Genomic DNA, 55,844 nt, shown 5'->3' with positions numbered 1-55,844 from the left:
CCGGGCGTTCGCCACGGTGCAGCCAGGTGAGCGTGACCGCTCCGGGGCTGAGCAGCTTCTGCTCGTCCGCCGGGTCGGCGATCTCCACGAAGACGTGCGCCGGCGCGCCCACCGGCAGCCGTTCCAGCGCGGCGGCGATCGCCGGCAGGGCGCTCTCGTCACCGACCAGCAGGTGCCAGTCCGCGTCCGGGCTCGGCGCGTACGCCCCGCCGGGGCCGACGAAGTGCACCGGGTCGCCCGGGCGCAGCGCGGCGGCCCACGGGCCGGCCAGCCCCTCGTCGCCGTGGTGCACCACGTCCACGGTCAGCTCACCGGCGCGCGGATCCCACCGGCGCACGGTGTACGCCCGCAGCCGGGGCCACTGCTCGCGGGGCAGGTCCCGACGGATCGCGGCGAGGTCCAGCGGCTGCGGGTACGCGACGCCGGGCTGCGGAAACACCAGCTTGATGTAGTGGTCGGTGAACTCGCCCACGGGCAGGCCGACCAGTTCGTCCCCACCGAGGACGAGCCGGATCAGGTGCGGGGTGGGTCGTTCGGTGCGCAGCACCCGGACCGAGGTGACGTTCCTGGGGCGTTCCGTCATGTAGTTAGGCTAGCCTAAGTTGTCGAGTTGTCCACCAGGCGGGTGTGCCAGCTCACCGCTCCCGGGTCGGTGAGCGAGGCGACCTGGTCGATCACGACCCGCAGTCGGGCGGCGTCGTCCGGCGCGGCCCGCCACAGCGGCGCGAAGATCGGGTCGAGCCCGTCCGGCGCCCGCCGCACCAGCGCGGCCACCAACTCGGCCAACATCGTGCGCTGCCGCTCGTAGCGACCCCGGAAGCCGCTGCGCCGCATCACGTACCGCAGGGCGATGCCCTTGAGCAGCGCGCACTGCGCCCGCGCCAGCCTCGGCACCACCAGGTCGGCGGCGTACCGGCGGTGCGGGCCGGGGCCGTACCGCTCCTCGGTGGCCTCCACCGCCGCCGACACGAACCGGCCGGTCAGCCCACTCGTGGTCGCCTTCAGCGCGACCTGGGCGCGGTGGCTGCCGTCGTACGCGGCGAGGGGGGCGAGCAGCGGGTCGGCCAGCAACGCGACAAGCACCTCGGCCAGGTCGGCGGCCGACTCCCCCGAGTACGTGGCGGCCACGTCGGCGCAGAGCGCGGCCCGTTCGTCGGCGTCGCCGAGCAACGGGCCCAGCGTGACGTACCCGCCGTGGATGCCGTCCTCGACGTCGTGCACCGAGTACGCGACGTCGTCGGCCCAGTCCATCACCTGCGCCTCCAGGCAGCGCCGGTCTCCCGGCGCGCCGGCCCGGAGCCACTCGAAGACCATCGTGTCGTCGGCGTACACCCCGAACTTGCGCTGCCCCGGGCGGCGCGGCCAGGGGTACTTGCCGATCGCGTCGAGCGACGCCCGGGTGAGGTTCAGCCCGGCGGACGACCCGTCCGGGGCGAGCACCTTCGCCTCCAGCCGGGTCAGCACCCGCAGCGTCTGCGCGTTGCCCTCGAACCCGCCGCAGGGCGACGCGAGCAGGTCCAGTGCGGCCTCACCGTTGTGCCCGAACGGCGGATGCCCCAGGTCGTGGGCGAGCCCGGCGACGTCGACCACGTCCGGGTCGCAGCCCAGCCGGGCGCCCATCTCGCGGGCGATCTGGGCCACCTCCAGCGAGTGCGTCAGCCGGGTCCGCAGGAAGTCGTCGGTGCCGGCGGTGTGCACCTGCGTCTTGGTGGCCAACCGACGGAACGCGGCGCAGTGCAGCACCCGGGCCCGGTCCCGCTCGTACGGCGACCGGCGGTGGCCGGTGTCCTTCGGCGGCTCCGCCACCAACCGGTCGGCCGGATCGCTGCTCACCGAGCAGGGAGCACGCAGAACTCGTTGCCCTCCGGGTCGGCGAGCACCGTCCACTCCACCTCGCCCTGGCCGATGTCGACGTGCCGGGCGCCCATGTCGACGAGCCGTTCGACCTCGGCCTCCTGGTCGGCCGGGCGCAGGTCGAGGTGCAGCCGGTTCTTGCGCACCTTGCCCTCGGCCACCGGGCCGAAGAAGAGGGCGGGGGACCGATCCGCGGACTGGCGGATCTCCACGCCACCCGGCTTCTCGGAGATGATCTGATAGCCGAGCGCCTCGGCCCACCAACGGGCCAGCCGCGCCGGATCACGGGCGTCGACGGTGAGGCTCTCCCAGACGCTTGTCATTCAGTCACCCTTCCCGTTCGACGGCGTACGCAATCAGCCGTTTGCGAGCGAGCCAAGGTTACGCCCGTCACGGCTCCTTGACGTGCCCCCGACGCGGTGACGGGTGGTGAACGCGATGGCGGCCCGGTCGCCCGGGCCGCCATCGACGCCGCCGGTCAGCGGCTGTCCGAGCCGTCCGTCTGCACGGCCGCCCGGCCGGCTTCCAGGCGTGCCACCGGCACCCGGAACGGCGAGCAGGAAACGTAGTCCAGGCCGACGGAGTGGAAGAAGTGCACCGAGTCGGGGTCGCCGCCGTGCTCGCCGCAGACGCCGAGCTTCAACCCGGGGCGGGCCGCCCGGCCCTCCTCGGCGGCGATGCGTACCAGCCGTCCGACGCCGTCCCGGTCGATCGACTCGAACGGTGAGATGCCGAAGATGCCCAGCTCCAGGTACCGCCAGAAGAACGCGCCCTCGACGTCGTCGCGGGAGAAGCCCCAGCCCATCTGGGTCAGGTCGTTGGTGCCGAAGGAGAAGAACTCGGCGGCCTCGGCGATCTGGCCGGCGGTCAGCGCCGCCCGGGGTACCTCGATCATCGTGCCGATCAGCACCTCGACGCCGCTGTCCCCGACCACCTCGGCAATGATCTTCTCGGCCTCGGCGCGTACCGTCTCCAACTCCTGCACGGCGCCGACAAGCGGAACCATGATCTCCGGCTTGGGGTCGCCGCCGCATTGGGCGCACTCGACCGCGGCCTCGACGATGGCCCGGACCTGCATCGCGAACAGGCCGGGGATGACCAGGCCGAGGCGTACGCCCCGCAACCCGAGCATCGGGTTCTCCTCGTGCATCCGCCGGACGGCCGCGAGCAGCGCCTCCTCCTTGGCCACGTCCTCGCCACGTTCCTGGGCGACCGCGACGTTGACCGCGAGCTGTTCCAGCGGCGGCAGGAACTCGTGCAGCGGCGGGTCGATCAACCGGACGGTGACCGGCAGCCCGTCCATCTCCCGGAAGATCTCCACGAAGTCGTCCCTCTGCAACGGCAGCAGCGCCGCCAACGCCGTCTCCCGCTCGTCGGCGTCGCGGGCCAGGATCAGCCGCTCCACCAGCTCGCGCCGGTCGCCGAGAAACATGTGCTCGGTGCGGCACAGCCCGATGCCCTCGGCGCCGAAGCGCCGGGCCCGGGCCGCGTCCGCGCCGGTGTCGGCGTTCGTGCGGACCGCCAGCCGCCGCGTCCCGTCGGCGTGCGTCATGATCCGGTGTACGGCCCGGACGAGGGGGTTGTCGACGTGCTCGCCGTCGAGGCTGCCCTCGAAGTACTGCACGACCTCGGACGGCATGACCGGCACCTCGCCCAGGTACACCTTGCCGGTGGTGCCGTCGATGGACACGACGTCGCCCTCGTTGACGGTGTGCCCGCCCACCGTGAACCGCTTCGCCGGCACGTTGACGTCGATCTCGTCGGCGCCGGACACGCAGGTCTTGCCCATGCCCCGGGCCACCACGGCGGCGTGGCTGGTCTTGCCGCCGCGCGAGGTGAGGATGCCCTTCGCGGCGATCATGCCGTTCAGGTCGTCCGGGTTGGTCTCCCGGCGGACCAGGATCACCGACTCACCCTCGGCGGCCAGCTCGACGGCGCGGGCGGAGGTGAAGACCACCTTGCCGGAGGCCGCGCCGGGTGACGCCCCGATGCCGGTGGCGACCGCCTCGAACTCGTGGTCGAGCTGGAAGCGGGGAAACATGAGCTGGGCGAGCTGCGCGCCGTTGACCCGGTGCAACGCCTCGTCCAGATCGATCAGGCCCTCGTCGACGAGCTGCCCGGCGATGACGAACGCGGCGGCGGCCGTCCGCTTGCCGACCCGGGTCTGCAACATCCACAGCTTGCCGCTCTCGATGGTGAACTCGATGTCGCACAGGTCCCGGTAGTGCTCCTCCAGCCGGGCCATGATCGACAACAGCTCGTCGTAGGAGGACTTGTCCAGCTGCTCCAACTCCTGCAACGGCACGGTGTTGCGGATGCCGGCGACCACGTCCTCACCCTGGGCGTTGGCCAGGTAGTCACCGTAGATGCCCTGCGCGCCGCTGCCCGGGTCGCGGGTGAAGGCGACGCCGGTGCCCGAGTCGGGGCCGAGGTTGCCGAAGACCATGGTCACCACGTTGACCGCGGTGCCCAGGTCGGCCGGGATGCGCTCCTGCCGGCGGTAGAGCACCGCGCGCTCGGCGTTCCACGACTCGAAGACCGCCCGGATGGCCAGGTCGAGCTGCTCACGCGGCTGCTGCGGGAACTCCCGGCCGGTGTGCTTGGCGAAGATCTTCTTGTACGCGTCGACCAACCCGCGCAGGTCGTCCGCGTCCAGGTCCAGGTCGTTGTGCGTACCCTTGGCACTCTTGATCTCGTCGAGGGCGTGCTCGAACTCCTCGCCCGGCACCTCGCAGACGGTCTTGCCGAACATCTGGATGAGCCGGCGGTACGAGTCCCAGGCGAACCTGTCGTTCTGACCCGCCTGCGCGGCGAGTCCCACCACGCTCTGGTCGTTGAGGCCGACGTTGAGGACGGTCTCCATCATGCCGGGCATGGAGAACTTCGCCCCGGAGCGGACGGACACCAGCAGCGGGTCCTGCGGGTCGCCGAGGCGCTTGCCCATCTCGCGCTCCAGCGCCCGGAGGTGCTCCTCAATCTGACCGGCCAGGCCGTCCGGCTCCCGGCCGGTCGCGAGGTACGCCTGACACGCCTCGGTGGTGATGGTGAAGCCGGGCGGCACGGGCAGGCCGAGGTTGGTCATCTCGGCGAGGTTCGCGCCCTTGCCCCCGAGCAGGTCCTTGAGGTCCTTGTTGCCTTCGGAGAAGTCGTAGACGTACTTGTGACCGTCGGTATCTTGCGCTGCCACCAGAGCCTCCCACGCGCGCCGGATTGACACTTAACGAAGGTTCAGGGCGAAGGTTAAGCGAAGATCGGGTGGCCTGGGACCGGTCGGTGACAATTGGCACAGCCATCACGACTATCCGCGTTCGTACCGGTTTTTGGGAACGCTTCCACGAGCACGATCACGCAATTTCTCCGGTCCTCGTATTGTTGACGACACTGGTTCTGCCGAAGCTCGCTTTTGCCATATCCGACGCGAACTAACCCCTTCCGGAGCCTTCGTCGTGTCCTCCCTTCCGCTCTCCTCCCCCACCCCCGACCCCGCCGCCGAGCCGGTCGCGCTGCCCACGCAGCACCAGCCGGAGGCCGGTGACCTGGCCGCGCTCGCGGCGCGGACGGCCGGTGCCGACCTGCTCGCCCCGCCGGTACGCCTCGACGACGTGGTGCCGGCGCCGGAGCGGGCCGAAGCGGACCCGACCGCGACGTTCACGCTCGACGGGGAGACCGCCATCCGGGTCACCGCCCACCCGGGCGCCCGGGAGGTGGCCGACCACCTGGCCGAGCTGCTCCGACCGGCGACCGGGTTCCCACTGCCCGTCACCGACACCCTCACGGCCGACCCGACCGGCACCCTGGCGCTCACCCTGGCCGGCACCACCCCGCCGCTCCCCGCCGCCGACCCCGAGCCCGCCGACCTCGGGGCGGAGGGCTACCGGCTCGACGTGACCGCCACCGGGGTACGCGTCGTCGCCGAGACCGCCGCCGGCCTCTTCTACGGCGTCCAGACGCTCCGACAGCTCCTCCCGGCCGCCGTGGAGAGCCCCACACCGGTGACCGCCCGTTGGGCGCTGCCCGGTGGCACGATCGTGGACCGGCCCCGCTTCCCGTACCGGGGCGCGATGCTCGACGTGGCGCGACACTTCTTCGCCGTCGAGGACGTCCAGCGGGTGATCGACCACCTGGCCCGCTACAAGCTCAACCACCTGCACCTGCACCTCACCGACGACCAGGGCTGGCGCATCGCCGTCGACTCCTGGCCGAGGCTGGCCACCGTCGGCGGGGCGAGCGAGGTCGGCGGCGGCCCGGGCGGGCACTACACAAAGGACGACTACCGGCGGATCGTCTCGTACGCGTCCGCCCGGCACGTCACCGTCGTCCCGGAGATCGACCTGCCCGGTCACACCAACGCGGCGCTCGTCGCGTACCCGCAGCTCGCGCCGGACAAGGTCCCGCCCGCGCCGTACACCGGCACCGAGGTCGGCTTCAGCTACGTCGACCCGGCCGACGAGCAGACGTACGACTTCATCGCCGACGTGCTCGGCGAGGTGGCCGCCCTCAACCCGGGGCCGTGGCTGCACATCGGCGGCGACGAGGCGTTCAAGGTCAAGGGCGAGGTCTACACCGGTTTCGTGGAGCGGGCGCAACAGCTCGTCGCCGACACCGGCAAGACCGTGGTGGGCTGGCACCAGCTCGCCCCGGCCGCGCACCGCGACGGGCGCGTCCTGCAATGGTGGGGTACGGACGCCGACGACCCCACCACCGCCGACGCCGTACGACGGGGCGCCCGGCTGATCGTCTCCCCCGGCAACCACGCGTACCTGGACATGAAGTACGCCGAGGACACCCCGATCGGACACGACTGGGCCGGCCTCATCGACGTACGGCGCGCGTACGACTGGGATCCGGGCACCCACGTCACCGGCGTGCCCAGCACGGCCGTCCTGGGCGTCGAGGCCCCGCTCTGGACCGAATCGGTCACCTCGCTGGCTGACATCGAGTTCCTGCTGCTCCCCCGCCTGCCCGCCATCGCCGAGCTGGGCTGGTCGCCCCGGGCGACGCACGACTGGGCCGGCTTCCGGGACCGCCTGGCCGGGCACGGCCCACGCTGGTCCACCGCCGGCATCACCTTCCACCCCAGCCCCGAGATCCCCTGGCCGGCGACCCCCACCATCCCCCGCCAACACGGCGCACCCCAGGCGGACCCGACGACCCCCTGAAGGCGCGGCACCACCTGAGGTCGCCCAGCCGGGAGGCGCCCAGGGTCGCGCTGGCGGGGGCGCCTGGGCGCCTGAGGTCGCCGGCCAGGGCGTGATCGACTCGGGATCGCCGGTGTCGGGGTATCCCGCACGCCCGGATACCCCGACATCGCCGACGTCGAGTCGATCACGCCTCGACCGACGACGGATGCCCCCATCGCCGGGGTTGCGCAGATAGATCCACTCCAGGTCGGCGATCTGGGGGTGTCCCTGCTCGGGGATGCCCCCAGATCGGCGATCCGGTGACGATCACGCCGGTAAGCCCCGCGCACGGCATCACGGATGCGAGGTCTGTCCCGTTCCGGCCGCCGGTGTGCTGTGGTCGGTGACACCGTGCGGGCGGAATCGCGGGCCGGGCGGGGTCGTTATACCTGGCACGCCGCCGCGACCCCCGGGTCGACGGGTGGCCGCCGGGAACACCCGGCGGGTCGGCGTCGTTACATCGCACGCATCGCCGAGCACCACCACGCCGGCTCGCGGCAGCCGCCGCCGGGAACACCCGCCAGACGGCGTCGTTACAACCCCCGCACGGCCGAGCGCCATGCTGGCTGGCCCGGGACGGAGCGCCCCGGGAACACCCGCCAGGCCGCCGTCGTTACACCCCCGCACGGCCGAGCACCACCGGGCCGTCCCCCGGTCTCCCGGCGGGAATGACCCGTCGGCCCGGACCGTTGCACCACCCCCGCGCAGACCCCCGTTCGTCGGGTCGCCGGGCTGGATCCCCCCGAAGCTTTCACCGCCCGGCACACCCCCGTGTGCCGTGTGCGTTTTCCCCTTTGAAGCAGAGGAGCACGCCATCATGCGTACCGATCTGATTCGTAAGACCGCCCTGACCGCTGCCGGCCTCGCCTTCACCGGTGGCGCCATCGCCGGCCCCGTCACCACCGCGTTCGCCGCCGAGAGCACCGCCAAGCCGGTGTCGCAGACCCAGTCGGACCGTAAGGGTCACGGTGAGCGTCAGCTGGGCGTGCGGTACGAGGCGCAGCCGAACTTCTACTACTGCGGTCCCGCCGCGGCCCGTAACGCCCTGAGCGTGCAGGGCAAGGACATCAGCGTGGACGCCATGGCCAAGGAGATGGGCACCACCGAAGCCGGCACCAACTCGATCAACGACATCACCCCGGTGCTGAACAAGGAGACCGGCAAGGCCGACGCCTACCGGTCGGTGGAGATCAGCAGCCCCGACGCCGACGCCAAGCAGACCGACACCCTGCGCGCCGACATCGTGAAGACCGTCGACGACGGTCGGGCCGTGGTCGCCAACATCGCCGGCACCAGCACCGACACCGACGGCAACACCCACTCCTTCGAGGGCGGGCACTACATCAGCGTGACCGGCTACCGCGACAACGGCAACGTCGTCCGGATCGCCGACTCGGCCGACCCGAACACCGCCGCCTACGACATCACCGTCGAGCACCTCGCCGACTGGATCGCCACCCGCGGCTACGCCACCAGCTGACCCACGCACCAGCACCACCGACAAGGGCCGGACCCCACCACGGGGTCCGGCCCTTCAGCATGCCCAGGTCACGTCGCCCCGCGCCCCGCGCGCCCCGCGCCCCGCGCCCCGCGCCCCGCGCCCCGCGCCCCGCGCCCCGCACCCCGCACCCCGCACCCCGCACCCCGCACCCCGCACCCCGCACCCCGCACCCCGCACCCCGCACCCCGCACCCCGCACCCCGCACCCCGCACCCCGCACCCCGCACCCAAGATCCTCACAACATCACCGATGTTGCTGCCTCAGACGCGCGGGAAACAGCAACAACCCCGATGTTGCGCGGATCTTGGCGACGAGCGGTCGGGCGAGGGTCCGTTGGGGGTGTCACAGGTCCTTTGGAGCTGATGTCGTGGACGAATCAGCGTGCGCCCGGCTGGAACCAGGCGGGACCAGGCGCGACCGAGGCGGGACCGAGGCGGGACCAGGCGCGACCGGGGAGGCGACCTGGGAGAAACGGGCCCGAGGCCGATGCTCCCCCCGGCATCACCGAAGCCGGCGCGAGCGGCATCGGCCAGGCAACGGTCGGCTACCAGGTGCCGTCTCCGGCCGAGTGGTGTCAGCCGCCGGAGTCGTCCATCTCGGCGCCCTCGGGGACGGTGTCGTCGTCCCGGCTGGCCAGCCAGCCGTCCGGCAGGGCGACCTTGCCCGGCGAGTTGGTACGGCCGCGCGGCTGGCCCAGTGCGGTGACCGGGAACGGCTCGGTCGGGTCGAGCTTGCCCAGCAGATCGTCGAGCTGGGCCAGGCTCTCGATCATCGCCAGCGAGCGGCGCAGTTCGCCGCCCACCGGGAAGCCCTTCAGGTACCAGGCGACGTGCTTGCGGAAGTCGGTGCAGCCGTCCCGCTCACCCCGGGCCGGGTTACGCGCGCCCGCCACGAACTGGTCGACCAGCAGCTCGGCGTGCCGGCGCATGGTCACCGCCACCTCGCCGAGGGTGGGCAGCCGCCGCTCCGGCCGACCGGTGAAGGCGGCCTCCAGGTCGGCGAAGAGCCACGGCCGGCCGAGGCAGCCGCGACCCACCACCACGCCGTCGACGCCGGTGTGCGCGACCATCCGCAGCGCGTCGTCGGCCTCCCAGATGTCGCCGTTGCCGAGCACCGGCACGTCGAGGGCCTGCTTCAGGGTGGCGATGGCGTCCCAGTCGGCGGTGCCCGAGTAGCGCTGCGAAGCCGTACGCCCGTGCAGGGCCACCGCGGCGACGCCGGCCTCCTGGGCGGCGAGCCCGGCCTCGACGTACGTCAGATGGTTGTCGTCGATGCCCTTGCGCATCTTGACCGTGACCGGCACTCCGGCGGGTGCGGCGGCATCCACCGCGGCCTTCACCAGGCGGGCGAAGAGCCGGCGCCGCCACGGCAGCGCCGCGCCGCCACCGCGCCGGGTGACCTTGGGGACCGGGCAGCCGAAGTTGAGGTCGATGTGGTCGGCCAGGTTGCGCTCGACGACGATCCGCACGGCGGCGGCGGTGATCTCCGGGTCGGTGCCGTAGAGCTGGAGGCTGCGGGGCTGCTCGTCGTCGCCGAAAGCGATCATGCGCAACGTCTTCGGGTTCCGCTCGACAAGCGCCCGGGTCGTGATCATCTCGCAGACGTAGATGCCGCCGCCCTGCTCCCGGCAGAGCCGACGAAAGCCGACGTTCGTGATACCGGCCATCGGCGCGAGCACCACCGGCGGTGACACCTGGTACGGCCCAAGGGTCAACGGGCGCAGCGCGGGCACGGTCGAGGCGGTCACCGCACAAGTGTACGGGGCCCCGACCGGCGCTTTCCGCGTCGGCCGGGGCCCCGTGCCCGGTGTCTCAGCAGCCGGGGAGGCGCTCGATCAGGTACCGCTCGACCTGGTCCAGGGAGACCCGCTCCTGACCCATGGTGTCCCGGTTCCGGACGGTCACAGCGTCGTCGTCCAGGGTGTCGAAGTCTACCGTCACGCAGAACGGGGTGCCGATCTCGTCCTGCCGGCGGTAGCGACGGCCGATCGCCTGCGAGTCGTCGAACTCCACCACCCAGCGCTTGCGCAGCAGCGCGGCGAGGTCCTTCGCCTTGGGCGACAGCGCCTCGTTGCGCGACAGCGGCAGCACCGCCACCTTGACCGGGGCCAGTCGCGGGTCGAACCGCATCACCGTGCGCTTGTCCACGCCGCCCTTGGTGTTCGGGGCCTCGTCCTCGTCGTACGCCTCGAGCAGGAAGGCGAGCACCGCGCGGGTCAGACCGGCGGCCGGCTCGATGACGTACGGCATCCAGCGCTCACCCTTGGTCTGGTCGAAGTACGACAGGTCGACGCCGGAGTGCTTGCTGTGCGTGGAGAGGTCGAAGTCGGTGCGGTTGGCCACACCCTCCAGCTCGGCGAACTCGGTCCCGCCGAACTGGAACCGGTACTCGATGTCGACCGTGCGCTTCGAGTAGTGCGAGAGCTTCTCCTTGGGGTGCTCGTACAGGCGCAGGTTGTCCGCCGAGAGACCGAGGTCGAGGTACCAGTTCCAGCGCTCCTGGAGCCAGTACTCGTGCCACTGCTCGTCGGTGCCCGGCTCGACGAAGAACTCCATCTCCATCTGCTCGAACTCGCGGGTCCGGAAGATGAAGTTGCCCGGGGTGATCTCGTTGCGGAACGACTTGCCGGTCTGCGCGATGCCGAACGGGGGCTTCTTGCGGGCGACCGTCTCGACGTTCTTGTAGTTGACGAAGATGCCCTGCGCGGTCTCCGGGCGCAGGTAGTGCAGACCCTCGTCGCTCTCCACCGGGCCCAGGTACGTCTTCATCAGGCCGTTGAACATCTTCGGCTCGGTGAAGGTGCCCTTGTTGCCGCAGTTGGGGCAGTTGACCTCGGCGAGCGAGGTGGGCGCGTGGCCGTGCTTGGCCTCGTACGCCTCCTCGATGTGGTCCGCCCGGAACCGCTTGTGGCAGAACTGGCACTCGGTGAGCGGGTCGACGAACTCGGCGATGTGGCCGGACGCCTCCCACACCTTGCGGGCCAGGATCACCGCGGAGTCGAGACCGACGACGTCGTCGCGCTGCTGGACCATGGTCTTCCACCACTGCCGGCGGACGTTCTCCTTCAGCTCCACGCCGAGCGGACCGTAGTCCCACGCCGACCGGGTGCCTCCGTAGATCTCGCTGGAGGGGAAGACGAAGCCTCGGCGCTTGGCGAGGCTGACGACGGCGTCGATACGGTCGGCTGGCATGTTTCCTCCTACGCCGGCTGGCGGTCGGCGGGGGCGAGATGTGGATGGAACGGTCGGTTCGGGACAACGGTACGACCACCGCCGCCCCGAGCCCAGCAGAATACCGGGGGCGGGTCAGCTCACCCCGCAGACCTCCATGCCGCCGGTCTGACCGTCCTGACCCAGGCTGACCTGCTGGCGCTCCCGGTCGCCGCCGGCCAGGGTCACGTCCACCGGAACGGTCAGGTTGGTGGTGTCCACCTCACCCACCCGGAAGGCGGTGACCTGCGGCTCGGCGGCCGCCCGCCGCTCGAACTCGGGACGCGACTCACGCCGCTGCGCATCGTCGCAGAGCTGCTCGTACGCCCGGCCGTAGTTGCGTTCGACGAGCGCCTGGTAGTAGTCGCCGGTCACCGTACGGCCCTGCTCGCGTACCGCCTGCACGCCGCTCACGGCCAGGCCCACCACGGCCGTGCCTCCTCCACCGCAGCAGAGCAGCACGGCGAGGGCGCCGACGCCGAGGCCGATCCAGAGCCGGGTCCGGCGCCCTTCGGTGGGGGGCGCGGCGAACGGCGGAGCCACACCGGGACCGGGCGGCGGGGCGGGTGCGGTCATAGGAGCAGGGTAGTGCCCGACGGCTCAGCGGTAAGGACCTGCGGCCCGATCACTCTCGGCGACCACCACGGCTCCGCCCGGCGCGGCACTGGCCAGCGCCTCGTACGCGGACGGCTCGTCCACCGACTCGGCGAGCAGCGGCACCGCGCTCACCTTGACCTCGAACGCGCCCAGCGCCCGCCGGTAGGTGCCGACCGACTCCCACTCGGTGACCAGCGACCAGTACCGGGGGTCGTCCAGGGCCCGGACCAGTTGGCCGCGCAGGTAGCCGGGGCAGGCGGCCAGCGCGGTGAGGGCGGCGTGCGCCCGTTCGGTGAAGCCGTCGGCGACATCGACGTCGACCACGAACCGGTTGGTCACCAGCACCGGGGGTTCCTCCTCGTAGAGTCTGTGGGATGCAGCGTACGCAGCGCCCCCTGCTGGCCCGGTTGGCCGGGGCGAACCCGACGTCGGTGTTCCTGCTCACCCTGGTGGTGGTGCTGGTGGCGTTCTTCACGCCGGGGGTGGTCGGCGGGCTGCTGACGCTGGCGCTCGCCGCCGCCCTGATCGCCCTGTTGGCGACCACCTGGCCGGTTCAGGCGCCGCAGACGAGGGTGGTCCGGCTGCTGATGCTGACCCTGCTGGTGACGGTGGGTCTGGCGAAGCTGCTCTGACATGCAAGCATGCGTTTTTGACAATCATTCTCATTACCACGGACAGTGGGGAACATGAGCAACCGCACCACGCCCCGCGTCCTGGCCGCCGCCGCTACCGCCCTGCTCGCCCTGGGCGCCGCCGCCGGCTGCTCCACCGGCGGCCCGGCCGGCGCCGATCCCCAACGGGTCGACGTGGTGGCCGCGTTCTACCCACTCCAGTTCGTCGCCGAGCGCGTCGGCGGCGACGCCGTCCGGGTGACCAACCTGGCCAAGCCCGGCGCCGAGCCGCACGACCTGGAGCTGAGCCCAAGCCAGGTCGGTGAGATCACCGAGGCCGAGCTGATCGTCTACCTCAAGGGCTTCCAGCCCGCGGTCGACGAGGCGATCGCGCAGGACGACGACGCCCCGGTGTTCGACGTGGCCGGCGTGCAGCCGCTGCTGGACGCCAGCGCCGGCGGCCACAACCACGAGGGCGAGGAGGAGGGCGAACAGGGGCACGGGCACGCGAAGGACCCGCACGTCTGGCTCGACCCGATCCGGCTCGCCGGCATCGGCGACCAGCTCGCCCAGCGGCTCGGCACGGTCGACAAGGCCCACGCCGCCGACTACACGGCCCGCGCCGCCGCCCTGCGCGCCGACCTGACCGCCCTCGACGGCGAGTTCACCAAGGGCCTGGCGACCTGCCAGCGGCGCGAGATCGTGACCAGCCACACCGCGTTCGGCTACCTGGCCGACCGCTACCGCCTCGAACAGGTCGGCATCACCGGGCTGAGCCCCGACGTCGAGCCCTCGCCGCAACGGCTCGCCCAGGTGGTCGAGGAGGCGAAGGAGCACCAGGCCACCACGATCTTCTTCGAGGCGCTGGTCAGCCCGAAGGTCGCCGAGACCATCGCCGGTCAGGTCGGCGCGAAGACCGCGGTGCTCGATCCGATCGAAGGACTCGCTCCGGGCAGCGACGCCGACTATTTTTCGGTGATGCGTAGCAACCTGCAGACCCTGCGGACGGCGTTGAGCTGCTCGTGAGCACCAACGTCATCACCGTCGAGCACGGCGCGGTCGGCTACGACGGCCGCCCCGTGCTCAGGGACGTCTCGCTCACCGTGACCGCCGGAGAGGTGGTCGCGGTGCTGGGCGCCAACGGCTCCGGCAAGTCCACGCTGATCCGTACGATCCTCGGCCTGGTCCCGCTCAGCGGCGGCTCGATCACCCTCTTCGACCGGCCGTTGCGCCAGTTCCGCCAGTGGCAGCGCATCGGGTACGTCCCGCAGCGGCTCGGCGCCGGCGGCGGCGTACCCGCCACCGTGCGCGAGGTGGTGGCCTCCGGCCGGCTGGCCCGCCGGGGCATCCTGCGCCCGCCCGGCGCGGCCGACCGGGCCGCCGTCGACGCGGCGCTGCGGGCGGTCGGGCTCGCCGACCGGGCCACCGACCCCGTCTCCACCCTCTCCGGCGGTCAGCAGCAGCGCACCCTGATCGCCCGCGCGCTGGCCGGCCGGCCGGAGCTGCTGATCCTCGACGAGCCCACCGCCGGGGTGGACGCGGCCAGCCAGGAGGCGTTCGCGGGCGCGTTGCGCGACTTCGTCGCCGACGGCGGAACGGTGCTGCTGGTGGCCCACGAGCTGGGCCCACTGCGACCGGTGATCAGCCGGGCGGTCGTCGTCCACCAGGGCGGCATCTGTCACGACGGCACGGTCCCGGACCCGGCCGGCCACCACGCGGAGCCCGACCACGACCACGTGCACCCGCACGGTCCCGACGAGCCCGCCGGGCTGTGGAGCAACTGACCATGGAACTCTTCCAGTACCCCTACATGCAGCGTGCCCTGATCGGCGCGCTGGTGATCGGCCTGGCCGCCCCGGCGCTCGGCATCTACCTGGTGCAGCGCCGGCTGACGCTGATCGGCGACGGCATCGGGCACGTGGCGTTGACGGGTGTCGGCGCCGGCCTGCTGCTGAACCGCTCCCCGGTGCTGGTGGCCGTGATCGTCGCCACTGCCGGCGCGATCGCCATCGAGCTGGTGCGCGCCCGCGGGCGTACCTCCGGCGATCTGGCCCTGGCCCTGCTCTTCTACGGCGGCATCGCCGGTGGCGTGCTGCTGGTCGGCCTCTCGGACGCGACAAGCGCCAACCTCAACGCCTACCTGTTCGGCTCGCTGCTCTCCACCTCGACCGACGACCTGATCACCGTCGGCGTGCTCGGCGCGGCGATCCTGATCACCATGATCGCCCTGCGGCCGGCGCTCTTCGCGATCAGCCACGACGAGGAGTACGCCCGGGTCTCCGGCCTGCCGGTGCGCACGCTCAACCTACTGATCGCGGTCACCACCGCGGTCACGGTGACCATCGCGATGCGGGCCGTCGGGGTGTTGCTGATCAGCGCGCTGATGGTGGTCCCGGTAGCCGCCGCCCAGCAGGTCACCCGGGGTTTCCGCAGCACGATGACCGCCGCCATGGCGCTCGGGTTCTTCGCCGCCGGCGCCGGCGTCTGGGTGGCCGCCACCGCCGACACCCCACCGGGAGCTTCGGTGGTGCTGCTGGCGATCGCCTCCTTCCTGGTGGTGGCCGTGGCCGGGGCGATCTGGCGGGCGATGCGTCGCCACACCGCGCCGGCGCCCGTACCGGCGGCGGAGCCGCACGAGGTCGTCCTGGACTGAACCCGATCGGCGGATGTCGGTGGTATTGGTTACCGTTGCAAGATGACCAGCGCAACGGGCTACGAGGGTTTCGACGGAGCCAGCGAACTGCTCCGAGCCTTGTCCGCGCCGATCCGTCTGGCCATCGTCAGCGAGCTGGCGGACGGCGAGCGGTGCGTACACGAGCTGGTGGAGAAGCTGGGCGCCGCGCAACCGCTGGTCTCCCAGCACCTGCGGGTGCTGCGCGGCGCGGGCGTGGTGCGCGGCTCGCGACGGGGCCGGGAGATCGCCTACAGCCTGGTCGACGAGCACGTCGCGCACATCGTGGCGGACGCGGTCAGTCACGCCGGGGAGGGATCATGAGCGAGAGCGGCGCCGCGGTACGCAACACCCGTCAACGCTCGGCGGTGAGCGCGCTGCTGGGCGAGATGGACGGCTTCCACAGCGCCCAGGATCTGCACGCGATGCTCCGGCAGCGCGGCGAACGGGTCGGCCTGACCACCGTCTACCGCACCCTCCAAGGCCTGGCCGACGCGGGCGAGATCGACGTGATGCGCCCGCCCGGTGGCGAGCACCTCTACCGCCGGTGCAGCGAGGGGCACCACCACCACCTGGTCTGCCGGGCCTGCGGCCGGACGGTCGAGGTGGCCGGGCCGGCGGTGGAGAGCTGGGCCGACCGGGTCGCCGCCGAGCACGGGTACGCCGACGTCAGCCACACCCTGGAAATCTTCGGCACCTGCCCGACGTGCGTCCGCTGATGGGCCTCCGGTTCACGCCGGTCCATCCGATAGGCAGCGACACGACGCTGCGCGACTGGCAGCACATCCACAACTCGATCATCCCGACGGCACCCCTGTCGGCCGACGAGATCGCCGCTCGCGCCCAACGCCACCTCCTCGAGGTCGCGTACGCCGACGGGGTGGCGGTGGGCTGCTCGACCGTACGTCCCCCGGCACCCGACACCGCGACCGTGATCGCCCGGGTCCGGCCCGAGAGCCGCCGGCACGGCTACGGGGAGCAGATCTACCAGCGCGGACTGGGCCGGGCCCGCGAGCTGGGCGCGCAGACCATCGAGACGGTCGTCCTGGCGTCCAACGACGACGGGCTGCGGTTCGCCCGTCAGCACGGCTTCGTCGAGATCGACCGGTACGTCCTGCCGGGTGACACCATCGCCTTCGTGGACCTGCGGCTCGCCTGATCGCTGGCTGGCCGCGGCGTTGCCGGCCCGAGCACCGGTATCGACGGGTGCCGGGCCGTCATCGTTCGTGGCACGCTGTCCGGCGTGAAGATCTACGCCGATCGGTTTCCGACCGCCGTCCGTCAGTTGCTCACCGACCTGCTCGTCGTCGTCTGGGTGTACGCCGCGATCCGCGCCGCCCTCTGGCTGCACGACCTGGTGCAGAAGCTCGCCGTACCCGGACAGAAGCTGGAGGGCGCGGGCGGTGGCCTCGCCGACAACCTCGCCGATGCCGGCGGCAAGGTACGCCGGGTGCCGCTGGTCGGTGACGAGCTGACCGCGCCCTTCCAGCGTGCCGCCGACGCCGCCCGAGGGCTCGCCGACGCCGGCCGCGAGCAGCAGCACCTCGTCGACCAGCTCGCCCTCGCACTCGCCATCGGGGTGCTGATCTTCCCGCTCGGGCTGGTGCTCGTCGGCTGGCTGCCGTTGCGGCTGCGCTGGATGCGCCGCGCCGGCTCGGCCGCGAAGCTCGCCGCCGTACCGGCCGGACGGGACCTGCTGGCACTGCGCGCGCTGGCCACCCAGCCGCTGGGCCGCCTCACCCGGATCGCGCCCGACGTCGCCGAAGCCTGGCGCCGCGGTGACGACGACACCGTCAACGCCCTGGCCGCCCTGGAACTACGCCACCTGGGCCTCCGCAACAAAACCCCCTAACCCCTCACCCCCGTCCCGCCTTGCCTCGCCTTGCCCCGCCGCCCCGCCCCGCCTCGCACCGCACTGCTCCGCCCCGCCGATCATGGACTTGTGGTGGGCGACAAAGTACCCGTAAAACCCCACAACAGGCACCACAACTCCATGATCGACATGACTGGGCGGCGACCACCCCGCGATCTTGCATTTTCTGTGGCGACGTAAGGGGCGAACCGTCCTGAATCGACGACCGAAAGTGCAAGATCGACGAGGGCGAGGGCGTGGACGGCGACGTGGGCAAGATTGACGAGGACAGAGGCGTGAACGAGGGCCCTGGGCAAGATCGACGAGGGCGAAGGGCTTGGGGTGTGTGGTGGCGGCTCGGGGGTGCGGGTGCAGGCCGTTAAGGTCGTCGGGTGTTCTACTTCCTGGTTGTCATCGCCGTCCTGCTGCTCGGGTACGCCGCCGTGCTGGTCTCCTTCGTGCGGCGGGGCAAGAAGATTCCGCCCGCCGCGTACCTCGCGCTGGCCGTGCTCAACGGTCTGATCCTGGCGGGAGTGCTGGCCTGGGCGGTCGCCCGCTGACCTGCGGCAACGCCACGTCTTGCCCCGCGACGCCACACCCCGCCACGCGACACCCCGCCACCCGACACCCCGCCCCGCCACGCGACAACCCGCCACGCGACACCCCGCCACGGCCCGGCCGCCCAGGCCGCCCAGGCCGCCCCAAGATCGTGCCTGAACCAGGAAGTAGTGGCATCGTGGTCGGAGGGATGCCACCGAATCCAGGATCGAGCGTGATCTTGCATCGCCCTCGGGCGTGATCCTGCATCGCCCTCGGGCGTGATCTTGCATCGCCCTCGGGCGTGATCTTGCATCACCCTCGGGCATGATCTTGCACCGCTCTCGGGCATGGGCTTGCGACAGGGTCGGGCGCGATCTCGCGCAGCGACCGGTTACGGCTTCGGGGGGATGCGGCGGCGGACGTCCTCGGCGGTGGACGGGCCGGGCTGCCAGCGGGCCACCCAGGGCAGCTCGGCGGACGGGGTGACGACGCCCTCCTCCAGGCTCGCGTAGCGGCCGGCGAGGATCCGTTTGGCGGCGGCGGTGTCGACCGAGTCGGTGTTGTCCCAGAGGGCGGCGAACAGGGCGTCCACCCGGACCCGGGCCTGCCGGCAGAAGAGGTCGGCCAGCTCGACGTTCTCGGGCCGGGCGTCGCGCTCGGCGGTGGCCCGGACGCAGACGGCGGACATCGCGAACAGCTCCGCGCCGATGTCCACGATGCGCCCGAGGAACGCCTGCTTGCGCTCCATCTTGCCCTGCCAGCGGGACATCGCGTAGAACGTCGAACGGGCCAGCTTGCGCGACGCGCGTTCCACCTGGCGCAGGTGGCCGGCGAGGGGGCCGAACTCGGCGTACCCGGATGGGCTCTGGCCCTTGCCGACCGTGAGGGTCGGCAACCACCGGGCGTAGAACGCTCCCGCCCGTGCCCCGGCGCGGGCCTTGCGGCCGAGCCCCGCCTCCGGGTCGATGATGTCGCCGGCCACCGACAGGTGGGCGTCGACGGCCTCCCGGGCGATCAGCAGGTGCATGATCTCGGTGGAACCCTCGAAGATCCGGTTGATGCGCAGGTCGCGGAGCACCTGTTCGACGTTGGCCGGGCGTTCACCCCGGGCGGCGAGTGAGTCGGCGGTCTCGTAGCCGCGTCCGCCGCGGATCTGGACCAACTCGTCGGCGATCTTCCAGGCCATCTCGCTGGCGTAGAGCTTGACCAGCGCCGCCTCGATCCGGATGTCGTTGCGGTCGTCGTCGGCGAGCAGGCAGCACAGGTCGAGCATGGTCTCCATGCCGTACGTGGTGGCGGCGATGAAGGAGAGCTTCTGGGCGACGGCCTCGTGCTCGCCCACCGGCCGGCCCCACTGGACGCGGTCGGCGGCCCATCCCCGGGCCACGTTCAACGCCCACTTGCCGGCGCCCACGCACATGGCCGGAAGGGAGAGCCGGCCGGTGTTGAGCGTGGTCAGGGCGATCTTGAGCCCCTTGCCCTCGCCGCCGATGACGTTCTCGGCGGGCACGAACACGTCGTGGAACCGGGTCAGACTGTTCTCCAAGCCGCGCAGGCCGACGAACTCGTTGCGCCGCTCCACGGTGATGCCGGCGCTGTCGCCCTCCACCACGAACGCGGTGATGCCGCCGCGTCGTCCCTCGGCGGCGGGTACCCGGGCCATCACCACCAGTAGGGTGGCCACGGTGCCGTTGGTGGCCCAGAGCTTCACCCCGTTGAGCCGGTAGCCGGTGCCGTCCTCGGTCGGCTCGGCGGTGGTGGCGAGTCGGGCCGGGTCCGAGCCGACGTCGGGCTCGGTGAGCAGGAACGCGGAGACCTCGCCGGCGGCGAGCCGGGGCAGGAAGCGTTGCTTCTGCTCGGCGGTGCCGAACATCTTCAGCGGTTGCGGCACGCCGATCGACTGGTGGGCCGAGAGCAGCGCCCCGATCGCCGGGCTGACCGAACCGGCCAGCATCAGCGCCCGGCAGTAGTGCAGGTTGCTCAGCCCCAGGCCGCCGTACTTCCGGTCGATCTTCATGCCGAACGCGCCGAGGTCGGCGAGGCCGTGGAAGACGGAGTCCGGGATGGCGGCGTCCCGCTCGATGGCCGCGCCGTCCACCTCGGCGGTGACGAAATCGCGGAGCCGGCCGAGGAAGTCCTCGGCGCGAGCCGCGTCGGCCGGGTCGGCGCGCGGCCACGGGTCGATGAGGTCGAGGCGGAACCGGCCGAGGAACAACTCCTTGCCGAAGCTGGGACGGTCCCAGGTGGACTCGCGCGCGGCCTCGGCGACCCGGCGAGCCTCCTTCTCGGAGACCTGCCCGGCCTCGGCCGGCAACGGCGCGGCGGACCCGGCAGTCCCGCCAGCGGCAGAAGCGGCAGCGCCGCCAGCAGCCGGCACGGCAGGCCCGGCGGCGGCAGAACCGGCAGCGGCAGACCCGGCGGCGGTCTCGGAATCGGGGCCGTCCGGTGCCGGTCGGCCGTCCTGTGTCGTGGTCACGGCTGCCCCCTCGAAACTCGGTGCGGCTGCTCGACGTGCGCGACTAACGCCACGCTACCCCCGCTTGTTACCCAGGGGTAGCGTCGCGTGAACATCGAGAGCGGTCAGCCGACGCTGAGAGTGTCCGGGTCGTCGTCCTCGTCGTCGATGTCGTCCTCACCCCAGTTGCGGCGGGCGAACGGCAGGATCACCCAGAAGACGAGGAACCAGAACCCGGCGAGCGCGCTCAGCACGAAGGCGATCGGCCGGTCCAGCACGAAGTCGGTGATCAGCAGCACCGCACTGACCATCGCGATCAGCATGAAGGCGAGGCCACCGGTCGCCATCCGGTGCGCGAACCGCACCAGTTCCGGCTTGCGCCCCTGGCGGAACAGCGCCCGGTGGAACGCCACCGGCGAAATGATCATCGCGGTAGCGGCGGCCGCGGCCAGCAGGGCGACGATGTAGACGTCGCGCTGGAACTCGCTGGTCCGGGTGAACCCGTTGCTGAACGGCAGGGTGAGCAGGAAGGCGAAGAGGATCTGCACGCCGGTCTGGGCGACCCGCAACTCCTGGAGCAGGTCAGCGAAGTTGCGCTGCCACCGTTGCTTCTCGGTCTCCTTGGACACCCGCTACCTCCGGTGAGACGGTACTGCCGGCGGTCCCGGCCGCCGGCAGCAACGCCAATGCCCCACCCGGCCGAGCCCGAAACTGGCTCACGACACCAGCCGTTCACCGGGCGGCAACGTCAGGACCCGCGACGGATCCGGCCCGCGTACCGGGCCTCCAGCGCGTTGTTGTGCGCGTCGCCGTCCGGGATGTTCGCCGACAGGTACACCGGGGGCCGCTCCCCCGCCGCGAGCAGCCGGGCCACCACCTCCACGGTGATCTGCTGGGCCAGCAGCGCGGCCGTGATCGAGGAGACCGCGCCGACCGCGCCCCCGCCCGGCAGCGGCAGCGTCGCGTCACCGTACGGGGCGCCGTTGTCGAGCACCACGTCGGCAATATCGGCCAGTTTGCGTCCGGACGGGTGGCGGGAGGTCATCCGGCCGGAGTGCTGCGCGGAGGTGATCGCCACCAGCGCGTGGCCCCGCTGCTTGACCAGCGTGGCGAACTCGACCATCGCGCCGTTGACCCCGGAGTTCGAGGCGAGCACGAAGACGTCGGCGGGTCGCACCGGGGCCAGCTCGTAGAGCCGGTGCGCCACCGCCGGGTCCCGTTCCAGCAGCGGTCCGAGCAGGTCGGTCGGCTCACCGCCGAGGAGCACCAGGTCCCGCAGGGCGATCCGGTTGGTGGGCACCAGCCCGCCCGCCCGGCCGGCGATCTCCATGGCGAGGGCCTCCGAGTGCCCGGTGCCGAAGGCGTGCACCACCCCGTCGGCGCGTACCGCCTCGGCGATCAGGTCGGCGGCCCGACCCACGGCCTCGGCCTGGCTGGCGGCCACCCGGGCCATCGTCTCGGTCACCACGGCCAGGTAGTCCTCGGCGCTCACCGTCATACGTCCTCCGTCCGTCTGTTGCGGGCGAACCACCGCACCGCGAAGTCGACCGCCGCCCGCTGGCGTACCAGCCTCGCCGTTCCGGTGCCCACCGGGCCGAGGCGGACCACCGTCGTGTCGTCGAGGTCGCGGCCCAGTGCGCCGAAGTCGCTCGAATCGAGCCGGGCGTCCTGCCACCACACCCACTCGCGGCCCCCGTCGGCGGTCCGCACCGCCGCGCCCAGCCGCTCCCGGACGACTGTGGGACGGCGGTACTCGGCCAGGTGCAGCGAGGTGTTGACGCCGTGGTCGACGCCGAGCAGCAGCACGTCGGCGTCCAGGTCGTAGAGCCGGGCCAGCGGTGAGACCTCGCCGAGCATGTCGGCCAGGGCGTGCCCGGCGACCACCCGCTCGGCCGCCGGGCCGAGCGCCGCGAACGACACCTGGGGGTGCGTGCTGCGCCGCGCCCCGGGCCAGCAGCGGACCGTCTCGGCGAGGACGCCCATGTACCGGCTCGGCGTGACCACCGGGTCGAAGCCGGGCATCTCGGCGCGGATCAGCGGCCACCAGTCCACCGGCACCGGCGGGTTCCGCCACTGCGCGGGGTCGCTGTTGTCAGGGGTGTGGGTGGGCACCACGATCGTGCCGTCCGGGCCGAGCGCGTCCCGCAGGGCGAGCACCAGTGCCTGCGGCCCGCCGCAGACATAACCCAGCTCGCGCATCCCGGTGTGCACGAGCACCGTCGATCCGGGGCGTACGCCCAGCAGCCGGAGTTGCGCGGCGATCGACCGGCGGGTGCCCGGTCCGCCGGTGGGCACGGTCACCGCTCTCCCCCGCCCGGCACGACTCAGGCCGTCCCGGCGACCCGGGCCAGGACCGCCTCGGCCAGCGCGGCGGGCGCGGCGTCGGGGATCCAGTGGCTCACCCCGGCCAGGGGTACGAAGAGGTAGTCGCCGGTGACGTGGGTGGCGCACGCCTCGGCGGCGGTCCGGCCGATCGCGACGTCCCGGTCGCTCCACACGTAGCTGGTCGGTACGGCGACCGGGCCGACGGCGGCCAGGTCGGCGCGGGACATGGCCCGGTACCAGTTCAGGGCGGCGGTGAGCGCGCCCGGCTCGCGCATCGGGTCGGCGTACCGGTTCACCCGGGCGGCGTCGCCCACCCCGCCGAGCAGCTTGCGCAGCGCCGTCGCGTGCCACGCCAACAGCACCTTCTCGGCCTTGTCCGGCTTGCGGAACAGCGCGATGTACGACGAGCGGGCCTTCTGTTGGGCGTCCGTGGCGAGCGCGTGCGCCATGGCCGCCGGATGCGGCACCGACACCGCGGTCAGCGTCCGGACCCGCTGCGGGTGCGCGGCGGCCACCGCCCAGGCCACGACCGCGCCCCAGTCGTGGCCGACGAGGTGCACGGCGTCCAGACCGAGCGCGTCGAGCACCGCCACGGCGTCGGCGACCAGTTCGGGGATGCGGTACCCCGCCACCTCGGCGGGGCGCGCGCCCGGCGAGTAGCCCCGCTGGTCCAGCGCGTACGTGCGCAGGCCGGCGTCGTGCAGCCGCGGCACGACCTCGTCCCACTCGCCGCTGTGCTGCGGAAAGCCGTGCAGCAGCAGGACGGGGTCGCCGTCGGACGGGCCGCCGGTGCGTACCTCGAACGTCAGACCCCGCGCGTCGACCTGCATGATCGTCAGCCTACCCAGCCGTCGTCGCGTCGGCCCGGATGCGCGGACCCCGGGACGCCCTGCTGGGCCGTTACCCCTGGTCGGTGCTAGCGTCAGCGAGACAACTTCACATCCGACAGGGGAGCGCACAGCGCTGAGAGTGCGGGTACGCCCGCAGACCCTCGAACCTGATCTGGGTAATGCCAGCGCAGGGAGTTCGGTCGACCTCCAGCCGCGCCGTGAGTCCGGTGCCACCGGTCGCGCGGCGTGCGTCTTCTCCTGGTTCGTACCACTGAACTGGGAGCACAGCATGGACAACACCACCAACCGTTGGCGCACGATCGACATCGTGGTCGCCTCGGTGATCGCGGTCGCCTTCGGCGTCATCTTCTGGGCCTGGGGCCTGGTCTGGAGCGCCACCGAGGGCGCGTTCGCCTTCTTCCCGCCGGCGCAGACGCTGATCTACGGCGTGTGGCTGATGCCGGCCGTGGTCGGCGGGCTGGTCATCCGCAAGCCCGGCGCGGCGCTCTACTGCGAGACGGTGGCGGCGGTCGTCTCCGCGCTGCTGGGCAGCCAGTGGGCCGGCACGGTCATCCCGCAGGGCATCGTGCAGGGCATCGGCGCCGAGCTGGCGTTCGCCGCCTTCCGCTACCGCTCGTACCGGCTGCCGACCGCCATGCTGGCCGGCGCGCTCACCGGCCTCAGCGCGGCGCTGTTCGACTTCTTCGTCTGGAACAGTGAGACCGAGCTGGTCAACTACCGCATCCCGTACGCCCTGCTCACCATCGTCAGCGCCACGATCATCGCGGGCGTCGGCGGCTGGGCGCTGACCCGCGCCCTGGCCAACACCGGCGTCCTGGACCGCCTCCCGTCAGGCCGCACCCGCGCCCTGATCTAGAACCTGCCCTTACCTCGTTGATCAAGAGGTTGGCGTCACCGCGAGGCGGGTTTCTGACGCGAACCTCTTGATCAACGACGACGGCGACCCGGGAGGAGGGGTGGTGGGGGTACTGCTGCGGGGGTTTGGGTGGCGGCACGCCGGGCGGCGGGCGTGGGCGCTGCGGGGGGTGGATCTGCGGGTGGCGGACGGGGAGCGGGTGCTGCTGCTCGGGCCCTCGGGGGCCGGCAAGAGCACCCTGCTCGCCGCCCTCGCCGGGCTGCTGCCCGAGGACTCCGGCGAGCAGGAGGGCACCGTCGAGATCGACGGGCTCGCCCCCCGCAAGGGCCGTGAGCGGGTCGGGATCGTCTTCCAGGACCCGCAGACCCAGCTGGTGATGGCGCGCAGCGGCGACGACGTCGCGTTCGGGTTGGAGAACCGGGGCGTACCGACCGACGAGATCTGGCCGCGCGTCGACGAGGCGCTGCGCCGGGTCGGCTTCCCGTACCCCCGGGACCGCAACACGGCCGCCCTCTCCGGCGGCGAGCAGCAGCGCCTCGCCCTGGCCGGCGCGCTGGCCCTGCGGCCCGGCCTGCTGCTGCTCGACGAGCCCACCGCGAACCTCGACCCGGCCGGGGCCGCCCTCGTCCGGGACGCGGTGGCGGGCGCGCTGGACGCCGACACCACCCTGATCCTCGTCGAACACCGGGTCGCCGAGGCCTTGCCGCTGGTCGACCGGGTGGTCGTCCTGGAGCCCGGCGGCGGCGTCCGCGCGGACGGGCCACCCGACACGGTCTTCGCCGCGCACGGCGACGCCCTCGCCGCCGAGGGGGTCTGGGTGCCCGGTCACCCCATCGCGCCGCGCCGGGCCACCGCCGCCGCCGGCGACGTGTTGCTCACCGCCGACCGGCTCGGCCTGCCGTCGCGGCTGGGCCCCACCGATCTGACGGTACGCGCCGGAGAGGCCCTCGCCGTACGCGGACCGAACGGGGCCGGCAAGTCCACCCTGGCGCTGCTGCTCGGCGGACTGCTCAAACCGGGAACGGGCCGGGTGACCGCCTCGGCCGAACTGGCCGGCACCCACCAGCGCACTCCCCCGCACCGCTGGCGCGCGCCCGTGCTGGCCCGACGGATCGGATCGGTCTTCCAGGACCCGGAGCACCAGTTCGTCACCGGCACCGTCTTCGACGAACTGGCGCTCGGCCCCCGCCGGACGGGTCAACCCGAGGCGGCCGTCAAGGAGACGGTGGCCGGGCTGCTCGAACGGTTGCGGCTGACCCGGCTCGCGGTGGCCAACCCGTACACCCTCTCCGGCGGGGAGGCGCGACGCCTCAGCGTGGCGACGGCCCTGGCCACCGCGCCCCGCCTGCTGATCTGCGACGAACCCACCTTCGGCCAGGACCGGCGCACCTGGCGTGAGCTGGTCGACCTCTTCGCGGACCTGCGCGACGCCGGGCACGGCGTCGTCAGCGTCACCCACGACCCGGACTTCGTCGCGGCGCTCGCCGACCGCACCGTCACCCTGGAGCGGCCGTGAGGGTGGTGACGCGCGACCGACGCCTCGGAGCGGCCGTGAGGATGGTGTCGCGCGGCAACCGACGCCTCAGAGCGGCCGTGAGCGTGGTAGCGCGCGGCAACCGACGCCTCGGAGCGGCCGTGAGCGTGGTAGCGCGCGGCAACCGACGCCTCGACGCCGGACGGGAGGCGCGCGGATGATCAGCATCGAACCGGTCGCCCGGCCCGGAGCGCCGCTGGCCCGGCGCAACCCGGTGGCGAAGCTAGCCGCTGCGCTGGTCTTCTCGTTCACCCTGCTGGCCACGCTCGACCCGGTGGCCCCCGCGATCGCCATCGGCGTCGAACTGGCCGTGCTGCCGCTGTTCGGCCTGCGCTACCGGGTGCTGGCCCGGCGGGCCCTGCCGTTGCTGCTCAGCGCCGTCGGCATCCTGGTCACCCTGGTGCTCTTCGCGGCTGACCAGTCCGGTCGTGTCCTGCTGCACGCCGGACCGGTACTGGTGAGCACCGGCGTGCTGCTCACCGCGCTCGGACTGGTGCTGCGGATCTTCGCGGTGGCCCTGCCCGGCGTGATCGTCTTCGCCACCACCGACCCGACCGACCTGGCGGACGCGTTGATCCAGAACGCGAAGGCGCCCGCCCGGTTCGCCGTCGGGGCGCTGGCCGCGTTCCGGCTGGTACCGCTGCTCGGCCAGGAGTGGCAGATGATCAGCATGGCCCGACGCGCACGCGGCGTCGACGCGGGACGCAATCCCGTGGCCAAGTTACGACTCTTCGCGTCCACGGCGTTCGCACTGCTGGTCGGGGCGATCCGTCGAGGTACCCGGCTGGCCGTCGCGATGGACGCCCGCGGCTTCGACGCCGGCACACCCCGTACCGTTGCCCGCCGACAGCGCTTCGGACTCGCCGACACGCTGCTGATCGTCGGCGCGGCCGCGCTGGCCGGCGCGGCGCTGACGACGAGCATCCTGGCCGGAACCTTCCGCCCCCTGCTCGGCTGACACCGCCGCGCCGCGCCACGGCCTGCGGCCACGGCGTGCCGGACCACGGCGTGCGGGGCCACGCCGTGCGGGGCCACGGCGCGCCGGGCGGCATGCCGGACCGCCGCGTGTGTGGCCGCCACGTGCGTGGTCGCCGCATGCCGGGCGACGTGCCGGGCCTGGGCAGGGCCGCCGCACGCTGGCCGCCGCGTGCCGGGCCGCAGCCCGGGCTTGGGCAGGGCCGGCGGGCCGGTCGATCGGCGGCCAGCCGGTGGCAAGATCCGCGCAACTTCGGGGATGTAGTGGCCTCACCAGAGTGGGAAGCCACTACATCCCGGACGTTGCTGTCACCGACCGGCGCCCACGGCCCCGGACGGCTCGGTCAGCTACGCCGGAAGGCGTAGCGGCGGGTCTGGCCCGCCGGCTGACTGCGGCCGCCGGCCGAGCGGCTGCCGCCCGTCGGCGGTCCGGCCGTGGGCGCGGACGGTCGCCGGGCCGGCGTCGGCAGATCCTCCACCGCCGGCGCGTCGACCGCCGCCGGCACGTCGACCGGCAGTGCCACGTCGGTCGGGACAGCTCCGGGCCGCAACGGCTCGATGGTCGCCGCCGGGTCGACCAACGCCGCCAGCGGCGTGGGCTCGACCAGGGCCGCCGGCAGCGCCGACTCGCCCTCGGCAGCAGGGCTGGCCGGGCCGTGGTCGGCCGCCGGGACCTGTCCGGACGGGGTCATCTTCGGGGTACGGGACTTCTTCGGGTTACGCCTGGCGGGCATCCGGGCCTCCTTCGGTGCCGACCGTCCCGGCCGTTCCCGCGCTCCGGCGGTCGGTCGGATCGGCTGGTGACCGTCGCGGCGCGACGGTGGAGTGGGAGGGACTGCTCACCGGGATCGGGCGGCTGACGCCGTCGACGGCGCAGGGAAGAGCGCGCGACGCCCGGGAGCGCACGGACCGCGACGCGGGGCGGCGGACCGGCTCGGAAGGGGGCGTCAGTTACGCATGCCGAGACCCTAACCGCCGACGGGGAGGACGCGCATCCGAATTACTGGCACGATCGGCACATGCTGATCGCGTTCTCGATCACTCCGCTGGGCGGTGGCGAATCCGTGGGCGACCTCGTCGCCGAGGCGGTACGGGTGGTACGCGCGTCCGGGCTGCCGAACCGGACCGACGCCATGTTCACCACTGTCGAGGGCGAGTGGGACGAGGTGATGGCGGTGGTCAAGCGGGCCGTCGACGTGGTGGCCGCGCAGGCGCCCCGGGTGAGCGTCGTCCTCAAGGCCGACGTCCGACCCGGGGTCACCGATGCGCTCACGGCGAAGGTGGCGCGGGTGGAGGAACGACTCGCCCAGGGGTGAGCGGCCGGTGCGACGACCGCGATGTACGTGGTGGACGGACGGCCCGCGACCAGGCGGTGACCCGCCGTGGGACGACCTGCCCGTGATGCCGGATGCCGCGATACCGTCGCAGGGACAGTTCGACGGCGAGAGGTGGCGGCACGAATGGCTCAGCAGGCGACAGCGCAGATCGGCGTGACCGGGCTGGCGGTGATGGGCCGGAACCTGGCCCGCAACCTGGCCCGCAACGGCTTCACCGTGGCGGTGCACAACCGGTCCCCGGAACGCACCCGCAGCCTCGTCGCGGAGCACGGCGACGAGGGCACCTTCGTGCCCGGTGAGACGATGGCCGACTTCGTGGCGTCGCTGGAGCGTCCCCGCGCGGTGATCGTGATGGTCAAGGCGGGCGCGCCCACCGACGCGGTCATCGACGAGCTGGTACCGCTGCTGGACGAGGGCGACATCATCGTCGACTGCGGCAACGCGCACTTCGCCGACACCCGCCGCCGCGAGGAGTCGCTACGCGCGCAGGGGCTGCACTTCAGCGGCACCGGCGTCTCCGGCGGCGAGGAGGGCGCGCTGCTCGGCCCGAGCATCATGCCGGGCGGCTCCGACGAGTCGTACGCGAAGCTCGGGCCGATGTTCGAGAAGATCGCCGCCCAGGTGGACGGTGTGCCGTGCTGCACGCACGTCGGGCCGGACGGCGCCGGGCACTTCGTCAAGATGGTGCACAACGGCATCGAGTACGCCGACATGCAGCTCATCGCCGAGGCGTACGACCTGCTGCGGGCCGGGCTGGACGCCACCCCGGCGGAGATCGCGGAGATCTTCCGGGAGTGGAACAGCGGCGAGCTGGAGTCGTTCCTCATCGAGATCACCGCCGACGTGTTGGCGCACACCGACGCGGCGACCGGTCGCGCGTTCGTCGACATCGTGCAGGACCGGGCCGAGCAGAAGGGCACCGGCCGGTGGACCGTGCAGAGCGCCCTGGACCTGGGCATTCCGATCACCGGGATCGCCGAGGCGACGTTCGCGCGTTCGCTGTCCGGGCACGTCGACCAGCGTGAGGCGGCCCGCCGGGCGTTCCCGGACGCCGGTGAGAAGTGGCAGGTGGCCGACCGGGACGCGTTCGTCGAGGACGTCCGCCGGGCACTGCTCGCTTCCAAGATCGTCGCGTACGCGCAGGGCTTCGACCACATCCGCGCCGGCAGCAGCGAGTACAACTGGGACATCGACCTGGGCGGCACGGCGACCATCTGGCGGGGTGGCTGCATCATCCGGGCCCGCTTCCTGAACCGCATCCGCGAGGCGTACGACGAGCAGCCCGACCTGCCGACGCTGCTGGTGGCGCCGTACTTCGCCGAGGCGGTCAGCGCGGGCGTGCCGAGCTGGCGGCGGGTGGTGGCCGACGCGGCGCAGGCGGGTGTGCCGACGCCGGCGTTCTCGTCGTCGCTGGCCTACTTCGACGCGCTGCGGGCCGAGCGGCTCCCCGCCGCGCTGATCCAGGGTCTGCGGGACAACTTCGGCGCGCACACCTACCAGCGGGTCGACCGCGAGGGCTCGTTCCACACCACCTGGGCCGGCGACAAGACCGAGTCCCCGGCGTAACGCCCACGGCCCACGGCCCACGGCCCACGGCCCACGGCCCACGGCCCACGGCCCACGGCCCACGGCCCACGGCCCACGGCAAGATCGTGCTCGAACCATGATGTAGTGGCCTCCGCAATGCAGGGAGGCCACTACATCCATGTTCGAGCACGATCATGAGGGCCCTGCGGACACTCAGGCCACCGTGGCGTGCATCTCCCAGACGAGGATCTCGGCCGGCTCGTCGGCGCTGACCCGTCGACCGCCGGTCATGGTGAGCCTCGCCGCGTCGCCGGTGCCGAGGGGGCCGCTGCCCTCCAGGGTGACCGTGCCGTCGGGCACGTACAGGTGCACGAAGGGTGCGTCCGGGATGGTGACCTCGTCGCCGGGGCGGAGGCGGGCGGCGTGCAGGGTCGCGTACCGGTTGCGGATCCGGATGGCGGACGCGCCGTCGTAGCGGTCCATCCCGGAGGCGATCGGCACCAGGCCGCCGCGCAGCAACTCGTCCTCGATCTCCAACTGCTCGTAGCCGGGGTCGACACCCTGCTCGTCGGGGAGCACCCACATCTGCACGAAGTGCACCGGGTCGCTGTGCGGCTGCTGGTTGTTCAGGCGCCAGGCGTCGTTCTTCTCCGAGTGCAGGATGCCGGTGCCGGCGCTCATCCGCTGCGCCAGGCCCGGGTAGATGACACCGGAGTGGCCGGTGGAGTCCTGGTGCACCAGCGAACCCCGCAGCACCCAGGTGACGATCTCCATGTCCTGGTGCGGGTGGGTCTCGAAGCCGGCGCCCGGCCGGACCACGTCGTCGTTGTTGACCAGCAGCAGCCCGTGGTGGGTGTTGGCCGGGTCGTAGTGCCGGGAGAACGAGAACGAGTGCTTGGAGTCCAGCCAGGAGATCCGGGTGGCGAAGCGGTCCTGGGCGCGGCGTACGTCGACCGCCGGGGCGGGTGCGGTCACCAGGCACGCTGCCCGGCGTCGGGGGTCGACGGCGCCCAACTCAGGGCCGGCTCTCCGATGGCCAGTTCGGCGATCTCACCGGTACGCAGCGCGGGGGTGTGACCGAACTCCGCGCAGTGCTGCTCGGCGATCTCGGCGCAGATCTCGGCGACCTGCTCACAGATCGGGTCACCCAGGTCGGCCGCGTTCAACGCCATGATCATTTTGTACCGGAGATCCCGCACACCCACCCCCACCCGACAGTTCCCGCTCCCCCTCCCGAACCCTACCGACCCCCACCCCGACAAGCCCCAAAATCCCCCACCCCGCACCCCAACCCTGAGCCCTCAGCCCTCAGCCCCGCCGATCTTGCACTTATGGTGGTCGATCAGTCCACTTCCGCACCTTTCGTCGCCACCGAAACTGCAAGATCGGCGGGACTAAGGGGTGGGGCGTGGGGTGGGGGTATGGGGAGGCGCCGCCTCGCACGAGTTTGTGCGGGGCGGCGCCGGGTTGGGGAAGTGGGTCGGTGGGGAGCGTTACCAGAATCGGCGGCGCTTGGCTTTCTGCGGGCGGATCAGGTCCGCACCCTTCGTCAGCAGCCGCGTCGCCCCGGAGGGACCACGCCGGGCCTCCAGGGTGTGGCTGAGCCGGCGCGCGCCGGCCGCGGCCAGTGGCACCGCGACGGCCATCACCGCCCACTGGGCAATGCGCTTCTGGATCATGTGGGTTCACCTCCGTCAGTGGCTCCTGACGTTCCTGGTACCCAGCGTGACGTGTGGGTAAGCCTGTTCAGGCCGTCGGGGCCACCGGATTGGGTAGCGCGCCCCCGAAGCGCCGGTCCCGCTGGGCGTACAGCTCGCACGCGTACCAGAGGTGGCGGCGGTCGAAGTCCGGCCAGAGCGTGTCGAGGAAGACCAACTCGGCGTACGCGGTCTGCCAGAGCAGGAAGTTGGAGATCCGTTCCTCGCCGGAGGGCCGCAGGAACAGGTCCACCTCCGGGATCTCCGGGTGGTAGAGGTATTTCGCGACGGTCTTCTCGGTGACCTTCGCCGGGTCCAGTCGACCGGCCGCCACGTCCCGGGCGATCGCGGCGGCGGCGTCGCCGATCTCGGCCTGCCCGCCGTAGTTGACGCAGAACTGCAGGGTGAGCGTGGAGTTGTCGCGGGACATCTCCTCGGCGGTCTGCAACTCGGAGATGACGCTCTTCCACAGCCGCCCCGGCCGCCCCGACCAGACCACCCGGACACCCAGGTCGACCAACTGGTCACGGCGTCGCCGGATGACGTCCCGGTTGAACCCCATCAGGAACCGGACCTCGTCGGGCGAGCGCCGCCAGTTCTCGGTGGAGAACGCGTACGCCGACAGGTAGGGGATGCCCATCTCGATCGCGCCCTCGATGGTGTCGAAGAGGCTGTGCTCCCCCGCCTCGTGGCCCTTGGTACGGGCCATCCCGCGCTCCTTGGCCCACCGACCGTTGCCGTCCATCACGATGGCCACGTGCTTCGGCACCGCCTCGCTGGGCAGCGCCGGCGGCCGGGCGCCGGACGGGTGGGGCGTCGGTGGCGTCGGCTCGCGCCGACCGGGCCTCGTCGATCGGATCACTCGGCTCTCTCCTTGCTCGTGCCGTCCGCTCCGGCCTCGGCGTCACCGCGCGGCCGGAGCATCGCAGCCCCGGCCTCCACGTCACCGCGCGGCCGGAGCATCCCCGCCCCACCGCCGCCCGGCGGCGGGACCGTGCCGGCGACCGGGGTGCCCCGGTCTACCAGCGGCAGCGAGCGTAACGCGCGTTCCAGGTGCCACTGGAGGTGCGCCGCCACCAGGCCGCTGCACTCCCGGCGTACCCCGGTGTCGGTGGCATCGGCGACCACCCAGTCGCCGGTGGTCAGCGCGGACATCAGGTCGATGGTGGCCGGCGCGGGGTGGGCCGCCCCCGGCGGCCGGCAGTCCGGGCAGACCGCGCCGCCGGCCGGCACGGAGAACGCGCGGTGCCGCCCGGGGGTGCCGCAGACCGCGCAGGCGGTCAGCGCCGGCGCCCAGCCGGCGAGAGCCATCCCCCGCAGCAGGTACGCGTCGAGCACCAGGGTGGTGTCGTGCTCACCCCGGGACAGCGCTTTCAACGCCCCCACGGTGAGCTGGAACAACCGCAGCGACGGTTCCCGCTCGACGGGGGTCAGGCGCTCGGCGGTCTCGGCGATCGCGCTGGCCGCCGTGTAGCGGGGATAGTCGCCGAGGAACCGCTTGCCGTACAGGTCGATGCCCTCGACCTGGCTGACCGTGTGCAGCGAGCTGCCGTGGTTGCCCTTGGGGTCACCGGCGAGTTGCAGGTCGACGTGACCGAACGGCTCCAGCCGGGCGCCGAACTTGCTCGTGGTGCGCCGGACGCCGCGGGCCACCGCCCGCAGCCGACCGTGCCGGCGGGTGAGCAGGGTGATGATCCGGTCGGACTCGCCGAGTTTCTGCACACGCAGCACCACCGCGTCGTCGCGGTAGAGCTGTCGGCGGTACCCGGCCATCGGACCATTCTCCCTCGGGGTGTGAAATCAGGGTCGGTTCGGGGTGCGGGCGAGGATGAACCCCGATGCGCCGGGCCGACGATCGCCCGTAGCGTGCTGGCCATGGCACTGCACCAGACCACCGCCGCCCGTCGTCGCCGCGCCGCCGCGCCCGTCGCGTTGGGGTTGTCCATCGCCCTCATCCTGCTGGCCGGGTGCGACAATCTGTCGTTCCGCCGGCTGGACTACGACGACACCGAGCCGGTGAAGATCACCACCATCCGGGTGGACGGGGGCTCCGGGGACGTGATCATCCGAGGCGGCGGCCCGGCGGGCGAGGCGCGGATCAAGCGGGTGGTGCGCTACCAGGGCGGCGAACCCAAGGCCCGGTACGAGATCAGGGACAGCGAGTTGGTGTTGGACACCGACTGCGGCGACCGGTGCAGCGTCTCGTACGAGGTGACGGTTCCCGACGGGGTGAGCGTGCAGGGCGACAGCGGCTCGGGCGACGTCGAGCTGACCAAGGTGGGCGCGGTGAAGCTGCGACTGGGCTCGGGCGACGTGCGGGTCACCGAGGCCACCGGGGCGCTCGACGTGGAGACCGGCTCGGGCAACATCGACCTGAGCGAGGCCGGTTCGACGGTACGGCTGCGGGCCGGCTCGGGTGACATCAGCGCCCGCCGCGTGGCCGGCGCGACGGACGCCGAGGCTGGCTCCGGCAACGTCACCATCGAGATGGAGGCGCCGAACTCGGCGCGGGCGCACGCCTCCAGCGGCGATGTCACCCTGCTCGTGCCGGCGGGCAGCTACCGGGTCCGCTCCAGCACGGGCTCCGGCGACGCGCGGATCACCGTGGCGGACGACCCGGCGGCGTCCCTGCTGCTCGACGGCTCGGCCAGCAGCGGAAACGTGACCATCAGCCAGCGGTGATCTCGACGGTCGCCGCCTCACCGGCCCGCTGCGCCGGCACGACGGCCCGCCCCACGGTCGTACCGTCTCCGGGTCGGCCCGCCGGACCGTCGTCCGAGGGGGACGACGGACCGGTCGGGGGCGGCGAGCCGACCGGAATCAGCTCCGGACGGCGGCGGGCGGCGACGTCCTCGACCCAGCCGACGGCCAGGGTGACCAGGCCGACCAGGGCGAAGACCAGCAGCACCCGTATCGCCAGTCCCACCGGATCCTGGTGGGACCAGCCGACCACGTCGACCAGCGGGGTGAGCGCCACCACGAACGGCATGTGCCAGAGGTAGATGGTGAGCGCCCGCCGGTTGACCACGGTCACCGCCCGGTCGGCCAGCCGACTGCGCGACAGCCAGGCCACCCCGGCCGGCGCCCGGCCCAGGACGACCAGGATGAACGCGGCCGACCAGAGCGCGTTGCCGAGGTGGTTGTCGTTGAGGTCGTACCCGCGCGGCCCCGGGTGGGTGACGATCCAGGCCCCGCCGACCGCGGCGAAGGCCAGCGCGAGCGGGTACAGCACCCGACCGGTGAGGCGGCGCAGCATCCCGTCGTGGTGGGCGAAGCCGAGCAGCCACGCGCCGAAGTACAACCCGAACTCGCGTACGACCGCCGGCGCCGGGTAGATGCCCACCTCGATGCTCACCAGCAGCAGGTACGGGGCGAGCATGGTGGGCAGCGGGGCCCGCCGGAACAGCCAGAACGCGACCGGTGAGGCGAGCACGAACCACAGGTAGTCGCGCAGGTACCAGATGACGCTCAGCGCCAGGGCGCCCCAGTTGTTGGCCGGCGGGTCGGCGATCGGGAACAGCCACAGCAGCACCCGTGGGGACAACGGCAACCCGGTGAACAGCATGGCCGGTACGAAGACCACCGCCACCACCCACAGCGACGGCAGCAGCCGGCGCAGCCGACGGCCGACCGCCGCCGGACCGGACCGGGTGAGCGAGGCGGCCATCAGCGAGCCGGCCAGCGCGAACATCACCGACATGGCGGGGAACACCAGGGTGAGGGTCGCCCACCCGGTGACGTGATAGACGACGACTCGAACGATGGCCAGGAAACGGAGCAGATCGAGGTATCTGTTGCGCATCAGCCTGCATCTGGATCGGGGGCGCGGGGTGCTCTCTCCCCTACCCGGCCCGACCCACGAGCCAAACGGCGCCTTAGAAACCCAGCTTGCGCAGCTGCCGCGGATCGCGCTGCCAGTCCTTGGCGACCCGCACGTGCAGGTCCAGGTAGACCCGGGAGCCGAGCAGCTCCTCGATCTGCCGGCGGGCCGTGGTGCCGACCTCCTTGAGCCGGCTCGCCCGGTGGCCCAGCACGATCGCCTTCTGGCTGGGACGCTCCACGTACACGTCGGCGTAGATCTTCATGAGCTGACCCTCGGGGATCATCTCCTCCACCACCACGGCGATGGAGTGCGGCAGCTCGTCGCGGACACCCTCCAGGGCCGCTTCCCGGATCAGCTCCGCGACCAGCACCTGCTCCGGGTCGTCGGTCAGCATGTCGTCCGGGTAGAGCTGCGGCGACGGCGGCAGGTAGTTCGTCATCACGTCGACGAGCGTGTCCACCTGGTGTCCGGAGACCGCGCTCACCGGGACGATCTCGGCGAACTCCCCCAGCTCACTGACCGCGAGCAACTGCTCGGCCAGCCGGCGCTTGTCCACCAGGTCGGTCTTGGTGACCACGGCCAGCACGGTCGCCTTCAGCTCGGCCAGCTCGCCGGTGATGAACCGGTCGCCGCGACCCACCGGCTCGTCCGCCGGGATGCACAGGCCGATCACGTCGACCTCGGTCCAGGTGGACCGAACCAGGTCGTTGAGGCGTTCGCCGAGCAGCGTACGAGGTCGGTGCAGGCCCGGCGTGTCCACCAGGACCAGCTGCGACTCCGGGCGGTGCAGCACCGCCCGGATGACGTGCCGGGTGGTCTGCGGCTTGTTCGAGGTGATCGCGATCTTGGTGCCGACGATCGCGTTGGTCAGGGTGGACTTGCCCGCGTTGGGCCGGCCGACGAAACAGCCGAACCCGGCCCGGTACGGGCGTGCCTCCGGATCGCGCACCGGGCTCACTCGGTCACCGTGCCGAGGACCGTGCCGTCCGGGGCGGCGACGTGGATCGGCGCGTCCGCCGCGAGGTCACGCACCACGGCGTGCCCCGCGCCGTCAAGCGTCGACGCCTCGGTCACCACCGCCGCCGCCTCCAGCCGGCTCGCTCCGGCGGCGACCGCCGAGGCCACCGCCAACTGCAACGCGGTGAGGGTCAGCGAGGGCAGCGCCACGCTCGCCGCCGCGTACGTCCGACCGTCCTGATCCCGGACCGCGGCACCTTCCACGGCACCGACCCGCGCGCGGGCGCCCCGGGCCAGGACGACGAGCTTGCCGTCCTCGGCGCTCAGCGGTGCCGGCGCACCGGGGGTGGGCCGGGCGGTGGGCGCGGCGGGGGTCTCAGGCATCGGCGGCTTGCCTCTCGTCGTCTCGGTGGTGGTCGGGGTCGCCCCCGTTGCCGGCGTGGTCGCCACGCCCGGCGGTGTCCTGCTCGTCGCCCGACTCCACCCTGCTGACCAGGACGGTGTCGATCCGGTTGCGCCGACCCGTGGTGCCCTCGGCGACCAGCCGGAGACCGGCCACCTCGGCCTGCGCCCCGGGGATCGGCACCCGCCCCAGCGACTGGGCGAGCAGGCCGCCGACCGTCTCCACCTCGTCGGTGGGCAGGTCGGTGTCGAACAGCTCGCCCAGGTTCTCCACCGGGAGGCGGGCCGTGACCCGTACCGAGGAGTCCGCGAGGCGTTCGACCGGCGGGCGTTCGACATCGTACTCGTCGGTGATCTCACCGACGATCTCCTCCAGGATGTCCTCGATGGTGACGAGGCCACCGGTGCCGCCGTACTCGTCGACCACGATGACCAGGTGGTTGCGGGCCGCCTGCATCTCCGACAGCAGGTCGTCGACCGGCTTGGACTCCGGGACGAAGGTGGCCGGGCGCATCAGCTCGGCCACCGGCAACTGCTCGGCCGCCGGGTCGCCGCCCCGCGAGCGGCGGATCAGGTCCTTGAGGTAGAGCACCCCGAGCACGTCGTCGACGCTCTCACCGATCACCGGGATGCGGGAGAAGCCCGAGCGCAGGAAGAGCACCAGCGCCTGGGCGAGGGTCTTGCCCTCCTCGATCCACACCATCTCGGTGCGCGGCACCATCACCTCGCGGGCGATCGTGTCGCCGAGCGCGAAGACCGAGTGGATCATCTGACGCTCGCCGTGCTCCACCACGCCACGCTGCTCGGCGAGGTCGACCAGCTCCCGCAGCTCCACCTGGCTGGCGAACGGCCCCTCGCGGAAACCGCGCCCCGGGGTGACCGCGTTACCGATCAGGATGAGCAGCGACGCGAGCGGGTTGAGCGCGCGACCCAGCCAGCGGACCAGCGGCGCGACCGCCCGGCCCACGGCGTACGCGTGCTGCCGGCCGATGGTGCGCGGGGCGACACCGACCACCACGAAGCTGACCACGGTCATCGCGCCCGCGGTGACCAGCGCAGCCCGCCAACCCGCGCCGAAGCTGTCCACCGCGACCAGCGCCACCAGCGTGGTGGCGGTCAGCTCGGCGAGCAGGCGCAGCAACAGCAGCAGATTGAGGTGCCGGACGACGTCCCCGGCCACGACCTGGAGGGTACGGGCGCCGCGTACGCCGTCCCGGGCCAGTTCGGCGGCCCGGGCCGGCGAGACCGCGGCGAGCGCCGCCTCGGTCATCGCGATCACACCGGCCAGCACCACCAGGCCGGCCGCGAAGACGATCAGTTGCAGGTCGGGAAGGCCGGCCGTGGGGCCGACCGCGAGTAACACGGGAGTGGACATCACGGGGTACGGGTCGACCGCCAGCTCGCCAGCAGTCGAGCCTGGAGGGCGAACATCTCCCGCTCCTCCTCCGGCTCCGCGTGGTCGTACCCGAGCAGGTGCAGCACCCCGTGCACGGTGAGCAGGTGCAGCTCGTCGGCCGGGGCGTGCCCGGCGGTCGCGGCCTGCTTGGCCGCCACCTCGGGGCAGAGCACGATGTCGCCGAGCAGGGCCGGCTCGCCGCCGGCCGGGGCGGTTTCGCCCGGTCCGTGGTCGACGCTGCCCTCGTCCATCGGGAAGGCGAGGACGTCGGTCGGGCCGTCCCCACCCATCCAGCGGTGGTTCAGCTCGGTCATGTAGTCGATGTCGACCAACAGCACGGACAGCTCGGCGAGGGGGTTGACCCCCATCTCGTCGAGGGCGTGCCGGGCGACGGCGAGCACGGCGTCGGTGTCGACCTCGACACCGGACTCGTTGGCGATCTCGATGGACAACTGCTTTCCTCTGCTTTAGCGGCGGCGGCCGGCCCGGCCGCCCTGGGCGGGTCGCCCGGGTACGGCATGGACGCCCTGCGCCTGCTGGTTCTCCCGCTCGGCGTCCCAGCGGGCGTACGCGTCGACGATCTCCCCGACCAGCCGGTGGCGCACCACGTCGGAGCTGGACAACTGGGCGAAGTGCACGTCGTCGACGCCTCCCAGGATCTCCCGGACGACCCGCAGCCCGCTGCTCGTCCCGCCGGGAAGGTCCACCTGGGTGATGTCACCCGTCACGACGATCTTGGAGTTGAAGCCGAGCCGGGTGAGGAACATCTTCATCTGCTCGGGCGTCGTGTTCTGCGCCTCGTCCAGGATGATGAACGCGTCGTTGAGGGTCCTGCCCCGCATGTACGCCAGCGGGGCGACCTCGATCGTGCCGGCGGCCATCAGCTTCGGGATCGACTCCGGGTCGAGCATGTCGTGCAGCGCGTCGTAGAGCGGGCGCAGGTACGGGTCGATCTTCTCGTTGAGCGTGCCGGGCAGGAAGCCCAGCCGCTCGCCGGCCTCGACCGCCGGCCGGGTCAGGATGATCCGGTTGACCTGCTTCGCCTGGAGCGCCTGGACGGCCTTCGCCATGGCCAGGTACGTCTTGCCCGTACCGGCCGGACCGATGCCGAACACGATGGTGTGCGTGTCGATCGCGTCGACGTACCGCTTCTGCCCGAGCGTCTTCGGGCGGATGGTGCGCCCACGGCGGGAGAGGATGTCGAGTGTCAGGACCTCGGCGGGCCGCTCGGCGCTGCCCTGCTCGAGCATGCCGACGGTACGCCGGACGGCGTCAGTGGTCAGGGTCTCGCCTTTCTCGATGAGTTCGAGCAGCTCACTGAAGACCCGCTCGGCGAGGGCGTTGTCGGCGGGGGCGCCGGTGATGGTGATCTCGTTGCCGCGGACGTGCACGTCGCTGGCGACCGAGCGTTCGACGAGGCGCAGGATCTCGTCACCCGCGCCCAGCAGATTGACCATGATCTTGGGGTCGGGCACGGTGATCCTGGTCTGCACCCGGGGCGGGCCGGGAGGTGGGGTGCCAGTCATAGGTCGGGCCGAGGGGCCCTGCGCACCTGCTCTCGATCTCGGCGCCGGCCCGGTTGGCACGGCGTGCGGACGTTACACCCATCGTATCGGTTCAACGCGGGCCGCATCGCGCCCATTTCCGCTGGCCGCGATCAACTACCGGCCCGGAAGTCGTACCTGTCGAAGGTCTCCTGGTGGCGGGTGAACCGGTAGGTGGCCCAGTGCATCCGGACCACCGTCCGAGTCTCGTCACGGGTCAGCCGGAGCAGCTCGCCGACCTCCCGGCCGGAGACCGTGCGGAACACGTCCGGCCGGTCCGGCAGCGGCGCGAAGACCGCCGGCGGGCGGCCCGGCGGGTCGCCCGCGCCCTGCGCCCGCAGCGCGCCGTCGCGCCAGGAGAAGACGTACTCGAAACCCTCGCCCCACCAGCGGCCGAGCATGCCCCGTAGGGCCGCCGGGGCGGGTGCGCCGGGCGTCCACGGCGCGATGTCGGCCGGGTCGTGCGCGACCGCCTCGGTGAGCAGCCGGTGCGGCAGGTCGAACAGCTCGGTCGCGGTACCGGACGAGCCGAGCACGGCGGCGCCCATCGCCCCGGCGGTGCCGTCGCCGCCCCGGCGGCCGTACACCCCGGCGAGGAATCCGGGCATGGCCCCGTCGTGCCCCACGTGCACCACCCGTTCGCCCTGCGGGACGAGGATCAGGCCGAGCCCGAAGCCGGCGGCCCAGAGCGTCTCGTCGGTGGTGGTCGACGGCCAGCGCATCTCGTCCAGCGTGGTCGGGGTGAGGACCGCACCGGTCGGGTCGAGCGCCGCCGGGTCGGCGAGGAACGCCGCCCAGCGGGCCATGTCGGTCGCGGTGCTCCAGAGCTGGGCGGCCGGGCCGACCGCGCCGAAGTCGGTGGGCGGCTCCGGGTGCGCCTCGTCGGAGTACGCGTCGACCAGGAACCCGGTGGCCGCCGAGGGGCGCGGGGTCACGGTCGTGTCGGACAGCCCCAGCGGGGTCAGGACCCGCTCGGCCAGCACCTCCGCCCAGCTGCCGCCGCGCAGCCGACCGACCAGCAGGCCGAGTACGGCCATCGCGAGGTTGGAGTAGTGGAAACGTCGCCCCGGCGGCAGCACCCGCTCGGCCCGACCCAGCTCGGCCACCAGCCGGGCGCCGTCCGGCGCGTCGAGGGTGTCCCAGACGTCACCGAACGGTTCGCGTTGCAGGCCGGCCGTGTGCGAGAGCAGCCGGCGTACGGTCAGCTCGCCGTGCGCCGGCAGGTCCAGGTGCCGACCCACCGGGTCGTCCAGGTCCAGCAGCCCGTCGTCGCGGCACTGGAGGGTGAGCACCGCCGTGAAGGTCTTGGTGACCGAGCCGATCCGGAACTGGGTCTCCGGCCCCAGCGCGCTGTCGGTGCCGGTGCTGCCGACGGTGCAGCTCCACAGCGGGCGGTCGGCCCGGTGCAGCGCCGCCGACACCGCCGGAACGCGGGCGTCGGCCTGCACCCGGCGCACCAACCGATCCAACCGGGGGTACGCGTCGCTGCCGGCCGTCACGTCAGGTCCCGGGCGAGCATGGGGCCGAGCGGCGCACCGCCGAGCAGGTGGGCGTGCGCGTGGAACACCTCCTGCCCGCCGTACGCCCCGGTGTTGAACATCAGCCGGAACCCGTCGCCGAGCAGCCCCTCGTCCTCGGCCACCGCGGCGGCCGTGGCCAGCACCGCCCCGGCCAGCGCCGGATCACCCTCGGCCAGGGTGGCGACGTCGGCGTAGTGCTCCTTCGGAATGACCAGGACGTGCACCGGGGCCTTCGGGTCGATGTCGCGGAAGGCGAGCGTGGTGTCGGTCTCGCGGACCACGGTGGCCGGGATCTCCCCGGCGACGATGCGGCAGAACAGGCAGTCGGATCCCATCGGGGCAGTGTAAGGACGGCAGACACGGCTCAGGCAGGATGGCCGGCATGACGGATCGGGCGGTTCTGGTGACGGGGTCCTCGCGCGGCATCGGCCGGGCGGTGGTGGAGGCGTTCGCCGCCGGCGGGGACCGGGTGGCGATCCACCACCGCGACTCCGCCGAGGCGGCCGAGGAGCTGCGTGCCGGGCTGCCCGGGTCGGGGCACGTGGTGGTCCGCGCCGACCTCACCGACCCCGAGGCGGTCCGCAGCATGGTCGACCGGGCCGCCGAGCAGCTCGGTGGCCTGGACGTGCTGGTCAACAACGCGGGCACGTACGGCGACCGGGACGTCCCGCACCCGATCTTCGGCACCTCGTACGACGAGTGGCAGGCACGCTGGCGGCAGGTGCTGGAGACCAACCTGACCGGCGCCGGGAACGTGATCTGGTGCGCCGCCCAGCACCTGCGCGAGCGGGGTGGCCGGATCGTCAACGTGTCGTCCCGGGGCGCGTTCCGGGGCGAGCCGGAGCAGCCGGCGTACGGCGCCAGCAAGGCGGGGCTGAACGCGCTCGGTCAGTCCCTCGCCGTGGCGCTCGCGCCGTACGGCATCACGGTCGCCACGGTGGCGCCGGGCTTCGTGGCGACCGACATGACGACCGAGCACCTGCGCGGTGAGCGGGGCGCGGCGATCCGGGCGCAGAGCCCCTTCGACCGGGTGGCCCGGCCCGAGGAGATCGCGGCCGCGGTGCACTGGCTGGCCTCGCCCGAGGCGGAGTGGGCCTCCGGCACGATCGTCGACCTGAACGGCGCTTCGTACCTGCGCAGCTGACCGCTCCCTGCGCAGCCAGGGGGGTGAGCACGGCCTCAGCGCCGGCGCTCCCCGGGGTCGGCAGGGCCTCCGGGCCACTCATCGGGTCCTTTGCTCTGCTTCAACCACGGCAACACTCAAGGGCCGAAACCGTTGCGTCCGTTGAAGCAGAGCAAAGGACGCCGACGAGGTTGCCGGTGCCGGACACGACGGCCGGGTGCGGCAGCCGAATACGACCGGCGGACACGACCCGCCGGACACGGCGGCCCGCCGCGACTGAAGGTCGGACTACCAGCGGCCGAGGCGGGTGGCGAGGACGCTGAGCGCGGCCACGCCGGCCGTTGAGGTCCGCAGCACCTCCGGCCCGAGGCGTACCGGCCGGCCGCCGGCCTCGCGGAAGGCGGTCAGCTCGGCCGGGGCGATGCCACCCTCCGGGCCGACGACGAGGACGATCTCCCCAGCCGACGGCAGGTCGACGCCGGTCAGCGGCTCGTCGGCCTCCTCGTGCAGCACGTATCCGGCGGCGGCGCCGGCGATCCGGCGGGCGACCGTGGCGGTGGACTCGTCGGGCGCGCCGGCCACGACCGGCAACCAGGGCCGACGGGCCTGCTTCGCGGCCTCGCGGGTGGTGGCGACCCACTTTTCCCGGGCGCGTACGCCCCGGTCGCCGCGCCACTGGGTGACCGAGCGCGACGCCGCCCAGGGCACGATCTCGTCCACCCCGACCTCGGTCATCGCCTGCACGGCCAGCTCGCCCCGGTCACCCTTGGCGATGCCCTGCACGGTGACGATCCGGGGTACCGGCGCGTCCGCGTACCCCCGAGAGGTGACGGTGGCCTCCAGGCTGCCCCGGCCGACGGCGGTGACCACGGCGGCGGCCGTGCCGCCCCGGCCGTCGGCGAGCAGCAGCTCCTCACCGACCCGCAGCCGCTGCACGGTGGCCGCGTGGTGCCCCTCGGGGCCGTCGAGCGTCACCGCGTCGCCGGTGGGCAGCGCGTCGACGAGGAACAGCGGCGCCGACACGTCAGGCGTGGCCGTTGAACGCGTCGCGCATCCGGGAGAAGAAGCCGCCCTGCTTGGTCAGCTCGGCGACCTCCTCGCCCCGGGTCTTGGCGAAGTCGCGCAGCATCTTCTCCTGGTCGGGGTCGAGCTTGGTGGGCGTCCGGACGTCCAGGTGCACGTAGAGGTCGCCCCGGCCGGTGCCGCGCAGGTGCGGTACGCCCCGGGCGCGCAGGCGCAGCGTGCTGGCCGGCTGGGTGCCGGCCTTGACGTCGACGGTCTCCTCGCTGTCCAGCGTCTTGATGGTGAGCCGGGTGCCCAGCGCGGCGGCGGTCATCGGCACGGTGACCCTGCAGTGCAGGTCGTCGCCCTTGCGGGAGTAGACGTCGTGCGGACGCTCGTGGATCTCCACGTAGAGGTCACCGGCGGTGCCACCGCCCGGGCCGACCTCACCCTGCTGGGCCAGCCGGATCCGCATGCCGTCCTCGACGCCGGCCGGGATCTTCACGGTCAGCGAGCGGCGGGTGCGTACCCGGCCGTCGCCGGCGCAGGTCGGGCAGGGGTGCGGGATCGTGGTGCCGTAGCCCTGGCAGACGGTGCACGGCCGGGCCGACACCACCTGACCGAGGAAGGTGCGCTGCACGGACTGCACCTCGCCCCGACCGCCGCACGCCTCGCAGGTGGCCAGGTGGGTGCCGGCGGCCGTGCCGGCGCCCGAGCAGGTGGTGCAGAGCACAGCGGTGTCGACGGTGATCGGGGCCTCGACGCCGAACGCCGTCTCGTGCAGGTCCAGTTCGAGGCGCAGGATGGCGTCCGCGCCCGGCCGGGTCCGGGGACGCGGTCCACGGCCGGCGCCGCCGCCGGCGCCACCGAAGAACGCGTCCATGATGTCCTGGAAACCGACGAACGGGCCGGCGCCGCCGGGACCACCCGGGCCGCCCGCGCCCCCGCCGCCCGGGGCGAGCGGGTCACCGCCCAGGTCGACGATCTGCCGCTTCCGGTCGTCCGAGAGGACCTCGTACGCGGCGTTGATGTCCTTGAACTTCTCCTGGGCCTCCGGGTCCGGATTGACGTCCGGGTGGAACTGGCGTGCCAGCTTGCGGTAGGCGCGCTTGATCTCGTCATCGGAGGCTTCCCGGCTGACACCGAGGATGCCGTAGTAGTCCCTGGCCACTGCGTTCCGTGTCCTCATGTTCGTCTCGCGTTGCGCCGACCGGCGGCCGCAGCCGGCCGTCGGCCCTGACTGGTCAGTTCTGGGCCAGCAGCTCGCCCACGTAGCGTGCCACGGCGCGCACCATGGCGATATTGCCGGGGTAGTCCATCCGGGTGGGGCCCAGCACCCCCAGGCCGCCCACGATGGTGGCGCCCGGGCCGTACCCGGTGCTGACCACCGAGGCGGCACGCAGGTTGTCGAATTCGTTCTCGTCGCCGATCAGCACCCGGGTCGTGCTGGGCTCGGTCTCGCCGATGAGCTTGAGGAGCACGACCTCCTCCTCCAACGCCTCCAGGATGGGCCGCAGCGAACCCTGGAAGTCGAGCAGACCGCCCCGGGTCAGGTTGGCGGTGCCGGCCAGGGCGATGCGTTCCTCGTGCCGCTCGACAAGCGTCTCCAGCAGGACGGTGGAGAGCGTGGTCATGGCCGGGCGCAGCGCGACCGGCGCCTCCTCCACCAACGCCTGCACCAGGGGAGGCGTGTCCGACAGGCGCTCGCCCGCCAGCTTCTCGTTGACCAGGCGACGCAGGTCGGTGACGTCGTCGGCGGGCACCGGCCCGGGCAGCTCCACCAGCCGCTGCTCCACCCGGCCGGTGTCGGCGATCATGACGAGCATCAGCCGGGTGGTGGAGATCGGCACCAGCTCCAGGTGGCGCACCGAGGAGCGGGCCAGGCTCGGGTACTGCACGACGGCCACCTGCCGGGTCAACTGGGCGAGCAGCCGTACGGTGCGGTGCACCACGTCGTCGAGGTCGACGGCCCCGACCAGGAAACGCTCGATGGCCCGGCGTTCGGCCGGGCTGAGCGGCTTGACCCGGGACAACCGGTCGACGAAGAGGCGGTAGCCGCGGTCGGTGGGCACCCGGCCGGCGCTGGTGTGCGGCTGCCGGATGTAGCCCTCCTCCTCCAGCACGGCCATGTCGTTGCGAACCGTCGCCGGGGAGACACCGAGCTGGTGCCGCTCGACAAGCGCCTTGCTGCCGACCGGCTCCTGGGTCGAGACGTAGTCCTCGACGATGGCGCGGAGCACGGCGAGCTTGCGGTCGTCCAGACCCATCCTCCGCACCTCCTGTCGCACGTCGGCCGCCGGCCCACCCGGGCCGACGGACCGTCCTGGCACTCGACTGTAACGAGTGCCAGTCTACGTCGGTGGACCCGCCGACGCGATGATCAACGACGGCCCGTGCCACCTCGCGCGGGCCGATCGGCCCGGGCGAGAGGGCGATGTCGCTCTGGTGCGGCGTTGCTCACGGCACCTACCGTGACAACCATGACTGAACCACCTCGCCCTCCCGGCGCGGGAGACCCCGGCAGCTACCCGCCGGAACCGAATCTCCCCGGCTCGTCCTCGTCGGCCGAGCCGCCCACCGCACCACTGTCCGGGGCACCCGGCCCGGGCGGCTATCCCCCGGCCGGTGGCTATCCGCCGCCCACCGGTGACCAACCGCCGTCGGGCGGCTACCCTCCGCCCGGTGGCTACCCCCCGCCGGGCGGTTACCCGCCGGGTGGCACGACTGGCGGGTATCCGACCGGTGGCGCCTTCGGTAGCCCCGGCGGCGGCTACGCCAACAACGAGGACAAGACCTGGGCGCTCGTCGCGCACTTCGGTGGCGCGGCCGGCGCGATCATCAGCGGTGGCGTGCTGGGCTGGATCGCCCCGCTGGTGGCGCTGCTGGCCCGGGGCAGCCAGTCCCCGACCGTCCGGGCGCACGCCGTGTCGGCGCTCAACTTCCAGCTCATCTGGTCGATCGTTGGCCTGGTCGGCTGGGTGCTGTCCTGCGTCCTGATCGGCTTCATCGGCGTCGCGGCGGCCATCATCCTCGGGGCCGTGTGCGGCATCCTGGCCGGTATCAAGGCCAACGAGGGGCAGCTCTACCGCTACCCGCTCTCCGCCAACTTCATCAAGTGATCCGGGCCGGCCGCTCCCCCGGCCGGTCCGGCACACCGCCGCCGGCCGGGCGGGGTGTCCGGCTCAGGGCAGCAGGTCGCGTACGACCGCGTCGGCGAGCAGCCGGCCGCGCAGGGTGAGCACCGCCCGTCCGGCGGCGTACCGCTCGGCGTCCAGCAGGCCGTCGGCGTGGGCCCGCGCGGCACCGGCCCGGCCGGCGTCGTCGAGCACCCCCAGCGGCAGCCCACTGGCGAGCCGCAGCCGGAGCATCACGTCCTCCATGTGCGCCTCGTCCGTGGTGAGCACCTCGCGGGCCAGGCCGGGTGACGCGCCGGCGGCCAGCCGCTGGGCGTACGTCGTGGGGTGCTTCACGTTCCACCAGCGCACCCCGCCGACGTGGCTGTGCGCGCCCGGCCCGAGGCCCCACCAGTCGGCGCCGGTCCAGTAGAGCAGGTTGTGCCGGCACCGGGCATCGTCGGTGCGCGCCCAGTTGGACACCTCGTACCAGGAGAGGCCGGCCGCGTCGAGGGCGGCCTCCGCGGCCAGGTAGCGGTCCGCCGCCACGTCGTCACTGGGGTACGGCACCTCGCCGCGCTTCATCCGGGCGGCGAGCCGGGTGCCGTCCTCCACGATGAGGGCGTACGCGCTGACGTGGTCCACCCCGGCGGCGACGACCTGCTCCAGCGTGCCGGCGAAGTCCTCGGCCCGCTCCCCCGGCGTGCCGTAGATCAGGTCCAGGTTGACGTGGTCGAATCCGGCCTCGCGCGCCTCGGAGGCGGCGGCGGTGGCCCGGCCGGCGCTGTGCGTGCGGTCAAGGATCGCCAGCACCCCCGGGGAGGCGGACTGCATGCCCAGCGAGATCCGGGTGTAGCCGGCCGCCCGCAGCCGCCGCAGCGACTCCGGGGTGACCGACTCGGGGTTGGCCTCGGTGGTCACCTCGACGTCGGCGGCCAGCCCCCAGGTGCGGTCGATGCCGTCGAGGATCCGGGCCAGGTCGTCGGCGGGCAGCAGGGTGGGCGTGCCGCCACCGACGAAGACGGTGTCGACCCGGGGCGGCGGGTTGTCGCCGAGCACCCGGTCGGCGAGCGCCAGCTCGGCCAGCACGGTGTCGGCGTACGCCTCGCGGCTCGCGCCCCCGCCCAGCTCGGCGGCGGTGTACGTGTTGAAGTCGCAGTAGCCGCAGCGACTGGCGCAGAACGGCACGTGGACGTACACGCCGAAGCCGCGTGCGCCGACCGCGGTGGTGGCGGTGGCGGGCAGCGATCCGTCGACGGGGACGGTCTCACCATCTGGAAGGACGCCGGGCATGGCCACTAGTGTGCCCGGCATGACCTCTCCCGACGTGCTCGTGCGGGTCGCCACGGCCCGCGGGGTGACCACCCTCACCCTGGACAGCCCACACAACCGCAACGCGCTCTCCACCGCGCTGATGACCCAACTGCTGGCCGGGCTGGCCGACGCGGTGGCCGACGACCGGGTCCGGGTGATCGTGCTCGACCACACCGGGCCGGTCTTCTGCTCCGGCGCGGACCTGAAGGAGACCGCCGCGGCGTACGCCAGCGGCACCGTGCCCGCCGGCATGCTGGGCGACGTGCTGGCGGCGCTCTGGGAGTGCCCGAAGCCGGTGCTGGCCCGGGTCGCCGGGCCCGCGCGGGCCGGCGGACTGGGCCTGGTCGCCGCCGCCGATCTGGCGGTCTGCGCCGACGAGGCGACGTTCGCGTTCACCGAGGTCCGCATCGGGGTGATCCCGGCGGTGATCTCGGCGACCGTGCTGCCCCGGCTGCACCCCCGCGCCGCCGCCGAGCTGTACCTGACCGGGAACACCTTCGACGGGCGGCGGGCCGCCGAGGTCGGCCTGGTGACGGCCTCGGTGCCGGCCCAGGAGCTGGACGACGTGGTGCAGGGCTACTGCGACTCCCTGGTCCGAGGCGCGCCCGGCGCGCTGGCCGGCACGAAGGATCTGCTGCGCCGGCCGGGCACCGCCGAGCTGCGCGGCGACCTGGCCCGCCTGTCCGCGCTCTCGACCGGCTACTTCCTCTCCGACGAAGGGCGCGAAGGGGTTCTGGCGTTCCGAGAGAAGAGGCCGGCGCGGTGGGTTGCCGCTCTGGACGGCGGTTCTGCTGATCACGCCGGGTAGGACCGGGGGCGTCGCCCGGTCGCGGTGATCGCCGGGCTGCCGGGTGCCCATGCCCTCCCGCACGTCCTTTGCTCTGCTTCACCGGACGCAACACTCAAGGGCTTCGAGTGTTGCGTCCGGTGAAGCAGAGCAAAGGTTCTCGATGAGGGCCGGGGCCCCGCCCGGAAGGGGCGGGGCCCGGAAGCGGCGGTGCCCCGACGTCGGTCACCACGCGCTCGCGCCGCCGTCGACCGCGTAGTTGGCGCCGGTGATGTACGACGCCCGGTCCGACGCGAGGAAGACCACCAGTTCGGCGACCTCCTCGGGGCGGGCGAACCGCTTCAGCATCGTCTTCGCGGTGATCGCGTTCCGGGCCTCCTGGTTGTCCCCCAGGTCGCGGTCACTGGCCGGGGTGAGGATGGGCCCGGGACTGACCGCCACCGCCCGGATGCCGTGCGGCGCCCCTTCGAGCGCGAGCTGCCGGGTCATGCCGATGACGCCGGCGTTCGCCGCCGTGTGGCCGACCATCGGCGGGACGTGACCCGCGATCATCCCGGCCATCGAGGCGGCGTTGATGATGACGCCGCCGCCGCGCCGCACCAGGTGCGGCCAGGCGAACTTCGACACCAGGTACGGGATGTCGAGTTCACCGACGATCGTGTACCGCCAGTCCTCGACCGAGAAGTCCGGCAGCGGGCCGAACCGCAGCGCGGCCGCGTTGTTGTAGACCACGTCGAGCCCGCCGTAGGCGGCCACGGCGTCCTCGACCAGTTGGCGGACCTGTTCCGGGTCGGTCAGGTCGACGGGCGCGATGCTCGTCATCTCCCCACCGGCGGCGCGGACGAGGTCGACCGTCTCGGTGTTGCCGTCGACCTGGATGTCGGCCCCGACCACCTTCGCGCCCTCGCGGGCGAAAGTCAGCGCCGCGACGCGACCCAAACCGCCGCCGGTGCCGGTCACCAGCACCACCTTGCCGTCAAGCGTTCCCATCACACTCCTCCTCGCTCCGCACGTCCGATTGACGTGTCAATCGAGAAAAGCCCGTGACCAGGCAATATCTTCCGCCGGTTGACGGCGGGTGACGTGGCAGACACGATCTCCAGCGGCAGGTGAGTTCGGCGCGGGAGCGGGAACGTCCCGATCCGTACGCGACGGCTGAGCGGAGCCCGAACCGGTCGAACGACCCGGACGACGCCGACGGGGACGTACGCTTGTCGAACTGTCGATCAGGAGGTGTGGGTGCGAACTCGGGCAGCCGTGGCGGGCGGAGTGGTGCTCATCCTCGTCGCCGTGATCGCGATCTGGCTCGTCCTCAAGCGGGTCGGGGACGAACTGCGGCTGCCGCTGGCGGGGCGCACCTGCACGGTCCAGGCCGACGGCCGGGTGGTCCTGGACGTCGAGCAGATGGCGAACGCGGCGACCATCGCGGCGATCGGCGTCCAGCGCGGCATGCCCGAGCGCGCCGTGGTGGTCGCGCTGGCCACCGCGTACCAGGAGTCGGGGCTCCGCAATCTCGACCACGGTGACCGCGACTCGCTGGGGCTGTTCCAGCAGCGCCCGAGCAAGGGTTGGGGCACGCCGGAACAGATCCGCGACCCCCGGTACGCGACGAACAGGTTCTACAAGGCGCTCAAGAAGGTGCGCGGCTGGGAGAAGATGCGGGTCACCGACGCCGCCCAACGGGTGCAACGCTCGGCGTTCCCCGAGGCGTACCAAAAGTGGGCCGACGACTCCGAGGTGCTCACCAAGGCCCTGCTCGGCGACGCCGGCGAAGCGGTGGCGTGCACGGTGGGGCGTACCCCGGTGATGCACGGCGCGGCCGCGGCCGCGCAGTTGACCCGCAACCTCGCGCTGGACTGGGGTGTGTCGAACGCCGACGACGCCAGCCAGACCGGGCTGGCGGTGGCCGCGCAGGACCAGCGCGACGGCTGGCGGTACGCGCACTGGCTGGTCTCGCACGCCCAGGACCACGGGGTGAAGCGGGTCCGCTTCGGCGACCTGGAGTGGACCGCCCGCAACGGCACCTGGGGCCGGGTGACCGGCGCGCAGGGCCCCGCCGGCCAGGTGGTGGCCGAGGTGTTCGCCGAGGGCTGACCGAACCCGGATCTCTTAACCGGCAGTGACCGCACAATCGGACAAACATCCGTAAACCTGGCCGGCGATCACGTAAATGTGACTCCCCGCACTGGTTCCACTGCACGCGGTCCGGCCCCGGGCTGTACGGCCGCCGCTCGCCCTCCCGCCGCCCCGGCACGCGCGTTACGATCGGCGGCCTGTGCCAGAAATGGTTTCACCTCATGGGGAGGGGTACGACGCGGTGTTCGATTACGGCGACCGGACCGGCTACGAACCGATCAGCGACACTGACCGCAAGGAGTTCCACGAGCAGGGCTTCCTCCTGCTGCGCAACGTCCTGACGGAGGACCACCGGGCGGCGCTGGAGGCGGCGGTCGACCGCGTCTACGCGGAGGAGCAGGCCAAGGGCACCACCAAGAAGGACGGCACCCTGCACCTGCTGGGCTTCCTGGAGCGCGACGAGCTCTTCGGCGAGCTGCTCACCCACCCGATCGCCTTCCCGTACATGTGGGGGCTGGCCGGCTGGAACATCTACACCCACCACAACCACCTGGACGTCACCCCGCCGGCCGCCGAGCCGGAGAAGCCGTACTGGGGTTGGCACCAGGACGGGTACCGGCAGAACTCCGACCCGGAGACCATGGACCCGAACCTGCCGCGTCCGATGTTCTCGCTGAAGGTCGCGTACGTGCTGTCCGACCTGTCGGAGACCGGCCGGGGCGCCACCAAGGTCATCCCGGGCAGCCACCTGTGGAACTCGCTGGACCGGCCCAAGGACCTCAGCGTGCACAACCCGGACCCGGAGGGCACGGTGGAGATCACCGCCAACCCGGGCGACGCGTTCATCTTCGACCGCCGGCAGTGGCACTCGCGCTCGACGAACCTGTCGACCATCACCCGCAAGATGCTCTTCGTCGGCTACACCTACCGGTGGATCCGTCCGCTGGACGAGCTGCACCCCGACGTGAACGGCGAGTGGTACCGCAACCGCACGCCCGTGCAGCGCCAGCTGATCGGTGAGGGCACCCACACCGCCAACTACTGGGGCATCAACTGGGACGGGTACGTCGACGACGAGATCCCGCTGCGCAAGGAGCTCAAGGAGCGCGGTCTGCTCGACCGCAGCATCCCCTGGCTCCGCTGACGTATCGCTGGTAGGAAGGCCCCCGGTCCGCCGGGGGCCTTCCTCGTATCTCAGCCGCGACCGGCGAGGCGGCGGCGGACCTTCTCCCGGATCGACTCCGGCAGGTCGGGTGCCTCCAGCAGTCGGGGCAGCAGCTCCGGCTCCAGGCTGGTGGCCCGGAACACCTCGCCGATGGTCACCCCGTGCGCCGGCCGTTCGACCACCTCGACCGGGTCCCCCGCGCCCACCTCGCCCTCGCGCAGCACCCGCAGGTACGCCCCCGGGGCGGCCCGGACGGTGAACCGCTTGATCAGATCCGGTACGCCCCAGAACCCGGCGAACGTGGTGCAGGGCGTCCGCGGCTTGGTCACCTGGAGCAGGGCGGACCCGATCTGCCACTGCTCGCCGATCACCGCCCCGGACACGTCGACCGCGTACGTGGTCAGGTTCTCCCCGAAACCCCCCGGCCCGATGCCTCGGCCGAGTTCGGCGGACCACCAGGCGGCGTCCTCCTCGGCGTAGGCGTACACCGCCTGGTCGGGGCCACCGTGCACGGCACGCTCGCCGATGAAGTCACCGGCCAGGCCCTCCGTCAACAGCGACACCGGCGCGTCCACCGGACGCTTGTCGATGCCGCTGCGACCGCTCGCGTCGCCGGCCCACTGCGCCTCGGTCACGATGCCGAGGTTCACCGCTGCCACCCTGCCCGTCATGCCGGCAGCCTAGCGGTGACCCGTCCCGACGAGCCCCGTGTGGTCAGCCCTTGACGGCGCCGGCCACCAGGCCGGACACCATCTTCCGCTGCACCAGCAGGAAGAAGATGATGACCGGCAGGGTGAACAACGTGGAGGCGGCCATGACCGGCCCCCAGTTGGTGTCGTCGCGGCCGAAGAAGAAGGTCATCGCCACCGGCAGGGTGTAGCGCCCCTGGTCGTTGATGAACGTCAACGCGAAGATCAGCTCGTTCCACGCGGTGATGAAGGAGAAGATGCTGGTGGCGACCAGACCGGGCGCGACGAGCGGGAACAGCACCCGGCGGAAGGTCTGGGCCCGGCTCGCGCCGTCGATCGCCGCCGCCTCCTCCAGTTCCTTGGGCACGGCCGCGACGAACCCGCGCAGCATCCACACCGCGAACGGCAGCGAGAAGCCGAGGTACGTGAGGATCAGGCTGGGCAGGGTGTTGTAGAGCCCAAGCCGCTGGATCATCAGGAACAGCGGGATGACCAGCGCCTCCAACGGGATCATCTGCACGATCAGCAGCATGATCAGGAAGCTGGTCCGGAGCTTGAACCGGAACCGGGCCACCGCCGTCGCGGCGAGCAGCGCGACCAGACCACTGAGCACCACCGTGGACACCGCGACGATCGCGCTGTTCACGAAGAAGTCGAGGAAGGTCACTCCGGGGATCAGGTTGCCGGTGAGGATCTCCCGGTAGTGCGCCAGCGTCGGATGGGTCGGCACCGGCTGCGGGGTGGACGAGAAGATCTCGCTGCTCGGCTTCAGCGACGTCGAGATCATCCAGTAGACCGGGAACGCCGCGAAGAGCGCGACCAGCAGCCCGGCGGCGTTGAGGGCGACCTTCTTCACGACTCGTCCTCCTGCTTGAGCACCATCCGCACGTAGAAGCCGGTGACCACGAGCAGGATCAGCGTGAGGATCACCGCGATGGCCGCGCCGAGTCCGTACTTCGGCGGCGGCGAGAAGGCCTCGGCGTACGAGTAGATGGAGAGCATGAACGTCGGCCGGTCCTGGGTGCCACCGGCCAGCACGAACTGCTGGGTGAAGACCTTGAAGTCCCAGATGGTGGAGAGCACGATCAGGATCCCGAAGACCGGGCGCAACAGCGGGAAGGTGATCTTCCAGAAGACCCGCCACGGGCTCGCGCCGTCCACCCGGGCCGCCTCGTGCAGCTCACTCGGCACGCTCTTGAGGCCGGCGAGCACGCTCACCGCGATGAACGGGAACGAGTGCCAGACGACCACCAGGGTGAGGATGGCGAAGAACAGCAGGGGCGAGTTGAACCAGCCGTAGCCGGTCCAGTCGGTGCGGCCGAACAGGGCGTTCGAGAACCCGTCCGGCAGCGCGTTGAACAGCCAGGTGACCAGGCCGCTCGTGTCGTCGAAGATCCACTTCCAGACGATCGTGCCGGTCAGCGCCGGGGTGGCCCAGGCGAGCATCACACAACTGGCCACGAAGGTCGCCATCTTGCGGCCGAGCCGGTTGAGCAGCAGGCCGACCAGGGTGCCCAGCACCATCGTGAGCAGCACGTTCGCCGCGGCGAACAGGACCGTGTTGCGCAGGACAGTCAGGAAGAACGGGTCCGAGAGGATGTCGGTGTAGTTGCCGAGCCCCACCCACGGCCACTCCCGGTCGCCGCGCAGCTGCCGGACACTGTTGAGCCGGTAGAAGGACATCGCCACCACCTGACCGAGCGGCCAGAGCAGCAGCACCCCGATGATGACGAGTGCGGGCAGGAGCAAGAGGTAGGGCAGGCGGTCGACCCGGCGACGCCGCCGCGCGGGGTTCTCCCGCGCGGCGGACGTCTCCGGCACCTCGGTCAGCGTGGTCACTTGGAGTTGAGGATGCTTTCCATCTCACCGGCCGCGTCGGCGGTAGCCTTCTCGACCGTCTTCTGACCCTTCATGACCGAGCTGTTCATCGCCTGGGTCACCGTCTTCGTCCGGCTGACCTCCACCCACTTCGGGGTGAGCGGCGTGAGCTTGGTGTTCTGCATGGTGGTGGCGAAGGCGCCCATCACCTTGTCGTTGGCGTACGTGTCGCTGGCGACCAGATCCTTGTAGACGGGGAAGAACCCGAGGCTGCTCGCGAAGCTCTGCGCGTTCTTCTTGTTCAGCAGCACGGTCAGGTAGTCCCAGGCCAGGTCCTGCCGCTCGCTGTCCTTCCAGATCGCCACGTCCGAACCACCGGCGAAACCGGGCGCGGCCTTGCCGTCCGGGCCGGGGATCGGGAACGTACCCCAGACCTTCTCGATCTCGGGGTTGTCCTTCTTGATGGCGGCCTGCTGCCAGCTACCGGCGAACGCCATCGCGGCCTTGCCGGTGGCGAACTGCGTCCGCGCGTCGATCTCGTTCCAACCGGCGGCGGCCGGCGGGGCGACCTTGTGGACGGTGACCAGGTCGGTCCAGTACTTGACGGCCCGCTGCGCCTCCGGCGTCGAGTAGCCGGACTTCCACGTACCACCCTGGTTGGTGGCGATCTCCGCGCCCGCGCCCCAGAGGAAGGAGTAGAAGGGCAGCTCAGAGTTGCCCGGCAGCGCGATGCCGTAGGTGCCCTTCTTCTTCGCCTGCACGGCCTTGGCGACGGTCACCAGGTCGTCCCACGTCTTCGGCGGCTGCACACCCGCCTCGGCGAACCAGTCGGTGCGGTAGTAGATCGCCCGCACCCCCGCGTACCAGGGGACGCCGTACTGCTTGCCATCGAGCTGCGCGTTGCGCACCAGGTCGGGCAGCAGGTCCTTGCCGTCCGCCCAGCCGCCCATCCGACCGCTCACGTCGGCGAGCGCCTCCTGCGCGGCCCAGCCCTGGGTCTCGGTGTTGCCCAGCTCGGTGATGTCCGGACCCTCGCCGCCGGCGAGCGCGGCCTGGAACTTCTTCGGCGCCTCCAGCCAGGGGATGTACTGCACCACCACGTCGGTGTCGGGGTGCTTCTGCCGGAACTCGGTCTCCACGCTGTCGAGGAAGGCGTTCTGGGCGTCGCCGCCCTCGCCCATCATCCAGACCGTGAGCTTGCTGTCGTCGGTCGCTTCCTCGCCGGAGCCCCCACAACCGCCCATCACCATGGCCACCGAGGCCACCACGGCGGTGACCGGGGCCAGCCGCTTCCACCTGTTCACGCCACATCTCCCCTCGCGCCGCCTGGAACTAACCTTCTCCGCCGCACCTTAGTACGAAGAAATCCTTTACGACAGTGGGCGGGCAGGCCGAAGCCTGGCGACCGTATCGCAGGTCGCCGACGCGAGGAGCCCGTGGAACCGGGCCGAATCCGGGCAGGATGCCACGAAAGAGCGCCCGGCCAGCCGGCCGGGCGCTCTTTTCGGGTCCTGCGGTGATGCCAGGTTGTTACCGGGTGACT

58 protein-coding genes and 1 riboswitch (1 of these 59 running past the window's edge) are annotated in these 55,844 nt (G+C 72.2%); of the genes, 22 read left to right on the top strand and 36 right to left on the bottom strand.

Annotated features, from left to right (window positions below):
• From AC3EN4_RS16155 to ppdK, 4 genes are all read right to left on the bottom strand, one after another.
• Positions 1–583: the 5' portion of a siderophore-interacting protein gene (locus tag AC3EN4_RS16155; protein ID WP_422736408.1), read on the bottom strand. It extends 248 nt beyond the left edge of the window; 583 of the gene's 831 nt are visible here — the first part of the coding sequence; the start codon lies at positions 581–583; its stop codon lies beyond the left edge, outside the window.
• Positions 584–597: 14 nt separating this feature from the next.
• Positions 598–1,833 carry a deoxyguanosinetriphosphate triphosphohydrolase gene (locus AC3EN4_RS16150; RefSeq protein WP_435206631.1) on the bottom strand — a complete coding sequence of 412 codons (1,236 nt, stop codon included), beginning with the start codon at positions 1,831–1,833 and terminating at the stop codon, positions 598–600.
• Complete coding sequence (locus AC3EN4_RS16145; protein ID WP_422736410.1) at positions 1,830–2,177, bottom strand: VOC family protein; 348 nt, start codon at positions 2,175–2,177, stop codon at positions 1,830–1,832. Before AC3EN4_RS16145 ends, AC3EN4_RS16150 begins: the two co-directional genes overlap by 4 nt.
• A gap of 155 nt (positions 2,178–2,332) precedes the next feature.
• On the bottom strand, positions 2,333–5,041 hold the full coding sequence (gene ppdK / locus AC3EN4_RS16140) for a pyruvate, phosphate dikinase (RefSeq protein ID WP_435206630.1): 2,709 nt from the start codon (positions 5,039–5,041) through the stop codon (positions 2,333–2,335).
• Between the two features lie 259 nt (positions 5,042–5,300).
• Between ppdK and AC3EN4_RS16135 the strand changes: the two genes are divergently transcribed.
• Both AC3EN4_RS16135 and AC3EN4_RS16130 read left to right on the top strand, forming a co-directional pair.
• Positions 5,301–7,013 carry a beta-N-acetylhexosaminidase gene (locus tag AC3EN4_RS16135; RefSeq protein WP_435206629.1) on the top strand — a complete coding sequence of 571 codons (1,713 nt, stop codon included), beginning with the start codon at positions 5,301–5,303 and terminating at the stop codon, positions 7,011–7,013.
• Between the two features lie 838 nt (positions 7,014–7,851).
• A complete protein-coding gene (locus AC3EN4_RS16130; RefSeq protein ID WP_435206628.1) occupies positions 7,852–8,514 on the top strand; it encodes a C39 family peptidase in 663 nt (220 codons plus the stop codon).
• A gap of 595 nt (positions 8,515–9,109) precedes the next feature.
• Here AC3EN4_RS16130 and dusB read toward each other — a convergent pair.
• From dusB to AC3EN4_RS16110, 4 genes are all read right to left on the bottom strand, one after another.
• Positions 9,110–10,282, bottom strand: coding sequence for a tRNA dihydrouridine synthase DusB (gene dusB, locus AC3EN4_RS16125; protein ID WP_435206627.1), 1,173 nt, complete (start codon positions 10,280–10,282; stop codon positions 9,110–9,112).
• Positions 10,283–10,346: 64 nt separating this feature from the next.
• Complete coding sequence (locus AC3EN4_RS16120; RefSeq protein WP_435206626.1) at positions 10,347–11,726, bottom strand: glycine--tRNA ligase; 1,380 nt, start codon at positions 11,724–11,726, stop codon at positions 10,347–10,349.
• 114 nt (positions 11,727–11,840) lie between these two features.
• Entirely contained in the window at positions 11,841–12,320 is a 480-nt protein-coding gene (locus tag AC3EN4_RS16115) for a hypothetical protein (RefSeq protein ID WP_422736416.1), read from the bottom strand.
• 24 nt (positions 12,321–12,344) lie between these two features.
• Entirely contained in the window at positions 12,345–12,686 is a 342-nt protein-coding gene (locus AC3EN4_RS16110; RefSeq protein WP_007463893.1) for an antibiotic biosynthesis monooxygenase family protein, read from the bottom strand.
• A gap of 29 nt (positions 12,687–12,715) precedes the next feature.
• On the opposite strand from AC3EN4_RS16110, the gene AC3EN4_RS16105 reads away from it, so the two are divergent.
• The 9 genes from AC3EN4_RS16105 to AC3EN4_RS16065 all read left to right on the top strand — a co-directional run bounded on the left by AC3EN4_RS16105 (position 12,716) and on the right by AC3EN4_RS16065 (position 18,035).
• Positions 12,716–12,973, top strand: coding sequence for a hypothetical protein (locus AC3EN4_RS16105; RefSeq protein ID WP_421472643.1), 258 nt, complete (start codon positions 12,716–12,718; stop codon positions 12,971–12,973).
• Positions 12,974–13,027: 54 nt separating this feature from the next.
• The gene (locus AC3EN4_RS16100) at positions 13,028–13,978 is read left to right on the top strand and encodes a metal ABC transporter substrate-binding protein (RefSeq protein ID WP_435206625.1); all 951 of its coding nucleotides are present in this window, start codon (positions 13,028–13,030) and stop codon (positions 13,976–13,978) included.
• Positions 13,975–14,736, top strand: coding sequence for a metal ABC transporter ATP-binding protein (locus AC3EN4_RS16095; RefSeq protein ID WP_422736418.1), 762 nt, complete (start codon positions 13,975–13,977; stop codon positions 14,734–14,736). Before AC3EN4_RS16100 ends, AC3EN4_RS16095 begins: the two co-directional genes overlap by 4 nt.
• A 2-nt stretch (positions 14,737–14,738) precedes the next feature.
• Complete coding sequence (locus AC3EN4_RS16090) at positions 14,739–15,605, top strand: metal ABC transporter permease (protein WP_435206624.1); 867 nt, start codon at positions 14,739–14,741, stop codon at positions 15,603–15,605.
• 42 nt (positions 15,606–15,647) lie between these two features.
• Complete coding sequence (locus tag AC3EN4_RS16085) at positions 15,648–15,947, top strand: ArsR/SmtB family transcription factor (RefSeq protein WP_282257156.1); 300 nt, start codon at positions 15,648–15,650, stop codon at positions 15,945–15,947.
• Positions 15,944–16,342 (top strand): Fur family transcriptional regulator, encoded by a 399-nt coding sequence (locus AC3EN4_RS16080; protein ID WP_435206623.1) that lies wholly within the window; start codon positions 15,944–15,946, stop codon positions 16,340–16,342. The genes AC3EN4_RS16085 and AC3EN4_RS16080 overlap by 4 nt, the downstream gene beginning before the upstream one ends.
• A complete protein-coding gene (locus AC3EN4_RS16075) occupies positions 16,342–16,782 on the top strand; it encodes a GNAT family N-acetyltransferase (RefSeq protein ID WP_435206622.1) in 441 nt (146 codons plus the stop codon). Before AC3EN4_RS16080 ends, AC3EN4_RS16075 begins: the two co-directional genes overlap by 1 nt.
• Before the next feature lie 84 nt (positions 16,783–16,866).
• Positions 16,867–17,475 (top strand): hypothetical protein, encoded by a 609-nt coding sequence (locus tag AC3EN4_RS16070; protein ID WP_422736422.1) that lies wholly within the window; start codon positions 16,867–16,869, stop codon positions 17,473–17,475.
• Between the two features lie 392 nt (positions 17,476–17,867).
• Complete coding sequence (locus tag AC3EN4_RS16065; protein ID WP_421472651.1) at positions 17,868–18,035, top strand: hypothetical protein; 168 nt, start codon at positions 17,868–17,870, stop codon at positions 18,033–18,035.
• 371 nt (positions 18,036–18,406) lie between these two features.
• Here the strand turns inward: AC3EN4_RS16065 and AC3EN4_RS16060 are convergent, their stop codons facing one another.
• The 5 genes from AC3EN4_RS16060 to AC3EN4_RS16040 all read right to left on the bottom strand — a co-directional run bounded on the left by AC3EN4_RS16060 (position 18,407) and on the right by AC3EN4_RS16040 (position 23,625).
• Positions 18,407–20,491: an acyl-CoA dehydrogenase family protein gene (locus AC3EN4_RS16060; RefSeq protein WP_435206621.1), complete on the bottom strand. Its 2,085-nt coding sequence runs from the start codon at positions 20,489–20,491 to the stop codon at positions 18,407–18,409.
• A gap of 104 nt (positions 20,492–20,595) precedes the next feature.
• The gene (locus tag AC3EN4_RS16055; protein WP_435206620.1) at positions 20,596–21,099 is read right to left on the bottom strand and encodes a DUF6328 family protein; all 504 of its coding nucleotides are present in this window, start codon (positions 21,097–21,099) and stop codon (positions 20,596–20,598) included.
• A 119-nt stretch (positions 21,100–21,218) separates the two neighbouring features.
• Complete coding sequence (locus AC3EN4_RS16050; RefSeq protein ID WP_435206619.1) at positions 21,219–21,968, bottom strand: sugar isomerase domain-containing protein; 750 nt, start codon at positions 21,966–21,968, stop codon at positions 21,219–21,221.
• Positions 21,965–22,771 carry an AAC(3) family N-acetyltransferase gene (locus AC3EN4_RS16045; RefSeq protein ID WP_435206618.1) on the bottom strand — a complete coding sequence of 269 codons (807 nt, stop codon included), beginning with the start codon at positions 22,769–22,771 and terminating at the stop codon, positions 21,965–21,967. The genes AC3EN4_RS16050 and AC3EN4_RS16045 overlap by 4 nt, the downstream gene beginning before the upstream one ends.
• Positions 22,772–22,794: 23 nt before the next feature.
• Positions 22,795–23,625 carry an alpha/beta fold hydrolase gene (locus tag AC3EN4_RS16040; protein ID WP_435206617.1) on the bottom strand — a complete coding sequence of 277 codons (831 nt, stop codon included), beginning with the start codon at positions 23,623–23,625 and terminating at the stop codon, positions 22,795–22,797.
• A gap of 107 nt (positions 23,626–23,732) precedes the next feature.
• A riboswitch (TPP riboswitch) is annotated at positions 23,733–23,837 on the top strand.
• 77 nt (positions 23,838–23,914) lie between these two features.
• Between AC3EN4_RS16040 and AC3EN4_RS16035 the strand changes: the two genes are divergently transcribed.
• The 3 genes from AC3EN4_RS16035 to AC3EN4_RS16025 all read left to right on the top strand — a co-directional run bounded on the left by AC3EN4_RS16035 (position 23,915) and on the right by AC3EN4_RS16025 (position 26,994).
• On the top strand, positions 23,915–24,502 hold the full coding sequence (locus AC3EN4_RS16035; RefSeq protein ID WP_435206616.1) for an ECF transporter S component: 588 nt from the start codon (positions 23,915–23,917) through the stop codon (positions 24,500–24,502).
• 100 nt (positions 24,503–24,602) lie between these two features.
• Positions 24,603–26,018, top strand: a complete 1,416-nt coding sequence (locus AC3EN4_RS16030; protein ID WP_435206615.1) for an ABC transporter ATP-binding protein — start codon at positions 24,603–24,605, stop codon at positions 26,016–26,018.
• A 175-nt stretch (positions 26,019–26,193) separates the two neighbouring features.
• Positions 26,194–26,994 carry an energy-coupling factor transporter transmembrane component T family protein gene (locus tag AC3EN4_RS16025; RefSeq protein WP_435206614.1) on the top strand — a complete coding sequence of 267 codons (801 nt, stop codon included), beginning with the start codon at positions 26,194–26,196 and terminating at the stop codon, positions 26,992–26,994.
• A gap of 361 nt (positions 26,995–27,355) precedes the next feature.
• On the opposite strand, the gene AC3EN4_RS16020 is transcribed toward AC3EN4_RS16025, so the two are convergent.
• Entirely contained in the window at positions 27,356–27,745 is a 390-nt protein-coding gene (locus AC3EN4_RS16020) for a hypothetical protein (protein WP_435206613.1), read from the bottom strand.
• 285 nt (positions 27,746–28,030) lie between these two features.
• On the opposite strand from AC3EN4_RS16020, the gene AC3EN4_RS16015 reads away from it, so the two are divergent.
• A complete protein-coding gene (locus AC3EN4_RS16015; RefSeq protein WP_435206612.1) occupies positions 28,031–28,327 on the top strand; it encodes an MTH1187 family thiamine-binding protein in 297 nt (98 codons plus the stop codon).
• A gap of 144 nt (positions 28,328–28,471) precedes the next feature.
• Positions 28,472–29,914: an NADP-dependent phosphogluconate dehydrogenase gene (gene gndA / locus AC3EN4_RS16010; RefSeq protein WP_435206611.1), complete on the top strand. Its 1,443-nt coding sequence runs from the start codon at positions 28,472–28,474 to the stop codon at positions 29,912–29,914.
• 174 nt (positions 29,915–30,088) lie between these two features.
• Here the strand turns inward: gndA and AC3EN4_RS16005 are convergent, their stop codons facing one another.
• The 5 genes from AC3EN4_RS16005 to recO all read right to left on the bottom strand — a co-directional run bounded on the left by AC3EN4_RS16005 (position 30,089) and on the right by recO (position 33,345).
• A complete protein-coding gene (locus tag AC3EN4_RS16005) occupies positions 30,089–30,850 on the bottom strand; it encodes a pirin family protein (protein WP_435206610.1) in 762 nt (253 codons plus the stop codon).
• Positions 30,847–31,047, bottom strand: coding sequence for a thioredoxin reductase (locus AC3EN4_RS16000; protein WP_422736435.1), 201 nt, complete (start codon positions 31,045–31,047; stop codon positions 30,847–30,849). Before AC3EN4_RS16000 ends, AC3EN4_RS16005 begins: the two co-directional genes overlap by 4 nt.
• Before the next feature lie 321 nt (positions 31,048–31,368).
• Complete coding sequence (locus tag AC3EN4_RS15995) at positions 31,369–31,554, bottom strand: hypothetical protein (protein WP_334630275.1); 186 nt, start codon at positions 31,552–31,554, stop codon at positions 31,369–31,371.
• 67 nt (positions 31,555–31,621) lie between these two features.
• A complete protein-coding gene (locus tag AC3EN4_RS15990; protein ID WP_422736436.1) occupies positions 31,622–32,434 on the bottom strand; it encodes an isoprenyl transferase in 813 nt (270 codons plus the stop codon).
• Complete coding sequence (gene recO, locus AC3EN4_RS15985) at positions 32,431–33,345, bottom strand: DNA repair protein RecO (protein WP_422736437.1); 915 nt, start codon at positions 33,343–33,345, stop codon at positions 32,431–32,433. Before recO ends, AC3EN4_RS15990 begins: the two co-directional genes overlap by 4 nt.
• Before the next feature lie 102 nt (positions 33,346–33,447).
• On the opposite strand from recO, the gene AC3EN4_RS15980 reads away from it, so the two are divergent.
• Positions 33,448–34,254 (top strand): DUF4097 family beta strand repeat-containing protein, encoded by an 807-nt coding sequence (locus AC3EN4_RS15980; RefSeq protein WP_435206609.1) that lies wholly within the window; start codon positions 33,448–33,450, stop codon positions 34,252–34,254.
• On the opposite strand, the gene AC3EN4_RS15975 is transcribed toward AC3EN4_RS15980, so the two are convergent.
• From AC3EN4_RS15975 to AC3EN4_RS15940, 8 genes are all read right to left on the bottom strand, one after another.
• Positions 34,241–35,374, bottom strand: a complete 1,134-nt coding sequence (locus AC3EN4_RS15975) for an acyltransferase family protein (RefSeq protein WP_435206608.1) — start codon at positions 35,372–35,374, stop codon at positions 34,241–34,243. The two genes, AC3EN4_RS15980 and AC3EN4_RS15975, sit on opposite strands and share 14 nt — an antisense overlap.
• Before the next feature lie 73 nt (positions 35,375–35,447).
• Positions 35,448–36,344, bottom strand: a complete 897-nt coding sequence (gene era, locus AC3EN4_RS15970; protein ID WP_435206709.1) for a GTPase Era — start codon at positions 36,342–36,344, stop codon at positions 35,448–35,450.
• Positions 36,345–36,349: 5 nt separating this feature from the next.
• Positions 36,350–36,736, bottom strand: a complete 387-nt coding sequence (locus tag AC3EN4_RS15965; RefSeq protein ID WP_355625161.1) for a cytidine deaminase — start codon at positions 36,734–36,736, stop codon at positions 36,350–36,352.
• Positions 36,729–38,153, bottom strand: coding sequence for a hemolysin family protein (locus AC3EN4_RS15960; RefSeq protein ID WP_435206708.1), 1,425 nt, complete (start codon positions 38,151–38,153; stop codon positions 36,729–36,731). The genes AC3EN4_RS15965 and AC3EN4_RS15960 overlap by 8 nt, the downstream gene beginning before the upstream one ends.
• On the bottom strand, positions 38,129–38,602 hold the full coding sequence (gene ybeY, locus AC3EN4_RS15955; RefSeq protein ID WP_422736440.1) for an rRNA maturation RNase YbeY: 474 nt from the start codon (positions 38,600–38,602) through the stop codon (positions 38,129–38,131). Before ybeY ends, AC3EN4_RS15960 begins: the two co-directional genes overlap by 25 nt.
• Before the next feature lie 15 nt (positions 38,603–38,617).
• On the bottom strand, positions 38,618–39,676 hold the full coding sequence (locus AC3EN4_RS15950) for a PhoH family protein (RefSeq protein WP_422736441.1): 1,059 nt from the start codon (positions 39,674–39,676) through the stop codon (positions 38,618–38,620).
• Positions 39,677–39,807: 131 nt separating this feature from the next.
• Positions 39,808–41,193 (bottom strand): serine hydrolase domain-containing protein, encoded by a 1,386-nt coding sequence (locus AC3EN4_RS15945; RefSeq protein WP_435206607.1) that lies wholly within the window; start codon positions 41,191–41,193, stop codon positions 39,808–39,810.
• A complete protein-coding gene (locus AC3EN4_RS15940; protein WP_355244131.1) occupies positions 41,190–41,549 on the bottom strand; it encodes a histidine triad nucleotide-binding protein in 360 nt (119 codons plus the stop codon). The genes AC3EN4_RS15945 and AC3EN4_RS15940 overlap by 4 nt, the downstream gene beginning before the upstream one ends.
• Before the next feature lie 47 nt (positions 41,550–41,596).
• Here AC3EN4_RS15940 and AC3EN4_RS15935 point away from each other — a divergent pair, with 47 nt between their 5' ends.
• On the top strand, positions 41,597–42,358 hold the full coding sequence (locus AC3EN4_RS15935) for an SDR family NAD(P)-dependent oxidoreductase (RefSeq protein ID WP_435206606.1): 762 nt from the start codon (positions 41,597–41,599) through the stop codon (positions 42,356–42,358).
• Between the two features lie 267 nt (positions 42,359–42,625).
• On the opposite strand, the gene AC3EN4_RS15930 is transcribed toward AC3EN4_RS15935, so the two are convergent.
• The 3 genes from AC3EN4_RS15930 to hrcA form a co-directional block, all read right to left on the bottom strand.
• Positions 42,626–43,360 (bottom strand): 16S rRNA (uracil(1498)-N(3))-methyltransferase, encoded by a 735-nt coding sequence (locus tag AC3EN4_RS15930; RefSeq protein WP_435206605.1) that lies wholly within the window; start codon positions 43,358–43,360, stop codon positions 42,626–42,628.
• Position 43,361: 1 nt separating this feature from the next.
• Positions 43,362–44,510: a molecular chaperone DnaJ gene (gene dnaJ / locus AC3EN4_RS15925; RefSeq protein ID WP_422740790.1), complete on the bottom strand. Its 1,149-nt coding sequence runs from the start codon at positions 44,508–44,510 to the stop codon at positions 43,362–43,364.
• A 73-nt stretch (positions 44,511–44,583) separates the two neighbouring features.
• Positions 44,584–45,606: a heat-inducible transcriptional repressor HrcA gene (hrcA, locus tag AC3EN4_RS15920; protein ID WP_422736445.1), complete on the bottom strand. Its 1,023-nt coding sequence runs from the start codon at positions 45,604–45,606 to the stop codon at positions 44,584–44,586.
• Between the two features lie 213 nt (positions 45,607–45,819).
• On the opposite strand from hrcA, the gene AC3EN4_RS15915 reads away from it, so the two are divergent.
• Positions 45,820–46,458, top strand: a complete 639-nt coding sequence (locus AC3EN4_RS15915) for a DUF4870 domain-containing protein (RefSeq protein ID WP_435206604.1) — start codon at positions 45,820–45,822, stop codon at positions 46,456–46,458.
• A 63-nt stretch (positions 46,459–46,521) separates the two neighbouring features.
• On the opposite strand, the gene hemW is transcribed toward AC3EN4_RS15915, so the two are convergent.
• Positions 46,522–47,745 carry a radical SAM family heme chaperone HemW gene (gene hemW, locus AC3EN4_RS15910; RefSeq protein WP_435206707.1) on the bottom strand — a complete coding sequence of 408 codons (1,224 nt, stop codon included), beginning with the start codon at positions 47,743–47,745 and terminating at the stop codon, positions 46,522–46,524.
• A 19-nt stretch (positions 47,746–47,764) separates the two neighbouring features.
• On the opposite strand from hemW, the gene AC3EN4_RS15905 reads away from it, so the two are divergent.
• Positions 47,765–48,574, top strand: a complete 810-nt coding sequence (locus tag AC3EN4_RS15905; RefSeq protein WP_435206603.1) for an enoyl-CoA hydratase-related protein — start codon at positions 47,765–47,767, stop codon at positions 48,572–48,574.
• 204 nt (positions 48,575–48,778) lie between these two features.
• Here the strand turns inward: AC3EN4_RS15905 and AC3EN4_RS15900 are convergent, their stop codons facing one another.
• Positions 48,779–49,543: an SDR family NAD(P)-dependent oxidoreductase gene (locus AC3EN4_RS15900; protein WP_435206602.1), complete on the bottom strand. Its 765-nt coding sequence runs from the start codon at positions 49,541–49,543 to the stop codon at positions 48,779–48,781.
• A 249-nt stretch (positions 49,544–49,792) separates the two neighbouring features.
• Between AC3EN4_RS15900 and AC3EN4_RS15895 the strand changes: the two genes are divergently transcribed.
• Positions 49,793–50,647 carry a hypothetical protein gene (locus tag AC3EN4_RS15895; protein WP_435206601.1) on the top strand — a complete coding sequence of 285 codons (855 nt, stop codon included), beginning with the start codon at positions 49,793–49,795 and terminating at the stop codon, positions 50,645–50,647.
• Positions 50,648–50,870: 223 nt separating this feature from the next.
• Complete coding sequence (locus AC3EN4_RS15890; RefSeq protein WP_203149028.1) at positions 50,871–51,773, top strand: phytanoyl-CoA dioxygenase family protein; 903 nt, start codon at positions 50,871–50,873, stop codon at positions 51,771–51,773.
• 50 nt (positions 51,774–51,823) lie between these two features.
• Here AC3EN4_RS15890 and AC3EN4_RS15885 read toward each other — a convergent pair whose 3' ends face one another.
• From AC3EN4_RS15885 to AC3EN4_RS15870, 4 genes are read right to left on the bottom strand one after another with little or no spacing between them, the layout of a single operon-like run.
• Positions 51,824–52,465: an MOSC domain-containing protein gene (locus AC3EN4_RS15885; RefSeq protein ID WP_435206600.1), complete on the bottom strand. Its 642-nt coding sequence runs from the start codon at positions 52,463–52,465 to the stop codon at positions 51,824–51,826.
• Positions 52,466–52,508: 43 nt separating this feature from the next.
• Positions 52,509–53,339 (bottom strand): carbohydrate ABC transporter permease, encoded by an 831-nt coding sequence (locus AC3EN4_RS15880; protein ID WP_422736451.1) that lies wholly within the window; start codon positions 53,337–53,339, stop codon positions 52,509–52,511.
• Entirely contained in the window at positions 53,336–54,322 is a 987-nt protein-coding gene (locus AC3EN4_RS15875) for a carbohydrate ABC transporter permease (protein WP_435206599.1), read from the bottom strand. The genes AC3EN4_RS15880 and AC3EN4_RS15875 overlap by 4 nt, the downstream gene beginning before the upstream one ends.
• The gene (locus AC3EN4_RS15870) at positions 54,319–55,605 is read right to left on the bottom strand and encodes a sugar ABC transporter substrate-binding protein (RefSeq protein ID WP_422736452.1); all 1,287 of its coding nucleotides are present in this window, start codon (positions 55,603–55,605) and stop codon (positions 54,319–54,321) included. Before AC3EN4_RS15870 ends, AC3EN4_RS15875 begins: the two co-directional genes overlap by 4 nt.
• Between the last annotated feature and the right edge of the window lie 239 nt (positions 55,606–55,844).

It is taken from the genome of Micromonospora sp. bgisy143, assembly GCF_057708145.1.
Note: the sequence above shows the minus strand (reverse complement) of the source record. Positions and strands in the feature narration are given on the sequence as shown.

Bases quoted from the DNA above. Each gene is read 5' to 3' on its own strand.
- AC3EN4_RS16145 (WP_422736410.1), bottom strand. From the start codon at position 2,177: ATGACAAGCGTCTGGGAGAGCCTCACCGTCGACGCCCGTGATCCGGCG.
- AC3EN4_RS16130 (WP_435206628.1), top strand. From the start codon at position 7,852: ATGCGTACCGATCTGATTCGTAAGACCGCCCTGACCGCTGCCGGCCTC.
- AC3EN4_RS16120 (WP_435206626.1), bottom strand. From the start codon at position 11,726: ATGCCAGCCGACCGTATCGACGCCGTCGTCAGCCTCGCCAAGCGCCGA.
- AC3EN4_RS16115 (WP_422736416.1), bottom strand. From the start codon at position 12,320: ATGACCGCACCCGCCCCGCCGCCCGGTCCCGGTGTGGCTCCGCCGTTC.
- AC3EN4_RS16105 (WP_421472643.1), top strand. From the start codon at position 12,716: ATGCAGCGTACGCAGCGCCCCCTGCTGGCCCGGTTGGCCGGGGCGAAC.
- AC3EN4_RS16100 (WP_435206625.1), top strand. From the start codon at position 13,028: ATGAGCAACCGCACCACGCCCCGCGTCCTGGCCGCCGCCGCTACCGCC.
- AC3EN4_RS16090 (WP_435206624.1), top strand. From the start codon at position 14,739: ATGGAACTCTTCCAGTACCCCTACATGCAGCGTGCCCTGATCGGCGCG.
- AC3EN4_RS16085 (WP_282257156.1), top strand. From the start codon at position 15,648: ATGACCAGCGCAACGGGCTACGAGGGTTTCGACGGAGCCAGCGAACTG.
- AC3EN4_RS16080 (WP_435206623.1), top strand. From the start codon at position 15,944: ATGAGCGAGAGCGGCGCCGCGGTACGCAACACCCGTCAACGCTCGGCG.
- AC3EN4_RS16075 (WP_435206622.1), top strand. From the start codon at position 16,342: ATGGGCCTCCGGTTCACGCCGGTCCATCCGATAGGCAGCGACACGACG.
- AC3EN4_RS16050 (WP_435206619.1), bottom strand. From the start codon at position 21,968: ATGACGGTGAGCGCCGAGGACTACCTGGCCGTGGTGACCGAGACGATG.
- AC3EN4_RS16040 (WP_435206617.1), bottom strand. From the start codon at position 23,625: ATGCAGGTCGACGCGCGGGGTCTGACGTTCGAGGTACGCACCGGCGGC.
- AC3EN4_RS16035 (WP_435206616.1), top strand. From the start codon at position 23,915: ATGGACAACACCACCAACCGTTGGCGCACGATCGACATCGTGGTCGCC.
- AC3EN4_RS16025 (WP_435206614.1), top strand. From the start codon at position 26,194: ATGATCAGCATCGAACCGGTCGCCCGGCCCGGAGCGCCGCTGGCCCGG.
- AC3EN4_RS16020 (WP_435206613.1), bottom strand. From the start codon at position 27,745: ATGCCCGCCAGGCGTAACCCGAAGAAGTCCCGTACCCCGAAGATGACC.
- AC3EN4_RS16015 (WP_435206612.1), top strand. From the start codon at position 28,031: ATGCTGATCGCGTTCTCGATCACTCCGCTGGGCGGTGGCGAATCCGTG.
- gndA (WP_435206611.1), top strand. From the start codon at position 28,472: ATGGCTCAGCAGGCGACAGCGCAGATCGGCGTGACCGGGCTGGCGGTG.
- AC3EN4_RS16000 (WP_422736435.1), bottom strand. From the start codon at position 31,047: ATGGCGTTGAACGCGGCCGACCTGGGTGACCCGATCTGTGAGCAGGTC.
- AC3EN4_RS15995 (WP_334630275.1), bottom strand. From the start codon at position 31,554: ATGATCCAGAAGCGCATTGCCCAGTGGGCGGTGATGGCCGTCGCGGTG.
- recO (WP_422736437.1), bottom strand. From the start codon at position 33,345: ATGGCCGGGTACCGCCGACAGCTCTACCGCGACGACGCGGTGGTGCTG.
- AC3EN4_RS15980 (WP_435206609.1), top strand. From the start codon at position 33,448: ATGGCACTGCACCAGACCACCGCCGCCCGTCGTCGCCGCGCCGCCGCG.
- AC3EN4_RS15975 (WP_435206608.1), bottom strand. From the start codon at position 35,374: ATGCGCAACAGATACCTCGATCTGCTCCGTTTCCTGGCCATCGTTCGA.
- AC3EN4_RS15965 (WP_355625161.1), bottom strand. From the start codon at position 36,736: ATGCCTGAGACCCCCGCCGCGCCCACCGCCCGGCCCACCCCCGGTGCG.
- AC3EN4_RS15950 (WP_422736441.1), bottom strand. From the start codon at position 39,676: ATGACTGGCACCCCACCTCCCGGCCCGCCCCGGGTGCAGACCAGGATC.
- AC3EN4_RS15940 (WP_355244131.1), bottom strand. From the start codon at position 41,549: ATGGGATCCGACTGCCTGTTCTGCCGCATCGTCGCCGGGGAGATCCCG.
- AC3EN4_RS15935 (WP_435206606.1), top strand. From the start codon at position 41,597: ATGACGGATCGGGCGGTTCTGGTGACGGGGTCCTCGCGCGGCATCGGC.
- hrcA (WP_422736445.1), bottom strand. From the start codon at position 45,606: ATGGGTCTGGACGACCGCAAGCTCGCCGTGCTCCGCGCCATCGTCGAG.
- AC3EN4_RS15915 (WP_435206604.1), top strand. From the start codon at position 45,820: ATGACTGAACCACCTCGCCCTCCCGGCGCGGGAGACCCCGGCAGCTAC.
- hemW (WP_435206707.1), bottom strand. From the start codon at position 47,745: ATGCCCGGCGTCCTTCCAGATGGTGAGACCGTCCCCGTCGACGGATCG.
- AC3EN4_RS15905 (WP_435206603.1), top strand. From the start codon at position 47,765: ATGACCTCTCCCGACGTGCTCGTGCGGGTCGCCACGGCCCGCGGGGTG.
- AC3EN4_RS15900 (WP_435206602.1), bottom strand. From the start codon at position 49,543: ATGGGAACGCTTGACGGCAAGGTGGTGCTGGTGACCGGCACCGGCGGC.
- AC3EN4_RS15885 (WP_435206600.1), bottom strand. From the start codon at position 52,465: ATGACGGGCAGGGTGGCAGCGGTGAACCTCGGCATCGTGACCGAGGCG.